Below are 56357 nucleotides of genomic sequence, written 5' to 3'. Positions count from 1 at the left end.
GTAGCCGAGCGAGCAGATCGCATCGCCCGCCATGACCTTGGACAGCACGTCGCGCTTCAGGTCCTCGGTGCCGAAGCGGTACATGATGAGCGCCACCATCTGCGCGACATTGGCGACAGGATTGTTCCAGCCCTCTTCCTCGAAAGCCTCGCGCGCGCCGGTCACTGCATAAGGGCTGAGGCCGCGTCCGCCGACATCCTTGGGAAGCTGGAGATAGGCAAGGTTCGCCTCGACCAGCTGCTTGTGGATCACCGGGTTGTGGCCTTCCCATGAGAAGTGGAACTTCTCGCGCTGTTCGTCAGTGACGTTGCTGGCGAAGAAGGCCCGGATTTCCTGCTGGATCGCGCGGGCATCCTCGCCAAGGTCGAATTCGACCGGAACCTCGCCCACGTCGGGAAGGCAGGCTTGCTCGCCGGCGTAGAGGCGGCGACCGGCCTCGGCCAGCCAGTCCTCGGGATCGCCCGCGACCAGCGGCCACGCCTTGGCGCGCAAGTTGTAGAGGTGGACGTCATGCTCGGTGGTGAGGCCGATGCCGCCGAAGGTCTGCACCGCGTGGCGCACCGTGCGGCCCGCCGCGCCCGAGGCATACCAGGCCGCCAGCGAGACTTGCGCGGCCGCCGCCGCGTCGCCGTCAGCGATCGAGCGCATGGCCTTCCATGCCAGGAACTTGGCGGAATCGATCTCGCAGATCAGGTCCGCCATCGGATGGGACAGGGCCTGGAAAGTGCCGATGAACACGCCGAATGCCTTGCGCTCGCCGGCATATTCCGCCGCCATCGTCAGCGCCGCCCGGCTGAGGCCGGAGAGCGCGAGCGCGATCAGGATTTTCCATTCCTCGAGACCGGCGGCGAAAGTCGCGAGCGCCGGGTCCCCGCTGCCAAGCACGGTTACGGGCAGGGCGGAGAGATCGAGGTTGGCGATAGCCGTGGAGGCCAGAGTCGGCTCGGCCATGCGTGCATCGGCGGGCACGGTGACGAGTACGATCTCGTCACCCTTGCGGGCCACGACAGCGTCGGCAACCAGACCGCCAGCGACCCATTGCCTGGGGAACTGTGCGATATCCTGCATGGCGATGGTGACCACCGCTTCGCCGCCGACTGCGTTTGCCAGAAGGTCTTCCTGGCCGCCCAGCAGGCCCAGCACGCGCGTTGCCACCAGAGCTTCGGCCAGCGGACCGGAGGCAAGCGTGCGGCCGGCTTCTTCCATCAGCAGGCCCGCGTCGAACAGGCCGAGGCCCATGCCGTCCGCCTCTTCAGGCACGCGCATCGCAAAAGCGCCGAGTTCGGCAAGGCCCGACCACATTTCGGGATCGAAGCCGCCGGATTCCTGCGCCTTGCGCACGCACGTGGAACTGGAATGTTCGTCGAGGAAACGCGCGAAGGTGTCGCGCATCATGCCCTGTTCGTCGGTGAGGTCGAAGTTCATTTCAGGCTTTCCCCGGGGCTTTTGGTTTTCGTGTTTCCTCGTCAACATCATACCTCGTCGCCCCGTTCAATCGCCCGGCCCACGCAATCGCGGGCGCGATAGCTGGAAACGCGTGCTGGCCGCTTGGGGAGGGGAGGCGTAGCTTCCCCGGTCAAGGCGCCGTTAAAGATGCGCCCGCCGGCAGCCGATCCGGCCCGGCAACTTTGGGAGTGCCGTCATGCAAATGAACGACATGGTGCTGATCAGTGTCGACGATCATATCAGCGAGCCGCCGGATCTGTTCCAGAATCACCTTTCCGGCGCCGCGCTCGAATCCGCGCCGAAGCTGATCCAGGACGAGAACGGCAAGGACTTGTGGGTCTATCAGGGAATGAAGTTCCCCTCGGTTGGCTTGAACGCGGTGGTCGGCCGGCCCTTCGAGGAATACGGCATGGAGCCGACCTCGCTCGATCAGTTGCGCGCCGGTTGCTATGACGTGCACGAACGCATCAAGGACATGGACGTCAACGGCGTCGCCTCGTCGCTCAACTTCGGTTCGGTGTTCGACTTTGCCGGCGGCCGCCTCCATCGCGTGCCCGATCGCGAACTCGCGAAAGTCCATGTAAGCGCTTATAACGACTGGCATATCGACGAGTGGTGCGGCGCCTATCCGGGGCGTTTCATCCCCTGCGCGATCCTTCCGACCTGGGACATGGACGCCACCATCGCCGAGATGAAGCGCGTGTCGGCCAAGGGCTGCCACACCGTCTCGATCAGCGAGAACCCCACCTGTCAGGGCCTGCCGAGCATCCACAACGCCTATTGGGATCCGTTCTACAAGGCGATCAATGATCTCGACATGACGATCTGCATCCACATCGGCGGCGGCAATCCGGCGCCCCATGCCTCGATGGAAACGCCGATCGAGGCGTGGATTTCGACCATGCCGATGTCGATCGCCTATGCCGCGTCGGACTGGCTCCAGCTTGAGGCGCTGCATCACTATCCCGACATGCGCATCGCGCTTTCGGAAGGCTCGATCGGTTGGGTGCCTTACTTTACCGAGCGGGCGGACTTCTCGAACTGGCGGCACAAGGCCTGGACCAACTCTCGTTTCCAGAAGATGAAGCCCAGCGAGATGTTCCGGCGGCACTTCCTGAACTGCTTCATCGACGATGCCTTCGGCCTGCAGAACATCCAGTTCATCGGCGAGGACAACATCGCCTATGAATGCGACTATCCGCACTCCGACACGCTATGGCCGGAAGTGCCCGAAAATCTCTGGCCTTCGATCAACCATCTGACCGACGCGCAGATCGACAAGATCACGCACGGGAATGCCATGCGCTGGTTCCGCTTCGATCCGTTCCAGCACTTCACGCGCGCGGAGCTGACGGTCGGCGCTCTGCGCGAGAAGGCGAAGGCGGCGGGCGTGGATACCGGTCCCAAGTCATCGGCAGGTGAGCGTCCGGTGGAGGAGGGCGATACCCGTCCGGTCACCTCGGGCGACATCATGAAGATGTTCATGCGGCATGAGGATACCGACCGCACGGCCCGGATGCAGAAACAGGAGGCCTGATCGCAGGCTCGATCCGGCGTTCCTGCTCGCCTGCAAGCCCTGTGCGAGATTTTGCGCGGGGGCGATATGTGCAGGGACGCCGGGCCTTGGCGTACGAAAAGCAGAATTGATCGAGCCGGTTGATGATAATTTCATGCGCGCCCACAGACCGGTTCGAACCGGCGGGGCGCAGGCCGGGCTCGATCCGGCGTTCATACCCGGGGAGAGGGTCATGACGGAAACCTTGTTTGCGCTCGACGGGCGCAACTACCGCGATTGCCAGCAGGTGTTCAGGGGCGCCCGCGACCAGGAATACTATAGCGGCGATTTCTGGGTGGAGGATGCGGGCACTGTCGATGTCCGATCGGAGCGCAAGGCCGTGGGGGCCATGTCGATCATTCGCCAGCGCTCGGCCAGCAACCTGTTCTTCCGGCGGTCCCGCCAGCATATCCGCGAGGATGCGACCGATCTTTCGATCCTGTGGTTCGTGCGAAGGGGCGTGCTGTCCTATTCTGACCAGTTCGGCGGCAAGCTGGCGCGGCCGGGAGACTTGTTGGTGACGCGTTCGATGACGCCGTTTCTCATCGAATGCCGCAAGGACGAGGACAGCCACGAGAGCCTCCACGTCACCATGCCCACCCATGTGCTGCGCTCCTCTATCGCACAGGACCTTGGCGCGGGGTTGGTGGTGGCGGGTGGCCGGCCGGAACTGGCCATGGCCGAGCGGATGCTGGGCGAAGTCTTCGCCGATGAAGGGCGTCTGGGCGAGAGTTCGGCGCGCCTGCTGATGGATACCGCAATCGGTCTGGTCGCCAATGCCATGCGCGCCCTATGTGCCTTGCAACCCTCTCGCCAGTCGATTGCCGACCGCCGTCTGGAGGAAGTCCTGCGCTTCATCGAGGTGCACCTTTCGGACCCGCAGCTTTCCACGGCGATGGTGGCCAGGGGCTGCGGGATTTCGCCGCGCTACCTCTCGTTCCTGCTGCGCCTGCGCGAAACCTCGTTCTCGGAACTCGTCTGGGAGCAGAGGCTGGCAAAGGCGAAGGACTGGCTGGGCAAGAGCGATCCGCGGGACATTTCGATCAGCGAGATTGCCTATGGCGTAGGCTTCAAGAGCCCGGCGCATTTCAGCCGCATGTTCAAGCGCGTGTTCGGATTGAACCCCCGAGAATATCGAGGCGAGGGCGGCGGGGTGGCTGCTTTGCCAGCACCTGCCGCGGCGCGTCCGGTGAACGAGCCATTTGCAGGTCTGCCGCGCGCCAGCCTGCTCCTTCAATAGCCGCGCAAACGCCAGAGCGATCTATGCGCAAGGGACGTCGCTGCGCTTGCGCCTCGTCATGTCCGTAGTCGAAGCTGGCGGCATACCGATGCAATCGGATCGACGGGAGAGCACGACAATGCCCAAGTACAAGCTGATCGCCCTCACGACCCCCAAGGCGGGGCGTGAGGAGGACTATCACCACTGGTACGACAACAATCACCTGCCGGAACTGGTGAACACTTTCGGCATGACCGGCGCCCAGCGTTACGAACTGGTCGCCCGGCTCGTCGGCAACGACAGCAACCCCTATCTCGCGATCTACGACATCGAGACAGACGATCCGATGGCGCTGCTGGGCGCGATCGGCAAGGCCACGGCTGCCGGCCAGCTCACGCAGAGTGACGCGCAGGACATGGGCACTTGCTACACCGCACTGTTCACCGAAAGGGGCGACCGGGTAACCCCTGCCGCTTGACTGCCGCAGCCTCGCGGCACCTGTCCGCGAGGCGTGTCAGCGGCCGCTGAACCGGGGCGGCCGTTTTTCTTTCAGGGCGGCGATCCCTTCGAGATGGTCGGCACTGCGGACGGAGACGCTTTCATAGGCGATCCCGGCATCCATCAATGCCGCCGCCAGCCGCTTGAGTTCGAGATTGGTCAGGACCTTGGTCGCCCGGATCGCCACCATCGCGCCGGCCAGCAACTTCGCGCAGAAGGCATCCACCCGGGCGTCGAGTTCCTCGGCCGGAACGCAGTGATTGATCAGCCCGATTTCGGCCGCCCTGGCAGCCGTCAGCAATTCGCCGGTGAGGAGGTACTCCTTCGCTCTCGTCAGGCCGATTCGCTGCGCCCAGATCACCGCGCCGCCATCGCCGGCCACCAGGCCAAGGCTGACATGGGGATCGCCGATCTTCGCGCCTTCGGCAGCGAAAATCACGTCGCAGAGCAGTGCCAGCGTGGCGCCGAGGCCCACGGCATGGCCGTTCATCCGGCAGACGACGGGCTTGTCGATATCCAGCAGGGTCGAGACGATGCGCTTCGCCACGCGGGCCTCATGGTCGAACAAGTGCGGGTTGCGGGCATTATGCTCGATGTGGTCGAGGTCGCCCCCGGCGGAGAAGGCACGGCCGGCGCCGGTCAGCAGCACGAGGTCGGATCCCGGATCGCCCTGGGCGAACCACAGCGCTTCTGCCAGATCGTCGTGAAGCTGGAGGTTGACCGCATTCATCGCCTCGGGCCGGTTAAGCGTGATCCGCAGCAGGCGTTCCTCGCGGGCCATGGCGATAGTGGCCAGGTTCGGCAGCGGCGGAATGGCGCTCATGTTCGTCAGGTCTCCCAATGGTTCTTGCTGTCGTCCTGGCGGTGATAGACCGCCCCGTTGAGCGAAGGCAGGGGCAATCCCATTTCGCGATCACCTTTCGCCCCGGCGAAACCTTCGCTCTTGCAAGCCTTTGTCGGCCTCTTCGCCTTGCCAAGGCCGGGCGGTTCCGTTCTACCTCGCTGAACGCCTGAACGGCACCAGCCGCGGGTCATGGAAGAGGAAGCGTAAATGGCGCAGTTCGACGAGAGCTTCGATTGGGTGGTCGTCGGCAGCGGAGCCGGTTCCATGGCCTCGGCGCTGCTGATGAAGCAGGCCGGCAAGTCGGTGCTCATCTTGGAGAAGTCGCCGTGGGTGGGCGGGACGACGGCCAAGTCGGGCGGAGTCATGTGGATCCCCAACAACCGCTTCATGGACCCGGGTGAGGACAGCTTCGAACAGGCCTGCCAATACCTTGACGCGGTCGTTCCCGATGGTGACGACAGCCCCGGGACCAGCCCCGAACGCCGCCGCGCTTATGCGCGGGAGGCGCCCCGGATGCTGGACTTCATCGTGTCCCAGGGCGTGGCGATGGAGCGTGGCTCGCGTTTCTGGCCCGACTATTATGACGATCTGCCCGGGGGCATGAAGACCAGCCGCACGGTCACCGCCGTGCCTTTCGACAAGAACGCGCTGGGCAAGTCATGGGCCGGCAAGCTGCGCCAGGGCTTTGCCGAGGCGCCCATTCGTCTCGACGATGGAATGAAGCTGCCTTTCGCCAAGCATTCCTGGGCGATCAAGAAGATCCTCCTCAAGACCGCGGTGAAGATCGTCGCCGGCAAGCTGACCGGCAAGCACTGGGTGACGGCGGGCGCCGCCTTGCAGGGGCGGATGCTGAAGGCCGTGCTGGACCGGCAGGCGGCGGAGATCCGCACCGACAGCCCGGTCACGGAAACGGTGGTCGAGGATGGCCGCGCGCTGGGCGTGGTGACGGTCAAGGACGGCAGACCCTGGCGGATCGGCGCGCGGCTGGGCGTGTTGATGAATGCCGGCGGCTTCTCGCAGAACCAGGCGATGCGCGACAAGTATATGCCCGGAACGCGCGCCGCGTGGTCGAACGGCATCGAAAGCGACACGGGCGACATGCATGCCGAACTTGAGCGCCAGGGCGCCGTGCTCGCCCAGATGGACCAGATGGTCGGGTTCCAGATGTCGGAAGCCCCGGGCTGGGATACGGACTACGTCAAGCCGGGTACCCAGAGCACCACCGGCAAGCCGCATGCCATCCAGGTCGATCAGACCGGCGTTCGCTACATGAACGAGGGCGGCTCCTACGAGGAGTTCTGCGAAAACATGCTGCTGCGCAACCGCACGGTCCCCGCGATCCCGAGCTGGGCGATCATGGACCAGCAGTACATGGACGAATATGCGGTTGCCGGCAAAGGCATGGCGAAGAAGAACATGACCGCCTGGCTGACTTCGGGCTGGATGCGCAGGGCTGACAGCATCGAGGCGCTGGCAGGGCAGATTGCAGTTCCGGAGCAGGCCCTCAAGGCCACGGTCGAGCGCTGGAACGGTTTCGTCCGGGGCGGGCGGGACGAGGACTTCCATCGCGGCGACCGGGCATACGACAACTGGCTGGGCGATCCCTTCTTCAAGGACGGTCCCAATGCCTGCATGGGCACCATCGAGCAGGGCCCGTTCTATGCGATCCCGGTGGTTCCCGGCGATGTCGGCACTTACGGCGGCGTCGTCTGCGACAGCGACTCGCGCGTGCTTAGGGCCGACGGCTCGCCTATCGAGGGGCTCTATGCCTGCGGTGTGAGCACGGCCTCGCCGATGGGCCGCGTCTATCCCGGCGCCGGGGCCAGTGTCGGTCCTTCGATGACCTTCGGCTGGATTGCCGCCAGGCATGCGGCAGGCTTGGGCAACCAGGTCTGACAGCGGCGTGAAGTCGGCGGTCAAGCGCCGATCGAGAGGCATCGCCGGTGCGACGGTTGGTCGATAACGCCGCGGCGGTCCGGCCTCCCCTTGCGCACACTTGCCCTTGCGGTACTGAACTTGAGTTCAGCCCGCAAGGTTCACCTATGGGCGGAGAGGCTGCTCGAGAGAGGACACATGAGCCAGACACTGGAGAACAGGGCATCCCCGGATGCCAAGACGCAGCTCGACATTTACCGCCGGATGATCCGGATCGAGCGCAACGATGACGCCACCCGCACCCAGATCCGTCGCGGCCGCATTACCGCGCCGTACTATTCGGCGCGTGGGCAGGAATGCATTCCCTCAGCCATCTCGGTGTTGCTGAACAACGACGACAAGATCTGCACGATCTATCGCGGCATCCACGACATGGTCGCCAAGGACATGCCGCTCCGCCCGCTCTGGGCAGAAATCTGCGGACGCGTTGACGGCACCTGCAAGGGCAAGGGCGGCCCGATGCACCTCACGCACCCGGAAACCGGCGTGATGGTGACGACGGGCATCGTGGGATCGTCCATGCCGATCGCCAACGGCTTCGGCTGGGCGGCGCTCCTGGACGGCACCAAGCAGGTTACCGTGGCCTATTTCGGTGACGGCGCCAGCAACATCGGCGCGTTCCACGAGGCACTGAACCTGGCCTCGGTCTGGAAGTTGCCGGTGATCTTCGTCTGCCAGAACAACGGCTTTGCCGAGCATACCCGTTACGAGAACGGCACTTCGGTCGACCAGATCTCGAAGCGCGCAATCGGCTACGGCATGCCGGGTTACACCGTGGACGGCAACGACCCGGTCGACGTCTACGCCCACGCCCACGCCGCCATCGAGCGTGCGCGTGCGGGCGAGGGACCTACGCTGCTGGAATGCAAGACCTTCCGCTTCATGGGCCACGTCTTCGGCGACGCAGACGGCTACATGACCAAGGAAGAGAAGGCGGCGGCCATCGCCAAGGATCCGCTGCCGATCTATCGCCAGAAGCTGATCGACGACGGCATTGCCACTGCGGCGCAGCTCGACGCGCTGACCGCGAAGATCGAGGCCGAAGTGAATGACGCCATCGAATTCGCGATGGCGTGCGAATATCCGTCCGACGACGAACTGCGCCGCGACGTCTTTGCCGAGGAGATTCCGGCATGAGCACTGAAACTCTCGAAGCACCCGCCGTGGAAACGGTGAAGATGAACGGCCTTCAGGCGATCAATGCCGCGCTGATGGAAGCGATGGAGGCCGATCCCAAGGTCCTCGTGCTGGGCGAGGACATTGCGGACAACGAAGGCGGCGGCGTCGTCGGCGTTACGCGCGGTCTCTCCACCAAGTTCGGCACGATGCGCGTGCGCTCCACGCCGATCTCGGAACAGGCGATCATCGGCGCGGCCATCGGCGCGGCCATGGGCGGCTACAAGCCCGTTGCCGAGATCATGCTGATGAACTTCACGGCCGTCGCGATGGACATGATCGTGAACCATGCAGCCAAGCTGCGCTTCATGTCGGGCGGTCAGAGCCAGGTGCCGATGGTGATCCGCACGCTGACCGGCGCGGGCAACCAGACTGCCGGCCAGCATGCCGACTTCTATGAGGCGTGGTTCTGCCACACTGCCGGTATCAAGGTGGTGATCCCCTGGACCCCGGCGGATTTCAAGGGCCTCTACCTCTCGGCGATCCAGGACCCTGATCCGGTCATCATCGTCGAAAGCGGCAAAACGCTGTTCGTGCCGATGGACGTGCCGGTCAATCAGGGCCCGATCCCGCTGGGCAAGGCGAACATCGTGGCGCCAGGTTCGGACATCACCATCGTCTCTTATGGCCAGATGATGTTCACCGTCATGCAGGCCTATGAGGAACTGACCAAGGCGGGTGTCTCGGTGGAAGTGATCGACCTGCGTACGATCTCTCCGTGGGACAAGGAAACCGTTCTGGCCTCGGCCGAGAAGACCGGGCGCTTGCTGGTGGTCCACGAAGCCGGCCGCAACTTCGGCCCCGGCGCGGAAATCGCTGCCACCGTGCAGGAAACGCTGTTCGGCAAGCTGAAGGCCCCGGTCGGCCGCCTTGGCGCGCCGTATTGCTCGGTGCCTTTCGCGAAGAAGCTGGAAGACGCCTTCCTCGTGCAGCCGCCCGAGATCATTGCCGAAGCCCAGCGCCTCGTCGCGATGGGCTGAACGGCACCGCCATTCACTCAAACGGAAGGGCCTCCGCAGCGATGCGGGGGCCTTTTTGCGTCATAGGGCGATAGAGCACTTCTGGCTGGGCTAGGCGTGGGGAACGTGCCGGAACCGAGTTGAAGCAGAGATCGCCGGGGATGGCTTCCTTCAAGCAAAGCCGACGTGATTTGAACTGGCTCGACTTAAGCCCCCCTCTGGCCTCGTCATCTCCGTCTTCGCAGGGGCGACGAGATAGTGAGCAGTGCGGGAGGGCGCGCATGTGCAAGAGCTTGGGAAGGAGAACGCAGCATCGCCCGAAATGCGATGCCCTTCGAAACCCGTCAAGCCGCGCCGAGGCGGATCACCATACCATCGCGTCTGCCCGCTTTTCCGGGCGAATGTAGATCGACGTAATCCACGGGGAGAGTGCTTTCATCCGGCACTCCAGTTCCTCGATCAGGGTTTCGGCTTCGCCCATCATCAGACTGTCGTCGAAGTCCGCGCTGATGGCGACGAAGATGGCCTGCGGGCTGGTGTGGACCGTGCGGATGTGATTGACCGCGTCGATGCGAGGGTGGCCGTTCAGCACCTCCCGAATTTGGGCGATGAGAACCGGGTCTGCCGCTTCGCCGATCAGCAATTCCTTGGATTCGCGGGCCAGCAGCATCGCCACGCCCGCCAGTACGCAGCCGATCAGGACGGAAGCGACGCCATCGATCCGCGGGTCGGCAAAGTGGATCGAGGCCCAGACGCCGACCGCCGCGATGACGAGGCCGATCAGCGCCGCGCTGTCCTCGAACAGCACGATGAAGCCGGGCGGATCCTTGCTGCGGCGGATCGCCTGCCACCAGGTCTGATCGCCGCGCCCGCGATCGAATTCGCGCACGGCGAGGGCCCATGAGGCGCCTTCCATCAGGAACGCGATGCCCAGGACGATGTAATTGAGCGTCGGATCTTCGATCGCGTGGGGTTGCTGGATATGGACGAAGCCTTCGTAGATCGACACGCCCGCGCCGATCGCGAAGATCAGGATGGCGACCACGAAAGCCCAGAAATACAGCTCGCGGCCATAGCCGAACGGGTGCGTCGGGTCCGGCTTTCGGCTGGCGCGTTTCTGGCCGTAGAGCAGCAAGACCTGATTGCCGCTGTCCACCAGCGAGTGCACGCCCTCCGTCAGCATGGAGGACGAACCGCTGATCCCGGCGGCTACGAACTTGGCGACGGCAATGCCCAGATTGGCCGCCAGCGCGCCGTAGAGCACGATATTGGCCTTGAAATGCGCAGCTACGCTGCCTGTCTCGCTCATCGTGGGGCGGTTCCTCGCAGGACTTCGAAGAGTCCCAACCGTCACCGCCGTGCGAGGTTGCGCAAGGGCTGTCGATTTAGCCCAGCGCCTGACGTCCCACGCGCTCGTTCCACAGGTCGGCATTGCCGCAGAGTTGCAGGTTCAGCAGCGCGCGCTTGAGGAACAGGTGGCAGGGATGCTCGTCGGTGAGGCCGATGCCGCCGTGGAGTTGCACCATCTCCTCGGTCACGAAGCGGAACGCTTCGGCGGCCAGGACCTTGGCGGCGGCGAGTTCGGTGACGCTGGCTTGCTCGTCGCGCGCGCGCTTCCACAGCAGGGCCTCGGCGACGACGATGCGCGTCTTCATGTCCGCGGCGCGGTGCTTCAGGGCCTGGAACAGCGCGATCGGCCGGTCGAACTGGCGGCGGACCTTCATGTATTCGATGGTCATGTCCAGCGCCGCGCCGGCTGCGCCGATGCAGTCTGCCGCGAGGGCGAGTTGCGCTTCGCCCGAAAGCCGGTCGTGCAGGGCCTTGGCGCCCGCTGCGTCAGTGAGCATCAGCGTGGGCGCATACCCATCCAGCAGCACATCGAACAGGCGGCGGCTGGGATCCCAGATCGCGCGCTCCATCAGCGAGACGCCGGGTGCGTCGAGCGGCACCAGCGCGTAGCCAGTGGGCAGTTGCGCGACCACGGCGACGGCCATGTCCGCCTCGAACACGCCCGAAATCGTGCCCGAAACAGAACCGTCCGATCCTTCGGTCAGCCTGGCGGAAAGCATCGGCAGCGGCGCATATTCACCGCCGGCCATTCGCTCCAGCCAGTCCGCACGTCCGGCAAAACTCTCGCTCGCGGCGATCGCCTGAAGGCCAAGCTGCGCCGGGATCAGCGGCATGGCGGAGAGTACGCGCCCCATTTCAAGGTGCAGCGCGGTCGAAGCTTCCCGCGTGAAGCCAAGGCCACCGTCCTCTTCGGGCAGGCGCACCATCAGCCAACCCATCTCGGCGGCCAGTTGCCAGCTGTCATCGCGTGAGGGCGAGAGCTTCTCCGCCGGGAATGCCTTCTGCGCAGCGTCGGTGAGTTCGTTGAGTTCGATCACAGCACCCACCCCTTCGGCTCGCGCGGCATGTCCAGCATGCGTTCGGCGATGATGTTCCGCTGCACTTCCTCGCTGCCGCCGGCGATGGTCCAGGCATAGGAATTCATGAAATCGGCCATCCAGTTGCCGGTGTTGAGATCGCCGAACGTAATCGGCGCCACGTATTGCTCGTCCATGCCGCCCAGTCGCAGGCCCAGCGCCGAATAGGCGCGCAGGGCCCGGCTATAGGCGTTCTTGACGATGGAGGCGTCCCCCATACGCTCGATCCCGTTGATGCGGTTGTCCAGGAACTGGTCGGCAATCGCGCAGACGGCGTCGACTTGCGTGACGAGCGTGCCGAAATCGCGCAGCACCCCGCGATCGTCCTCGTGCCCATGCTCGCGGATCAGCGCGGCGACCCGGCCCAGCGCGCCGCGCATGCGATAGGACAGTTCCATCAGCGTCAGCCCGCGCTCGGAGGCGAGCGTCGCCTGGGCCACGGCCCAGCCTTTGCCTTCTTCTCCCACGCGTTCGGAGACCGGGATCTCCACGTTATCGAGGAAGATCTCGGCAAATTCCTCGTCGCCCTGGATCTGGTGGATCGGGCGGACGGTGACGCCCAGCGCCTTCATGTCCATCAGCAGGTAGGTAATGCCCGCCTGCTTCACCCCGTCAGACGAAGTGCGCGCCAGCAGCAGGCACTTGTCGGCGAACTGTGCCATCGTCGACCAGACTTTCTGGCCGTTGATGACGTAGACGTCGCCTTTCCGTTCGGCCCGCGTCTTGATCGCGGCAAGGTCCGATCCGGCGCCGGGTTCCGAGAAGCCCTGGCACCACGTCTCGCCTTCGAGGATCTTGGGCAGATAGCGCGCCTTCTGCTCGGCATTGCCGCATTCATGCAGCGTGGCGAAGGCGTGGTAGGTGGACACGAACGAAAGCAGCAGGCGCGGGCAATCGGCGCCGGCCAGTTCCTCGTAGATCACTTTTTGCTCGGCCAGGCTGCGGCCGCCGCCGGGATATTCGGCGGGCCAGTGCGGGATCGCATAGCCGGCGCGGACGAGCTTGCCGAACCAGTCGCGCTGGGTGCGAACGAAATCGTCCTGCGTGCGGCTGGCATCGCGCCAGCCGGTGGGCGCTTCGGCTTGGAGGAAGCCGCGGACTTCGCTTCGCAGGGCTTCTAGATCGGCAGTATCGGTCATCCCCTGTCCTTGCCGCCCGGCCGTGGGGGCGTCCAGACGGGGGCGGGTCGCCGCGGCGATATCGAGGCGTGTCAGTCCCCGTTCGCGTTCTAGACTGCGACTTCGATGCTGTCGCCGATGACGCGCACTTCGTAAGTCTCGATCGGCATGGTGGCAGGCGGATTGATCGGCGCGCCCGTTTCAAGATCGAAGCGCGCGCCGTGGACCGGGCAGGAGATCCACCCACCCCGCATCCGCCCGCATTCCAGCGTCTCGTAAGCGTGGCTGCACAAGTTGCGCACCGCGAACAGGCGGTCGAGCGTATTGCACAGCAGGAGGCTGAGCCCGTTCACGTCCACCACCCGCTTCGTGCCGGGCGGCACTTCGTCCAATGTCGCCACGGCCACGAAGGTCTTCTCGGTCATCGTCATCCCGTTTCTCTTTGGGCTCCCGCTGGCGCACACGAACAGGGCAGGGGGCCTTAACAGGAAGCCTTACCGTGAGGCCGCTTTCATGGGCAAGCCGCCGCCGCGATTAAGCGGCCTGACAAGCACAGACTGCGTGCCGGAGCGCTTCCCGTGCGCTTGCGCGCCATGCCCGGGCGGTTTTCGCCGGGGCGTTGGACCCGTGCTTGTGAGCGGGGATGGCGCTCGGTAACGCCAGGGAAAGCAAAAACGAAGGATGCCATGCAGTTCGAATGGACCGAGGAACAGGATTCGTTCCGGCACAAGATTCGGGAGTTCCTGCATGCCAATCTCCCGGATGACTGGGAGAAGTTCTCCGAGCATGGCCCCGCTTCGCCCGCGCTGACCGCTTTCGCGCGCGGCTTCTGCGTCAAACTGGCGGAGGCGGGCCTGCTCTTTCCGCATTGGCCGCAGGACATGGGCGGAGAGGGGCTGGGACCGTGGGAGCAGCAGATCCTTTCCGAGGAAATGTGGATCGCCGGAGAACCGCGCGGCGGCCAGTACATGAACGTCAACTGGATCGGCCCGACGCTGCAGAAGTACGGCACCGCCGAACAGAAGGCGCGTTACCTCGAACCGATCACGCAGGGGGAATCACTGTGGTGCCAGGGCTTTTCAGAGCCGGACGCTGGATCCGACCTGGCCTCGCTGCGCACCCGCGCGGTGCTGACCGACGGCCATTACGTGATCAACGGCCAGAAGATCTGGACCTCTTACGCCGGACTGGCCGACACCTGCTTCCTGCTCACCCGCACCAGTGACGACCGGAAGAAGGGGATTACGATCGTCCTCGTGCCGATGGACACGCCGGGCATTACCGTGCGGCAGATCCCTTCGCTGATCGGCGAGGGCGACATTCACGAGGTGTTCTTCGACGACGTGACCGTGCCCGAAACCGCCCGCTTCGGTGAGGAGGGGCAGGCCTGGGAGATCGTTGCCTATTCGCTGCGCAACGAACGTCTGGGCATTCCGCGGTTCGTGCTGGCCCGCGCCGCGCTGGACCGGGCCGTGGCCATGCTGCAGGATCGGGGAGACTTCGCCCGCGAGCACGTTCGGATCGAAGCTGCACGCTGCGCGGCGCTCTGCGAAAGCGCGGGCACGGCCAACTATGCCGTCGTGCAGAAGCGGACGGAGGGATTGGCCATCGGCGCGGAGTCCAGTTCCGCCCGATACGCTACCGTGATGGCCGAGCGGGCGGTCTGCGATTTCGTGGTCGAGTTCCTGCCCGAGGCGCTCGCCGGCGGTTCGCCCTATCTCAAGATGCACCATCAGCGCGGGATCGTTGCGGGGATTGCGGCCGGTTCGGCAGAGATCCAGCTCAACATCATTGCCAGCGATGTGCTGGAACTGCCGCGGGAGCCACGCTGATGCAGCTTGCCCTCAATGAAGACCAGAGGCAGGTGCTCGATTTCGTCGAGGCACTGGCTCGGCCTTTCGCATCCGCCCCCTTGCACGATGCCGGACTGGCACTGGAAAGCGCCGAGCTCGATGCGGCGCTGGTGGAGAATGGCTTTCTCGATGTCCAGGCCGTGGAAGAACTCGGCCCGGTGACGGCGGCCCTCGTGGTCGAGAAGCTGGCGCGCCTGCCTTTCGCAGTGGAGGCGGCGTTTTCTGCGCTCGTCCGTCCGCTGATCGATCCCGACTTGCCGCGTCCGATCTGCCTGGTGGAAGAAGGACGGACCCGCACGCCGGTGCGCTTCCTCCGGCCCGGCGCCACCGTGGTCGTTGTCGGCGCGTCCGGCGTGCGCAGCTTCACCGCTCGCGAGGAGCAGATTGCGCCGGCGCAGGAGGATACGCTCTACGCCTATCCGGTCGCGTTCCTTGCCGACATGCCCGAGACGATGACCCCGCATGCCGCCGATCCAGTGGAGATTACCCGCGCATGGCGGGTGGCCATGGCGGCGGAAGCGGCCGGACTGCTGGGAGCTGCCCTGGCCAGCACGGTGACTTATGTGTCCGAGCGCAAGCAGTTCGGCCGCCCGCTGGCGACGTTCCAGGCCATGCGCCACCGGCTGGCAGAGGCGCAAGTTCTCACGAACTGCGCCTATTGGCTGGCCATGCGCGCCGCAGCGACGGGCGAGGCCGCAGATGCCGCGATGGCGCTGCTCCACGCGCAGGAGGCGGCGCGTCGGGTCTGCTACGATTACCATCAGTTCCTGGGCGGCATGGGCATGACGCTGGAGCATCCGCTGCATTTGTGGACGTATCGCCTCAAGCTGCTCACTTCGGAACTGGGCGGTCGCGGAGAGCAGGGCCTGGCCGCGGCGGCGGCGCTCTGGGGCGAATAGCCTCGCAGCGATGGGCGAACCGTCGCTGCGATATCGGGCACGGATTGGCGCTCGGTCCATCGCGCCGTGCCATGCCCTATGCGAAGTCTCCTCCTGACAACGAAATCAGGTGGAGGATGCCATGAAGACACAGGATCTCATCGATCTGGACGGGCAAGTCGCGATCGTAACGGGAGCGGGACAGAACGCGGGCCGGGCAACGGCGCTGCAACTGGCGCGTCACAATGCCGGGGGTATCGCCGTCAACGACTTCGTGCCCGAACGGGCGGAAGCCGTGGCCGAGGAAATCCGCGCGCTGGGCGTGCCTGCGCTTGCCGTGCCCTTCGACGTGGGCGACCTCGACGCGATCCGCGCCGCCAGTGCCGCCGTGACCGCGAATCTCGGCCCGGCGACGATCCTGGTCAACAATGCCGGCATGGCCGGTCCCAATGCCACGATCCGGCCCAGCCAGACCTTCTGGGAAGAAGACCCCGCGAACTGGGACCGCTATCTGCGCACCAATCTCTATGGCGTCTACAACTGCTGCTTCGCCTTCATCCCGAACATGGTCGAGGCGAAACGCGGACGGATCGTGACCATCGTTTCCGATTCCGGCCGCATCGGCGAGCCGAGGCTGGCGGTCTATGCTTCCGCCAAAGCCGGCGCCCAGGGCTTCGTGCGGTCGATCGCCAAGGAACTGGGACGCTACAACGTGACCTGCAACGCGGTTTCGCTCTCGGCGCTCATGCCGGACATGCCCGAGGAGCAGCTCGCCGAAATCATGCAGGGCGACCATGCCAAGACCATGATGTCCCGCTACACGATCCGCCGCTACGGCAAGTCCAGCGACGTTGCCGGCCTGGTGACCTTCCTGTGCTCCGATGCAGCGGAATGGATCACGGGCCAGACTTATCCTCTCAACGGGGGGTACGCGCCGTCCATGTGAAGGTTGCCGGCGATTTCACGGCTCACGCCGTCCTGCCATTGCCGCATGACGAGGTAGCGGCCGTGAAGCGCCCCGCGGTCGCAGACCCCGAAGCCGAGCAGAGTACCCTCGCGGCCTTGCGCCGCGGGGAGCCACTTGACCCGCTCCAGCCCGAGCCGAAGCCCGTCTCGGCTTCTGTCCGGAGCCCGGGCAAGCGCTTCGGCGATCACGCGGCCGAGGTCGTGGCCTCGGGCTACGGCCGGGGCTTGCGTCATATCCATCGCCGTCTCGGCCAGCAGCCGGTGCAGGGTCCGGTTATCGTCGGATACCAGATCGAGATAGAGCCAGCCATCCAGGGCCTGTGCGAAATCGCCGTGATAGCCGCGCAGGCCGGCCGTGTTCATGATCTTCGGCCCGGTCCAGCCCGCCTCTTTCAGGACGGCGGCAGTGGCCGGGGCAGACAATCCGAGGCCCAGATAGACGAACGCTTCGGGGCGGCTCTTGAGCACGGTTTGGGTGAGAACGCCGGCGTCTTCGCCCAGGGGGGAGATGCCTTCCGCTGCGACGATCTCCAGACCCAACACGCGCGCTTCGTCCTGGAGGCACTTGAAATGCCGGGTGCCAATGGCGGAACGGTCGTGGATGACACCAATGCCGGTGGCGCCGATCGCTGCGAGATGGCGGGCGATAAGCAGCGATTCGTCTTCATGGCTGCCGACCTGAAGCTGGAACATCCAGCGCCCGCGGGCGCGTTCGGCGCCGGCCCAGTTGATCGTCGGCACCCGCAGTTGTTCGGCAAGGGGCGTGATGACAAGGGCGTTGTCGCCGATCGCCGGTCCCACGATCATCCCTGCGCCTGCGTCGACCAGTTGGCGATAGGCCGTCTCGACAGCTTCCGAGGTGCCGGAAGGCAGCCCCAGGCCGTAGGCGAAAGCGAAATTGACCGGAAAATCGATCCGGCCGGCGTTTTGGAGCGCCTGAACCTCACGTTCCAGCCATTCCCCGATGTCGCCGGGGCCAGGTGCCGGGTCGGCCATGTCGTTGARTATGCCCACCGTCACGCCTGCCATCTTCAGCTCCAAGTCCCGCGGCTGCTTTCCATTGCGGCAGACAATGGATCAGACGGGAAAAGGCTGCACGATGCTGCGGAGGCGGCCGTCCTAGGCGCGTTTGCCGCGCGCGAAGAGGGATGGGGGGCATAGGGCATAGCTGGGATCCGCCGTGCCTTGCCCCAGCGTGCCGCCGCCCGAGAAAGGACGCCGCAGCTTGAAATCGTACGTGACGACGCGCTTGGCAAAACGCCATTTGCCGTCCGCGCAGCGGCGATAATTGTCGATGTAGCGAACGGCCATGAAGTCCTCTTCGCTGTCCCCGCCCCGTCCCGGGATGAGATGCCAGGCGAGAGCGTAGACTTCGCCGCTCGCCCGCTCGCCCTCCACGGCGATCAGGTGATTGCAGACGTGGTGGCCGCTGTAGGGCATGTGAGGGAAGGCTCTGGCGATGAAGGCGCAGTAGTCTTCGGCGCTGCCATCGAAGCTGTCTCCATGGGTGTCCGTAGCCTCGGGCGCGTAGAGATCGCGCAGCAGTTCGATATCCTGCCGGTCGATGGCGCGCGAATAGAGCAGTACCAGTTCGCGGATAGCCTCCTTGTCGAGCAGGACCTGCAGGGCCGTCTCATCGATCGCCATGGCATGTTACCTTTCTAGAGTAGGGCGCCGCCGTCGATCGGATAGATCTGCCCGGTGATGAAACTGGCCCGGCCGCTGGCGAGGAAGGCGACCATGCCCGCCATTTCTTCCGGCACGGCGAAAGGACGGCCGACCACGGTTCGGCGCAGGCGGAGCGCCTTGTCCTCCTCCGACAGGGCTTCCCCGCCCCGGCTGAACAGTCCGGATTCGGGATGGAAACGGCTGCCACGGCTGAAGGCGGCGGGATCGGAAGCTATCGTGGCATAAGGCGCGATGGCGTTGACGCGGACGCCGTGCCGGCCCACTTCCTTGGCCAGCACGGCCGTGAAGCTGTGAACCGCGCCTTTGGCGGCCGAATAGACCGGCAGCATATAATCCCCGACCAGAGCCGCGGTGGAGCCGACATTGACGATCGCGCCGGACTTGCGGGCGATCATTCCGGGCAGAACGGCGTGCGTCATGCGCAGGACGGTGCCGAAATTGAGATCGATGTCCGCCATCCACAGGTCCGGGTCGGAATCGGCGAACAGCCCCTGGTCCACATTCCCGCCGACATTGTTCACGAGCACGTCGACCGGCCCGATCGGCGCGGCGGCTGCGCATACTTTCGATGGGGACGCAGGATCGCGCATGTCCGCTGCGACGAACACCGCGCGCCCGGCGCCGCTGGAAAGGCAGGCCTCCACCAGTCCCGCGCCCGCTTCCTCATCGCGACCCACGAGCACCAGATCAGCGCCTTCCGCTGCGAATTCGAGCGCTATGGCCCGGCCGATGTTGGCCGTGGCGCCGGTTATGACGGCAAGTCTGCCGGAAAGATCGAGATTCATGCCGCCGCTCGCCTTCGTCCCATCGTGGTGGGAAGGGGCTAGGACGGATCCTCAGGCGGGGCAAACCGCCGAGGCGATCAGGTCTCCGGCTCGTTCACGCTGTCGGCCGCGTCGAACTGGCCGCGGCTACCCTTGGTGAGGACGCACCGAATGTCGTTGTCGGCGCCGTCCGCACCGACATGGCGCAGGAAACCCTTGGAGGTTTGATGCATCTTCATGCCCTTGAGCGCGCCGCCGGTCATGATGACCTGGTCACCGGTCATGAGATAGCTGCCACGGACGCCATCGGGCGTCTTGTAGTTCGATCCCGTGACGGCGCGAAAATCGTATTGCGGCAGGCGGATGCCGACAGGGCCGCCGGCCGATCCGTCCCGCTCGCAGTTGTATTGGCCGACTGCCAGCGTGCCGATCGGCCCGCCGGGCACCGAGGGCGGCGCCGGGCTGGCGGCCAGCGGCACCGATACGAAGCCGGCGGCGAGAAGGAAAGCGACGAAAGGAGCGTTATGAAGGGCGCGCATCATGATGAACCGCTAGCATCCACGCGAAGCAATTGCCACAGCCAGTCTCCTCGGCTAAGGGCGCATGCTTTCCCGTACAGCGGCTCTTTCCCATCTTAAGGTTCATCCCATGAAGATCAGCGGCGTCGACATTCGTCCCGGCAATATCCTCGAATACGAAAAGGGCATCTGGAAAGTTGCCAAGACGCAGCACACCCAGCCGGGCAAGGGCGGCGCCTTCATGCAGGTCGAGATGAAGAACCTGATCGATGGCCGCAAGACCAACGTGCGCTTCCGCAGCGCCGACACGGTCGAAAAGGTCCGTCTCGACACCAAGGACTTCCAGTTCCTCTACGTCGAGGGCGACCAGCTCGTCTTCATGGACATCGAGACCTACGAACAGATCCAGCTCCCCGCCGATCTCCTGGGCGATGCCGCTGCCTTCCTCCAGGACGGCATGCAGGTTCTCCTGGAGCTGTGGGAAGAACGTCCGATCTCGGTTCAGCTTCCCGAACAGGTCGAAGCCAACATCGTCGAGGCCGACGCCGTGGTGAAGGGGCAGACCGCCTCGTCCAGCTACAAGCCTGCCGTGCTCGACAACGGCGTGCGCGTGATGGTGCCGCCGCACATCGAAAGCGGCACGCGCATCGTCGTCGACGTGTACGAGAAGGCCTACGTCAGGAAGGCCGACTGATGCGGACCCTGGCCTCGCTCGTCGCCGCGGCTGCTCTGGTCGCAGGGCTTTCCGCTCCCGCTCAGGCTGCCGCGCCGAAGAAGGCGCCGGCCAAGGCTGCCGCTCCGGCACCGGCTGCCGGAGCGCATGCTCCGTCGCCCGAAGTGGAGAGCGCGATGCTCTACCTGAAGGTGCTGATCAGCGGCCTCCAGTCCGACAAGGTCGAGCCCCCGGTAAAAGGCGCGCTCGTCGGCTGCATCTACAACAATTCGCTGCAGAAGATCAGCGAATCGATGGACAAGGTGATTGCCGAGAATGCCGGCAAGATCCACCGCGACAACCCCAGCGAGCTGCTGAGCGCCATGGTGGCGATCTGCGGCTACAAGCCCACGGCCGCTGCCGGCGCCGCCCCGCAACAACCCGCGCCGCAGGGCCGATAATCATACTGGCCGTCGTGCCGGTACTCGAAGGACAAGGTAAGTTTTATGGCCATCTCCGGTCTCATTCGCGTCATGGAAAAGGCCGCCCGCAAGGCGGGTAGCCGTCTGCGCCGCGACTTCGGCGAAATCGAGCACCTCCAGGTCTCGCGCAAGGGACCGGCGGATTTCGTCTCCAAGGCGGATCAGGCCTCGGAGCGCACCATCTGGGACGAACTGCGCGCAGCGCGTCCCGAATGGGGCTACCTGTTCGAGGAAGCGGGCGAGATCGAAGGCGATCCCGACAAGCCGCGCTTCATCGTCGATCCGCTCGACGGCACGACCAACTTCCTCCACGGCATTCCGCACTTCGCGATTTCCATCGCCGTGCAGGAACCGCGCCTGGACGGGAAGGGCTGGGGTGAAGTCACCGCCGGCCTGATCTACAACCCCGTGACCGACGAGAGCTACTGGGCCGAGAAGGCCCGTGGCGCCTGGCTGCAGGACAAGCGCCTGCGCGTGTCGTCGCGCCGCCATCTCGACGAGAGCGTGATCGCGACCGGCATTCCCTTTGCCGGGCACGGCGATGCGGGCGAATGGACCCGAATCTATCACGCCCTGGCCCCGCAGGTTGCCGGTATCCGCCGGTTCGGTTCGGCGGCGCTCGACCTCGCATGGGTTGCCGCGGGCCGTTACGAAGGTTTCTGGGAAGCCGACCTCAAGCCGTGGGACACGGCGGCAGGCTGTCTGCTCGTTCGCGAGGCCGGCGGCTTCGTCTCCGACTGGAAGGGCCGTTCGCAGCCGTTCCACGACAAGGAAATCCTTGCGGGCAACGACGCATTGCACTCGCGTCTCCACAAGATTTTGGCAAACGCGCTCAAGTGACTTGAGCCGATGCCAAGGCGCGGCTAAGTCACCCGCGCCGATGCCGGTTCGTCTGACGACTCCTGTTCGAAGACAACCGGCAGCACGTGATCGTGCCCCTGTGGCGGAATGGTAGACGCGAACGACTCAAAATCGTTTGTCGAAAGGCGTGCCCGTTCGAGTCGGGCCAGGGGCACCACACGAAAAGCCGCGAACCCAGCCAGGGTCTCGCGGCTTTTTCGTATCCATGGCCGACGCTGCGGGCAGCGCGCATGCCGTCCGCGGCGTCACCGGGACAATCGCGAATGCACGGGGCACTGGCCTTTATCCTCGGGAATGGACGCGATTTAACGGTGAAACACGCATGTTTCGCGCGGCAATTTTTCTACATTGGTAATAACCTTGAAATCCCACTGCCCAGCCGCAGTGGCATGTCTTTCGTCCCTCGGGCCGCGATCGATATCGAGGTCTGCTGGAAGCCTGTTCCGAGTCGAGGAAACGAGGTTCCGGGACACCGGCGGCATTGTATCGCCGGCGCTTCCAGCAGTTCCCGGTCCGGGCGCCGGCCAAAGGCCTGGCGATGAACGGATGACGAGGAAAAGGTGCCGGGCATGAGCAAGCACCGATAACAGAGTTTTTGGAGAGCCGCTTCGGGTCGCATCAAGAAGCGCGTTTGCCAAATCGCCCCCTCCGGACTACTTTGCGCCGGAGGGGGACGACATGGAACCCAGTGCCGACGAATATCGCGACGCCCTCTCGCGCGTCGTCGCCGCCGCTACTTTCCGGTCTTCGCCGAAGCTGGCGGAACTTCTCTCCTATCTTGTCGAGCAAAAGCTGGCCGGTCATGGCGATCGGCTGAAGGGCTATCCCATCGCGCTCGACGTCTTCGGGCGAGACGAGGATTTCGATGCCTCGTCGGATTCGATCGTCCGCGTGCAGATGACCCGGCTGCGCCGCGCACTGGGCGAGTACTATGCGGGGGAGGGAGCAGGCGATCCCTTCCGTCTCGTCGTCCCCCGCGGGTCTTATGCGCCCATGCTCGAACCGGCCGCGGAACGGGGCCAGGAGGCTCGTCAGGAGCCGTTACCTGACGCGCCGGTTGACACTTCCACCTCGCCGCCAGCGCAGCAGGGGGAGGACATCGTCCGGTCGTCGAGCGCTCTGAATTTGCGCCGTCGTTCCTGGGGGCTGCTGGCGGCTCTGGCCTTGGCCGCCTCGCTCCTGATCATCTACTGGCCCGGCGGGGAGCGCGATGCCGTGCTGGTGCGCGCGGGCGAAATGCCGGACGGGCCGGTTGTCTATGTCGCGCCTTATGCGATCACCGGATCGGATCCCGCCATCGCGCGGGTGCGCGATGGGTTGCAGTTCGACCTGATCAACTATCTCGCCCAATTGCCGAACCTGGCGGTTCTTTCGCTCGACGAACGGACCGCGAAGGGCGAGCGGCAGCTCGGCGCTGGAGGCGCATTGGGGACGCAGCCGAGCCGCAAGGGGTTGCGTCCGGCCTTCGTGCTTCAGGGCTCGATAGACGGCGCGGGGTCCACGCTGCGCATCAACTCCAGCCTCGTGCGCATGCCGGGCGGGGTGGTCGTCTGGTCCGGGCGCAGCGCTCCCATCGACTATGACCCTGCCCAGATACTCAAGGTGCAGTCGAAGATCGCGCTCGGCGTCGCCTCGCGCCTCGGCCAGCCTTATGGCGTGATCCACGAGACCATGCGGCAGGATCTGGAAAACCACCGCGATCTCGGCATGGAGCGCTATTTCTGCGAGTTGGAAGCTTACGAGTTCATGCGTTCGCGCCGCGAGGGGCAGCTTGGACGCGTGAAGGATTGCTTGGAGCGGGCCGTCTACGACAAACCCAATTATTCGGACGCCTGGGCGCTGCTGTCGTGGATGCACCTCTACGAGGCGCAGGCGCACGGCATCGGCGATTCGCCTGAGGCGCTCGAGGCGGCGAAGCGTGCGGTGGCCGCCAATGCTACCAATGCGATCGGTTACGAATATCTGGCGCTCGCGCTCTACCGGCACGGAGAGGACGACGCCGCGCGCGAGGCGATCGGAAAGGCGCTGGAGATCAGCCCGAACCATTCCGAAGTCCTGGCCAATGCCGGCCGGGTGCTCGGCGCGCTCGGCGAACACGAGATTGCACCCAACCTGGCGCGCAAGGCGATCCAGCTCAATCCGGGGCATCCACCCTGGTACTGGTCGGGATTGGCGCTGGACGCGCTCTATCGCAATGAGGCGGACGAGGCCCTTCGCTATGCCCGGCTCGGCGCCGCGGATGGTGGGTTGATGTCGCGCTATCTGCTGGCTTCCGCTTACGCGCAGGCGGGCAAGGGCGCCGAGGCGCGCCGGGTGCTGGAAGAAGCGGCGCGGGCCTATCCGGGCGTATCCAAGGACCGACGGGAGGTCGTTCGCCAACTGCGCATTCCGGACTTCGCTGCCGAGCCGCTGGAGGCGCAGGGCCTGCTGACGCGCTAGGGCGCTGATGCGCGCAGGCCGGATGAGGATCCCTATTGCCGCAAGCCACGCATCTTCATACTCTTTCCGGCATGAACGCCCTTCGCACCAGCTCCGCACTCGGCCTTGTCGCCCTTGGTCTGATCGCTTCCGCAACGGCGGTTCGCGCCGAGCCGGTTCCCGATAGCATCGCACGCGACCTGCCGGGCCTGATGACGATCTACCGCGACCTGCACGCCAATCCGGAGCTGAGCTACCAGGAAGTGCGCAGTGCCGGCGTGATGGCCAAGGCGGCGCGGGAGGCAGGCTTCACCGTGACCGAGAAAGTCGGCCAGACCGGCGTGGTCGCGGTGCTCAGGAACGGCGAGGGGCCGACCGTGCTGATCCGTGCCGACATGGACGGTCTGCCCGTGGTCGAGCAGACGGGCCTTGCCTTCGCCTCGAAGAAGCGCGGCGTTTCGACGGCCGGGGTCGAGAGCGGCATCATGCATGCCTGCGGGCACGACACGCACATGACCGCCTGGATCGAGACGGCGCGGCTCATGGCGAAGCGCAAGGCGGAGTGGTCCGGAACGCTCGTCATGATCGGCCAGCCGGCCGAGGAAGTGGGCACGGGTGCGGTCAGCATGTTGCAGGACGGGCTCTATAGCCGCTTCCCCAAGCCGGACTACACGCTGGCTTTCCACGATTCGGCCGATCTTCCGGCCGGCCAGGTCGGCGCGGCCGTGGGCTGGGCGCTTGCCAATGTCGATAGCGTGGACATTCTCGTGAAGGGACTGGGCGGCCACGGCGCCTATCCGCAAGCGACCAAGGACCCGATCGTCCTGGCCAGCGCGATCGTCATGAAGCTGCAGACCCTTGTCAGCCGGGAGATGAGCCCGCTGGACCCGGCAGTGGTGACGGTGGGTTCGTTCCACGCGGGCGCCAAGCACAACATCATTTCCGACCAGGCGAAGCTGGAATTGACCGTTCGCAGTTACTCGGACGAGACCCGCGCCCATCTGCTAGAAGGCATCAAGCGCATTGCGCGGGGCGAGGCGATCGCTTCCGGCCTGCCGGACAACCTGATGCCGGAAGTCTCGGTCAAGGATCCCTATACACGCGCCACCTGGAACTCGCCCGAGTTCACGCAGGAGGCCGTTGCCGATCTCAAGACCAGGATGGGTGACGGCAATGTGGTGATCACGCCCTCGGTCATGGGCGGAGAAGATTTCGGCGAATTCCGGCGCGCGGACGAGGACCACATCAAGTCCGTGATCTTTTGGGTAGGCGGCGCCGATCCGCAGAAGATCGCCGCGGCCAAGGCGGGCGGGCCGGCTCTGCCTTCGCTGCACAGCCCGTTCTGGGCGCCCCAGGCCGACAAGGTCATCGCTTCGGGCAGCGAAGCCCTGACGCTGACGGCGCTGCGCCTCATGCCCAAGCGCTGATCGGGTTCGTGCCCGGTGCAATGCGTGTAAGGAGCACCGACAGCGCCGGCCGGAATTCGTGGGCTTTCTCGAAAGAGGGCGGCTTCCGCCCGTTTCACGGCTGTCAGATTCACCGACAGTTTACCCCTTTCGGATAAGTCTGGCCTCATTGCCGGATTCGGCTCGGAAAATGGCGCCCCGCGACGATGATTCGTCTGTTCAAACACTACATCCCGCATGCCGTGGCCCTGCTGTGGCTGGCAGACATGTTCCTGCTGCTGGGGGCGAACGAGCTTTCCTGGCGGCTGCGCGCCGGGCAGATCGGGATGGCGCTGGGCAGTCTCGTCGACCGGATCGGGCTTCACGCCGGCTTCGCGGTCGTCATCTCGCTGTCCATGGTGGCCGTGGGCGTCTACGGCGCGGAGGCCCTGCGTTCCATGCGCTTCGCGGCGGCGCGACTGCTCGTGGCGATTTCGCTGGGCGTGATCGCGCTTTCCTTCGTCGATTTCCTGTTCGCCGCGCAGAACTTCTGGCGCTCCACGCTCGCCTATTCGATGGCGTTCGCCATCGTGCTGCTGACAGCCAATCGCCTCGTCCTGGGCGGATTTCTCGGCACTTCGGCCTTCCGCCGCCGCGTGCTCGTCCTGGGGGCGGGCGATCGCGCACAGCGTCTGCGCGACCTGGCGGAGCGGCCTGAAAGCGGCTTCGTCATCGTCGGCTATGTGGCCATGAGCGATGGCGCGCCGGTGGTGGAGGAAGCCATCTCGCGCGGCGCCATCCACAATCTCACCCGCTTCGTGGACAATCTGGGCGTTACCGAAGTGGTCCTTGCGCTGGAGGAGCGCCGCAACGCGCTGCCGCTGAAGGACCTGCTGCGGATCAAGACCACGGGGGTGCATGTCAACGAGTTCTCCAGCTTCCTCGAACGCGAAACCGGGCGGGTCGATCTGGACACCGTCAATCCGAGCTGGCTGATCTTTTCCGACGGATTCTCTTCGGGACGGATGATCTCCAGCGTCGCCAAGCGTCTGTTCGACATCGTCGCCAGCGCCGTGGCGCTATGCGTAACGGCGCCGATCATCCTGCTGTTCGCGCTGCTGGTGAAGATCGACAGCCGCGGTCCGGCATTTTACCGCCAGCAGCGGGTGGGTCTGTTCGGTGAGAATTTCGACGTCATCAAACTGCGTTCGATGCGAACCGATGCCGAAGTGGCCGGCGCCCAGTGGGCTTCCAAGGACGACCCGCGCGTTACCCGCGTCGGGCGTTTCATTCGCAAGGTCCGCATCGATGAGCTGCCCCAGGCCTGGACCGTGCTCAAGGGCGAGATGAGTTTCGTCGGCCCGCGTCCCGAACGCCCGCAGTTCGTCGCGGAACTCGAGGATGCGCTGCGCTACTATGCGGAGCGGCACATGGTGAAGCCGGGCATCACGGGCTGGGCGCAGATCAACTATCCTTACGGCGCTTCCATAGAGGACTCCCGCCATAAGCTGGAATACGACCTCTATTACGCCAAGAACTACACGCCCTTTCTGGACCTGCTGATCATTCTCCAGACGCTGCGCGTGGTCCTGTGGAGCGAAGGCGCGCGATGAGCGCGGCCCGCAGCCTGGATTTCTGGACGACCGCAGGGATCGCATTCGACCTGACCGGCGCCATTGCCGTCGCCAGCCTGGCGCTCTGGCTCTGGCCTCGTCGCGGGCGCCTGGCGGGAGCCGGAGGCGCGGTCGTCGCAGCGCTTTTGGTGACGGCGGGCTGGTGCATCGCCGCGGCCGTAGGCCTCACTGCCGAAGTTCCTATGTTCGCCTCCTTCGCGGAGAGCATCCGCAATCTCGCATGGCTGGTGGCGATCTACCGGCTTTTCGCGGGCGATGGGCGTCATTCCAGCCTTGCGCCGATCCGGCCGGTGATCTTCGCGCTGGCTTTCGTCGAGACGTTGCACCTCAGCATGACGCTGGCCCTGACTTACCTCTCGGTGAAGGGCGGCCTCGCCAATCTGGGGTTCGAGATCGAGGTCATGCTGCGCCTGCTGGTCACCGTGGGCGGGCTGGTGCTGGTACACAACCTCTACGCGGGCGCACCGCGCGAAGTGCGACCGGCTTTGCGCTGGCCCGCAATCGGGCTGGCGGTCCTCTGGTCCTTCGACCTCAACCTCTACACCGTGGCTTATCTCGCGCGAAGCTGGCCGAGCGAAATCGCGGCGCTGCGCGGCATCGCGGCAATCGTGCTGGCGGGCTGCTTTGCCCTGACCGCGTCGCGCAACCGCGACGAATTGCGGCTCAAACCTTCGCGCGCGGTCACGTTCCAGACTTTCTCGCTGCTCGTCATCGGCGTCTATCTGGTCGCCATGGTGTCGGTCGCGCAGTGGCTGTCCTATGCGGGCGGCGATTTCGCGCGGCTGATCGAGATGGCTTTCCTCACGTTCGCCAGCGCGATAGCCCTCGTGGTGCTGCCCTCGCGGCGCGTGCGCAGCTGGCTCAAGGTCATTCTCGCCAAGCATTTCTTCCAGCACCGCTACGACTACCGCGAGGAATGGCTGCGCTTCACCCGGACCATCGGCAAGAACGATGACGAGACCCTCCCGCTCAGCGAGCGCGTGGTGCAGTCCCTGGCGGATATCACCTACAGCCCTGCCGGCCTGCTGCTGTGCCCGGACGAGCAGGGCGATCTCATGCTCGCTGCCCGCTGGAACTGGCCCGAAGTGGATGTGCCGGCCCTGGCCTACCCGCTCGCCGCGCTCGGACCGTTCGAGCAGACCTGCTATATCGCCGATCTCGACGAGGTGCGCGCAGGCGTCGTCGCCGAGGGTTTCGAGATCGCCGCTCCCGACTGGCTCATCGCCGAGCGCCGCGCCTGGGCGCTGGTTCCGCTGGTGCATTACGAAAGGCTCGTCGGCATGGTCGTGCTGGCGCGCCCGGCGATGGCGCGCAAGTTCGACTGGGAGGATTTCGATCTGCTGCGGGTGATCGGCCAGCAACTCGCCAGCTATCTGGCCGAGCACGCCAGCCAGGAAGCCCTGGCGGAATCGAGCCGGTTCGAGGATTTCCACCGCCGCATCGCCTTCGTCATGCACGACATCAAGAACCTGGCCAGCCAGTTCAGCCTACTCGCGCGCAATGCCGAGCTTCATGCCGACAAGCCCGAGTTTCGCGCCGACATGCTTGTCACGCTGCGCAATTCCTCGGACAAGCTCAATGCCCTGCTGGCGCGCCTCTCGCGCTATGGGGCGGGCGGCGTGGACCGGCTGCACGATGTGTGTGCCGCGGATGTCGCCCGCAGCGTGGTCGCCCGCTTCAACGGGCACCGGCAAGTCGTGCTGGGCGAAGTCCAGGACCTTGTCGCCACGGCCAATGCCCATTCGCTAGAACAGGTTCTGGTCCATCTGGTGCAGAATGGACTGGACGCCAGCCGGCCCGAGAGCCCGGTCATCCTGTCCATCCGCGTGGACGGCCTCAGCGCCCGCTTCGAAGTGGCCGATTCCGGCACCGGAATGTCGGCCGAATTCGTCCGCAACCGGCTGTTCAAGCCCTTCGTTTCCACCAAGAGCGGCGGCTTCGGCATCGGCGCCTTCGAGGCGCGCGAACTGGTGAAGGCGATGAAGGGCCGGCTCGACGTGGAATCGCGGGAAGGGCTGGGATCGCGCTTCATCGTTCGCATACCGCTGGCCGCGGCCACCGACATGTACCTCAATCGCACTGACAAGGACCAGAAGGTAGCCTGAGAATGACCGAGACCCGACCCAAGCTCCTCGTCGTCGAGGACGATGCCGGTCTTCAGGCGCAGCTCAAGTGGGCCTATGAGGATTTCGACGTGGTCGTTGCCGGCGACCGGACCTCGGCGCTGGCGCTCCTGCGCGCCGAGACGCCCGACGTGGTGACGCTGGACCTCGGCCTGCCGCCAGATCCCGACGGCACGACCGAAGGCTTTGCCGTGCTCGACGAGATCATGGCGCTGAAGCCCGACACCAAGGTGATCGTCGCATCCGGCCATGGCGCCCGCGAATCCGCGCTTCAGGCGATCGCGCGCGGCGCATACGATTTCTACCAGAAGCCGGTCGACATTGACGCCCTTGGCCTGATCGTGCGCCGCGCCCTTCAGCTTCACCGGCTCGAGGAGGAAAACCGCCGCCTCGCCTCGCGGGTCGAGAAGGATGAAAAAGTGCTCGGGAGGCTGATCACCGCGGCGCCCGAAATGGTCCGCGTGGGGCGGACCATCGAGCGGGTGGCCAACACCAATGTCTCGGTCATGCTGCTCGGCGCGAGCGGCACCGGCAAGGAACTGCTGGCGCGCGGCCTCCATGAGGCCAGCGGACGTGCCAAGCGCGAATTCGTGGCCATCAACTGCGCCGCGATCCCGGAGAACCTGCTCGAAAGCGAACTGTTCGGCCACGAGAAAGGCGCTTTTACAGGGGCGGTCAAGACCACGCCGGGCAAGATCGAGCAGGCGGCCGGCGGGACATTGTTCCTGGACGAAGTGGGCGACATCCCGCTCCAGTTGCAGGTGAAGCTGCTGCGCTTCCTGCAGGAGCGCGTGATCGAGCGGGTCGGCTCGCGCGAATCGATTCCGGTCGACACGCGCATCGTCTGCGCCACGCATCAGGATCTCGAAGCCATGATCGGGGAAGGGCGCTTCCGAGAGGATCTGTTCTACCGCCTGGCCGAGATCGTGGTGCGCATTCCCGGCCTTGCGGAGCGGCCCGGCGATGCCACCCTGCTCGCCAAGGCTTTCCTCCACCGATACGCCAAGGAAATGAACCCCAGCGTGCGCGGTTTCGCTGCCGATGCGCTGGCGGCGATCGACGCCTGGCACTGGCCGGGCAACGTACGCGAACTGGAGAATCGGGTGAAGCGCGCCGTCATCATGGCGGACGAAAAGCTGGTGGGCGCCGCCGATCTCGACCTGGCCGCTCCCGACGAGCAAGTGATCAACGCGCTCAACCTCAAGACCGCGCGCGAGCAGGCAGACCGCAAGGTCATCCGCCATGCACTCGCGCGCAGCGAAGGCAATATTTCCAGCACGGCCAAGATGCTGGGGATCAGCCGGCCGACGCTTTACGATCTGCTCAAGCAGTACGACCTGCAGAACTGATTGCCGGCGTCGGTGCCGGCCGGGGTCAGGCCGGTTCCGTTCTGGGGGCCGGCTTACTTCGGTTGATAAGTCTGTTCCGGACCGGGGAAGCTGCGTGCGCGCACTTCCTCGGCATATTTCGCGGCAGCCTCGGAAACGAGCCCGGCCATGTCGGCATAGCGCTTCACGAAACGGGGCACGCGGTCGAACATGCCCAGCATGTCTTCGGCCACCAGGACTTGTCCGTCGCACTGGGCCGAAGCGCCGATGCCGATGACCGGAATGTCGAGGCTATGGGTGAGCGAGATGGCGATCGGCTCGAGAACGCCCTCCACCACGACCGAGAAGGCGCCGGCGTCCGCTACGGCCTTGCCGTCCGTGATGATCTTGGCGTGCTCTTCCTGGCTGCGTCCACGCGCGCCGTAACCGCCCAGTGCGTTGACCGCCTGCGGGGTCAGCCCGATATGCGCCATCACCGGGATGCCGCGCTGGGTGAGGAAAGCGATGGTTTCGGCCATGGCGACGCCGCCCTCCAGCTTGACGGCCGCACAGCCGGTTTCGGCCATGATCCTTGCTGCGGAAGCAAAGGCTTGCTGCGGGCTTTCCTCATAGGAGCCGAAGGGCATGTCGACGACGACAAGCGAATGGTAGCTGCCGCGCACGACGGCGGCGCCATGAGCGATCATCATGTCAAGAGTGACGGGAAGGGTGGAGGGAAGCCCGTAGATCACCTGGGCCAGGGAATCGCCCACCAGCAGCACGTCGCAATGTTCGTCGAGAAGCTGGGCCTGGCGCGCCGTATAGGCGGTGAGCATCACCAGCGGCTCCACGGTCTTGCCTTCCACCTTGCGGCGCTGGATGGCAGGTACGGTCAGGCGCTTCATGGGCGCGGGCGTGGGGTTGGCGCGACTGGTCGCGGTGTCGAGCTGGAAGGTCGTAGACATGGATTCGCTTCTAGCGCGGGTTGGATGATGCGCAAAAGCGCATTTTCGTTGCGGCGCATCGGAACAAGGCGATGGTCATGGCCAGACTGCGGCCAAAGCGGAACAATCTCCGTAAAGCTGGGGAGCCGATAGCGTTAAGGCTTGCCATGCCGCCGCAGCCCGCTAGCGTCGGCGCATATAGAAATTCGGGGGTCGACCGCAATGTTCGGACGCGTAAAGCCGCTCGACGCCATTCTGGCGACAGCGGAAAAGAAATCACTTCACAGGACGCTGGGCGCGTTCCAACTGACGATGCTTGGCATCGGCGCCGTCATCGGCACGGGCATTTTCGTTCTGACGGCGGAAGCCGCGCAGAAGGCAGGCCCGGGCATGATGTTCTCGTTCGTCATCGCGGGCTTCGTCTGCGGTGTGGCCGCGCTTTGTTACGCCGAGATGGCAGCCATGGTGCCCGTATCCGGCTCCGCTTATACCTATAGCTATGCCGTGATGGGCGAACTGGTCGCCTGGATGGTCGGTTGGGCGCTCATTCTGGAATATGCCATTGCCGCGGGCGCCGTTTCGGTCGGTTGGTCGGGCTATTTCATCGGGTGGCTCAACAGCAGCTTCGGCATGCATATTCCGTACGATTTCGTGCGGGGGCCGTTCGACGGCGGCATCATCAACGTGCCGGCGATGCTGATCGCGGCGGCGGTGACGGCGCTGCTCATCAAGGGCACCAAGGAAAGCGCCACTGTCAACGCGGTGCTCGTGGGCATCAAGATCCTGGCGCTTACCCTGTTCGTGGCCCTGACGATTCCGATCATCCGCTCGGGTCACTTCACGCCTTTTGCGCCGCTTGGCTTCACGGGCATTTCCAGCGCCGCAGCCTCGATCTTCTTCGCCTATGTCGGCTTCGACGCCGTCTCGACGGCCGCGGAGGAAACCACCAACCCGCAACGCAACATGCCGATCGGGCTGATCGGCAGCCTCGCGATCTGCACCATCTTCTACATGCTGGTGGCGTCGGGCGTGATCGGTACCGTTGGCGCGCAGCCGGTGTTCGGCGCCAATGGCCAGGCGCTGTCGCCGGGAACGCCCGAGCTTTCGCAAGCCTGTGCGGCAATCCATGAAAATGCCGTGGTCTGCTCCAAGGAAGCGCTGGCCTGGACCCTGCGCCAGGTCGGCTATCCCTTCGTGGGCTGGCTGGTGGGCGCCGCCGCGATCATCGCGTTGCCCTCGGTCATCCTGATGATGATGTTCGGCCAGACCCGCATCTTCTTCGTGATGAGCCGCGACGGCCTGCTCCCCGAGTTCTTCTCGAAGGTGCACCCGCGCTTCCACACGCCGCACGTCATCACGCTGCTGACCGGCCTGTTCGTGACGTTGTTTGCAGCCTTCTTCCCGGTCGGCCTGCTGGCAGACGTGTCGAACTCCGGCACGCTCTTCGCCTTCGCAGCAGTTTCGATCGCGGTCATGGTGCTGCGCAAGACCGACGGCGCACGCAAGCGCCCGTTCCGGACCCCGGCCATCATGGTGACGGCGCCCCTGGCCATCATTGGCTGCATCTATCTGTTCTTCAGCCTCTCGGTGCAGACCATCGCGCTGTTCGTCGGTTGGGCCATGCTCGGCCTTCTGGTCTATTACGGCTACAGCCGTTCGCGCAGCCATGTCGGACGCGGACTGATCGAAACCCACGAGGTCGACAGCGACGCGCCGCCCCAGCCGGTGCCGCCGGTCTGAGCGGAGGCCGCGGCAACTGAAAAAGAAAAAGGGGAGCCAGATCGGCTCCCCTTTTTTTGTGCGCATCACACAGGTTTTCCGCCCATTCTCCACCGGCGATGCACCGGTTTTGCCGGAATTGTCCACAGCACCTCCATGCCGCCCAGTAGGAGGAAATTTACCTGTCGCTGCCAAAATCCCGACAGGCTTATTCAAAAACCGGACACCATCCATGTCGGCCATCAAGGCGTTGATTCCAGGGTTTCTGCTAACCTGGGTCGTTTCTCTCGTCATCGGATCCCAGGGATCGCGCGGCGGCATGCTTGCGATCACTCATACCTTCTACCAGGGCCACGAACTCTACTGGTCCTGGCCGCTGTTCTGCGGTGCAACGGCGCTGGCCTGGGCGCTCTTCGCGCTGATGGACTGAGGCCCGGCCGGAGCAAGCGCCCCTCCCATGCGTTGGGCGAGGAATGTCCTTCCCATTCGACCGTTTCATCGTCGCTGCGCTTCTGGTGGTCTGCCTGCTGCTCGCCGGGCGGGCGTGGCTGCGCGAACATCCCGGCTACGACCCCTGGACGCCCCTGAGCCTGGAGGAACAACCGGGTTGGGCCACCCCGCGAAAGCTCTCAGCCCTGCGCGCGGACCGGGGCTTGTGCCGTGCCTTTCTGGATCGCAGTGGCATCGACAAGACGGCCCTGGCGCCCACCGGCAGCGACAGTTGCCGGCGCGACGATCGCAAGGTGCTGGCCGCCCCCGCAGCCGCCGAGATCCGGCTCTCTCCGTCCCGCCCAGAGGCCACTTGCGCCGTCGATGCCGGTCTGGCCTGGTGGCTGCGACACGGCGTCCAGCCGCAGGCGGAGGCGATCTTTGGCAGCAGGGTAGTCAGGATCGAGCAACTCGGCACATATAACTGCCGCCGCATAGGCAACGGCACCAAGGGCAACTGGAGCGAACATGCCACCGGCAATGCCATCGACATTTCGGGGTTCGTGCTGGCGGATGGCAGGCGGCTGAGTGTGCGCAAGGACTGGAAGGGTTCGGTCGAAGCCGCGGCCTTTCTCCACGCCGTGCGCGATTCGGCCTGCAATGCGTTTTCGACGGTGCTCTCGCCGGACTACAACGCCGCCCACGCGGATCATCTTCATCTCGATCAGGCCAACAGAACCGCTGGCTGGCGCGCATGTCGCTGATATATCGGCAATGTCGGAGAGAAGGGGGAAGTGGGCTCTGGCCCGAAATCTGCTGGTGACCCCTACGGGAATCGAACCCGTGTTTCAGCCGTGAGAGGGCCGCGTCCTAACCGCTAGACGAAGGGGCCATATGGCCAGCATGTACCGCTGGAAGGCGGATGTAAATGGTGACCCCTACGGGAATCGAACCCGTGTTTCAGCCGTGAAAGGGCCGCGTCCTAACCGCTAGACGAAGGGGCCATGAAGCCATTTTATCCACCTTGACGCACCAACGAGATGGTGACCCCTACGGGAATCGAACCCGTGTTTCAGCCGTGAAAGGGCCGCGTCCTAACCGCTAGACGAAGGGGCCAATCGGTGTTGCGCCGGAGGCAGGACCGGCCCTCTAGCGGGGGTCCGGAGGGGGGTCAACCCCCTCATCGCGAATAATTTGAACTCTCTATGACAAGCCGGCGAAGCGGCGGCTTTGCGGGGGACGGGCGCTGCACAATTCAGCCGGCGAAGGCCGCGTCGTCGATGTGCAGTTCGGCCTGCGGACGGCTGCCCCAGTCGTCGATCTTGGCGCGTCCCGCCAGCCAGAGGCGGCGCCCTTGTGACGCGTGGAGGAGGGCCTGCCCCATCTCGGTTTCCGCCGAACGGAAGGCCATGGCCTTGAACCGGCCGCCATCCTGCCCACCGACGATCAGGCGAACGTGATCGGCACCGACCGTGTCGGCCTTGATGACGTGCACGGGTCCCACCGCCACTCTCGGCCCCGGCCAGCCCATACCGAAGGGGCCGGCGCTTTCCAGTTTCTCTACGAGTTCAGGCGTCAATCCACGCGGCGCCAGCGCCAGATCCAGCAACATCGACTGGTTGGCGCTCGCTCGCGACACATCGGCCGCCAGCAGAGCGTCGAGCCACTCGGAGAGCGCCTCGAGCTTGTCGGGGGCGACGGTGAGGCCCGCGGCCATGGCATGGCCTCCGCCCGCCACCAGAAGACCGGCCTGGCGGGCCGCGATGATGGCTGCGCCCAGGTCGACGCCGGGAATGGAGCGGCCGGAGCCTTTGCCATTTCCCGCCTCGTCGGCATCCATGGCGATGACGAGGGTGGGCTTGCCCGTCTTCTCCTTGATGCGCCCGGCGACGATGCCGATGACGCCCGGGTGCCATCCGGCGCCGGAGAGAACCATGACGGCGCGGTTATGCTGGCGCTCGATCTGTGCCTCTGCGGCTTCCTGAACCACTTGCTCGATGCCGCGTCGCTCGTCGTTGAGGCGCGAAAGCTGGGCGGCGATGTCCTGCGCCTCGTCGGGATCGGTGGTCGTCAGCAGGCGTACGCCCAGCGTGGATTCGCCGACGCGGCCGCCGGCATTGATACGCGGGCCCAGGGCAAAGCCCAGATCGGAGCACGTCGGCGCCCGGCTCAGGCGGCTTGCGTCGATCAGGGCGGCCATGCCGATGTTGTCGCGCCGGGCCATGACCTTGAGGCCCTGGGCCACGAGGGCGCGGTTGAGCCCGTGGAGGGCTGCCACGTCAGCCACGGTACCGAGCGCCACTAGGTCGAGCAGGGCGAAGAGATCCGGCTCGCTGCGCTTCTCGAAGAATCCGCGGCGGCGCAAGGTGCGAACCGTGGCCACGGCAAGCAGGAAGGCGACTCCAACGGCGGCGAGATGCCCGTGTCCAGCCGCGAGTTCGCTCTCGTCGAGGCGGTTGGGATTGACCAGCGCGGTTGCCCGGGGAAGCTCAGGCGCACACTTGTGGTGATCGACCACGATCACGTCGACGCCGGCCTGGTGCGCCATTTCCAGCGCCTCATGGGCCATGGCGCCGCAATCGACCGTGACGATCAGGCTGGAACCTTCACCGGCAATGCGGACGAGCGCCTCGCCGCTGGGGCCATAGCCTTCGAGCAGGCGATCGGGAATGTAGTAGCGGGCGTCGTGACCCAGCCCGCGCAGCAGGAGAATCAGCAGCGCCGCGCTGGTGGCGCCGTCCACGTCGTAATCGCCGTAGACGGTCATGGTCTCGCTCGTCATCACCGCCTGCGCCAGCCGTTCGGCAGCGGCATCCATGTCGCGGAACTCGGAGGGATCGGGCAGGAAAGAGCGCAGCGAAGGCGACCGATGTCGATCGAGATCCTCGCGCGGGACGCCGCGTGACAGCAGGATCTGGGTGACGATGTCGTCCTCCAGCCCGCCGCCGGAATAGCCGGAAGTGCCCTCGGACAAGTCCATGTTGCCGCCTCGCCAGCGCCAGGCCTTGCCGGTGAGCGAACGATCGATGCCGAGTACGGAAGTAACAGGTCGCGAAGCCATGGCGATCCGACTAGACTATGCGGCGAGCCGGGAAAAGGGCAGCGAGGCGATTGGAAGAGGAGAGGGTTCGATGCTGGCGATAATCTGGCACAGCCGCACCGGTGCGTCGCGTGCGATGGCGGCCGCCGTCGCGCAGGGCGCGGGCGAACAGGGCGTGCTGCTCACCGCGGCTGAGGCCATGCCCGCCATTCTGCTGGGCGCCAGGGGCTACGTTTTCGTCTGTCCGGAAAACCTGGGAAGCATGACGGGGCAGATGAAGGAAATGTTCGACCGCTGCTATTATCCCATGCTCGGCAGGGTCGAAGGCCGCCCTTACGCCACGGCAATATCTGCCGGATCGGACGGGGCCGGCGCGCTCTCGCAAATGGACAGGATCCTGACCGGTTGGAGGCTCAAGCGCGTGGCGGAGTCGCTGATCGTCAATCTCGGTGCCCAGACGATGGAGGAGATCCGCGCGGAAAAGACCGTTTCGGAGGTAGACCTCGATGCCTGTCGAAACCTTGGATCCGCATTTGCGGAAGGATTGGACCTCGGTATCTTCTGAAGATGAAACCGTTTTGGTTGCATCAGTTAGTAAACAGACTCGACGTTCGCTCTGAACTGCGTCCTTATCGTTCACGTTGAAAACGAACGAGCTGAGCATCTTGGAACAGAACACGACTTGTCTGACCGCGCCGGAAGATGGTGTGAACCACGATCCGCATGCGGCCGATCCGGCACCCGGGGACATGGAGTTGGCGCACGCCGCGCCGGGCAACGGTGTCTCGCTCTTTTTCCGACCCGGGGAGCGTCCGACCGCAGCCGCGATCGCGGCTTTGCTGGATGCCTCGAACGGGGAAATCATGGCCAGGGTCACCCATCGGCCTGCCGATGACGAGGGATGGCTGGAACTGCTCGCCAGCGGGCTGACTTTCGAGCTGACCGGCCTTGAACCCGCAGACGCTGCGGCCAGCGGCGACACGGTGCAGATCCATGGCTTCGACCGCGCGCCGCTTATGACGGAACTGGAGGCGATTCATCTTCTCCCGGGTCGACATATCGCCGGCGGTGCGGGCTTGCCGCCCGTTATCCGGACCCAGGCCGGACTGGCTGCCAGTCTCGCTCTGAAGCTGCCGGTCGCTGCGGTGGGCTGGCAATCGGCGCAAACCGTGATGGAGCCACGTTATTTCGCGCAGATCGTTGTGAATTGGCTTGCGGGCGGTACGTTTCCCGCCCTCGGGCTGACGGCGCTGCTGCGAGGCGAGGATGGCAGCATCGCAACGCGCGGGTTGTCGCGCTTTTCGGGCTGCGAGATGCAATTGGAGGGGGCTGCGGGCGAGCCGCCCTCGGAAACGCTGAAGCTGGCGATCCGGATCGTGGATTACCTCGTTCGCCAGGGCTTGATCACCGAACCGCGCGAGATCGATACGCCGAAAGGGCGGCTGCTTCTGGAGCCTTCCCGGGCGGGACGGCAGCTTTGGGTCTGGCGGCAAGCTTGATTTTCAGCCGCACCCCTGAGACGGCATCTTTCGTTTCGCTCCGTCAACCGGCGGGGCCTGCCCGATCATGACGAAGGGCTGCAACGGCATCACCTCCTCCCGCTGCAACTAGCCCGCAGACCGGGCTTTCAGCCCTTTTTCATGGCGCTCGGCGGGGTGCGGACCTGCTTCGAGGACTTCCGCCGCAACGGACTTTTGCTTCCCTGTTCTGAACTGGCTGGAATGCGACTGGGGCTGCCCCTTCATCGGGGACCTCATCGCCGTTACACACAGCTTGTCTGCGAGCGTCTGGGCCAGATCGAGGCTCGATGGTCGCGCGATCGGACGCGGGAGTCGGATCGCGCGACGGAAGTGGCGCGCTGGCGGATCGAACTGCTGCAACGCGCCTTACGGCGACTGTTGCTTGGGCAATCGACCCTTAGGCCGCTGCTCAATCGCAACGATCCGCTCAGGGCGGAATCCGATTTCCTTGAGCTGGACACCCTGGTCGAGGCGCTTTGGTCGGGAACCGAACAGGCACTGCAGCCCGGTGCGATTCCTTCGATCGTTCAGCCCATGCCGGAGCGGCTGCGCAATTCCTCGCCGGCAGCCCGGTACTGCGATTCGAACTCGGCGACCCGTTCCGCTACCGATTCGACATTGGAGATAGCACCGATGCCCTGGCCGGACCCCCAGATATCCTTCCAGGCCTTCGCTGCCGTGTTTCCTCCGGAGCCGAAGTCCATCTGGCTCTTGTCGCCTTCCGGCAAGTTGTCCGGATCGAGCCCGGCAGCCTTGATGGATGCGCGAAGGTAGTTGCCGTGGACTCCGGTGAAGAGGCTGGAATAAACGATATCGCCCGCGGTGCCGTCGACGATGGCCTGCTTGTACGCCTCAGCCGCGTTGGCTTCGCGGGTCGCGATGAAGGGCGTGCCGATATAGGCGAAGTCGGCGCCCATCGCCTGCGCCGCGAGAATGGAGCGGCCGCAAGCGATCGCACCGGACAGCGCCAGGGGGCCATCGAACCAGGCGCGGATTTCCTGCATCAAGGCAAAAGGAGACTGCGGGCCGGCATGCCCTCCTGCACCGGTCGCTACCGCGATCAGCCCGTCCGCGCCCTTTTCCACGGCCTTGCGGGCGAAACGGTTATCGATGACGTCATGCATGACCATGCCGCCCCAGCCATGGACAGCCGCATTGACCTCGGGAATGGCGCCAAGCGAGGTGATGACCAAAGGCACCTTGTGCCGTTCCAGCACTTTGAGGTCCTCTTTCAGCCGGTTGTTGCTCTTGTGGACGATGAGGTTGACCGCGAAGGGTGCGTCATAACCCTCTGTTTCTTCGCTGATTTGATACAGCCAATCGTCGAGCTGGCTGGCGGGACGAGCATTGAGCGCCGGAAAGCTGCCGACGATGCCCGAACGAACTTGCGCCACGACCAGTTCGGGCGTCGAAACGATGAACATGGGAGCGGCAATCACGGGAAGGCGCAAGCTGTCGAAGGACGCGGGCAAGGTCATGTTCAGTCCGTTTAAGCGATCGATTAAACCGGCATAGTGCCGCGCCGAAGCTCTGTCGAGAGGCGTGTCATGCCCTTCAAGCGCTGCAACGCCGGGAGGATATGAGACCGCGGACTGTGGCTTTTGAACGTAATAGACAGCAGTGTCGATCAGGAAGGCTGCAGACGCGGCCACCAGGAGAGGGAACCGCTTATGTCTAATCAAGCGTCAGGCCAGGGATCGGATCAGGCCGTGGCAGAATTCGATTGCTCGGACATCGACCAGTATCTGGGCAAAGTGATCGATTCGTCGCCCATCCGCGAGCCCTTGGGAAACAACGACATCCGCCGCTGGGCCCAGGCCATGCATTATCCCAATCTCGTTCACTTCGACCCGGCCTATGCCGCTGAAAGCCGCTACGGAAAGCTGGTCGCGCCGCAAAGCTTTCCTATCGTCATGGACGACGGCCACGGCACGGCACCTTCCTGCGTCGGCTGCATACCGAATTCGCACCTGCTCTTCGGCGGCGATGAGTTCTGGCATTATGGCCCGCGCATCTTCGGCGGCGATGTCGTGACCAATGAACGCATTCCCTTTGATTACGTCGTCAAAAGCACCGGTTTCGGGCCGACCTGCTTCCAGCGCGGAGACAACTTCTACCGCAATCAAAACGGCGAACTGATCGCCAAGCAGCGCTCGACCGCCATCCGCTACCTCGCCCATGCCGGCGGCGACACCGTCAACACGGCGGAGTTCGAGGAACCGGAATGGTCGGACGACGAACTGGAGAAGCTCGAAGCCCGCAAGTTCGCATGGATTCAGATGTTGCACGAGCTTGGCCACAAGGAGCGCTGGTGGGATGATGTGAAAGTGGGCGACCATCTGCCCGAACGCGTCTTCGGCCCGCATACGGTTGCGAGCTTCACGACCGAATGGCGCTCCTTCCTGTTCACCACCTGGGGGACGCTCGACCGCCGGGAACTCGATCTTGCGGCCTTGGGCTTCACACCGGAGATGGCCGGGCATGAAAACGATCCTCACATGGAGCGGATCAATCCCGAACTGACGGATGGTGCCTATTTCGGCCCGTCGCGTGGGCATCTCTTCCCGAAATATGCGCGCAAGATCGGCATGCCGCGGGCTTACGGATATGGCGCCTCGATGGGGGCGTGGGTTACCGACTATCTGGCGGGCTGGGCCGGGGAATGGGGCATGGTGGTGCACTCCACGGCCAATTACCGGGGCCCGGCACTTTCGGGAGATGTGACCATTCAGACCGCCGAAGTGGTCGATACGATGATCGATGACGAGGGACGCCATCTGGTGCAGGTCAAGCACAAGATGACCAATCAGAAGGGCACGCTCATGTGCGCGGGCGTGGCGGAGATTGCCTTGCCGAAGCGGCCCGACTGATTGCGCTTCCGTTGAGCTACGTCACCCGCGGCCCGAAACGATTGTCGCCGCGGGTTCCCGGCCAGGTCAGCAGCGCGAGGTAAGCAAGGCCGAAAGCGGGCAGAATCGCCCAGTCCACCCGGTGGAAGATGCTTTCGGCCATTGCCCTGGCGTTCCATCCGAGACTGCGCTGGAGGATCTCCAGCAACAGCAGGCGCAGCGCGCCGATCATTAGGGGCAGTGTCCACCAACCGCTGAGGCCGATATCGTGGAAGCGCCGTACCGCAACCGCCGGTGCCGGCAGGGCGCAGACAAGGACCAGTGCGAGGCCAATCCACGAGGCGAGGGGGCCTTCCATGATCCAGGACACGAGACCGGAAAGGAGCGCCGCGATGAGCGCGGCGGACAGCAGGTAGATCCATACCTCGCTTCGCCGCGAGCGTCCCGTCGGGGTAAGGCTCAGCCGAAGCGTTCGCCCGATGGCGTGAAGGGGATGCTCCTTCATCAGGACAACGGCTCTCCGCCGTGACCGTGGCTGGCAAGGTCGAGGCCGGCCAGCTCCGCGTCTTCGGACACGCGCATCGGGAAGAGGAGGGAGGCCATGAGGGCAACGATCGCCGTCGCCATTCCCGACCAGAAAATCACGACGGTGAGTGCATATAATTGTGCAATAAGCTGCGTTTTCATGGACATGTCGCCGAAATATCCGATGCCTCCGAGGCTCGGGGAAAGGAATACTCCGAGCAGCAGCGAGCCCAGAATGCCGCAGGCTCCGGACACTGCGAAAACATCCAGCGTGTCGTCGACGTTGAGGGCCTCGCGGATCAGGCGGCGCGTCTGAAACCCGGTCAGGGCCCCGATGACGCCGAAAAGCATGGCGGCGCCAGGTGAGATGTAGCCTGCCGCGGGTGCACTGACGGCCATGCCGGCTATGACGCCTTTGCCCAGGCCAATGGCCGTGACCCGGCCGATGGACAGTCGTTCTAGTCCGGCCCAGGTCAGGGCCGCGGCCGCGATGGCGAGGTGGGCCGCGATCATCGCCGCCGCCGCATCGTCATTGGCGGCAACCGCCCAGCCCCCGCATAGACCGAGAGCGCCGATCCAGACGATCGCGCTGCCGGAGAGCGCGAGCGCCGGGTTTTGCGGTCTGCCCGACTGACCCGGAAAACCCAGCCTGCGCCCCATGAGGAGGGCGACGACGAGTGCAGAGACACCCGCGCTGGTAAAGGTCACGAGACCGCCGGCCCAGTCCAGCACACCCAGATTTCGCGAGAGCCAGCCCCCGCCCCAGATCCAGTGGGCAATCGGGGCCTGCACGACCAGGGTCCAGAGCGCGCTGAAAGTGACTACCCAGCCGAAGCGGGCACGTTCAGCCCAGGCTCCGATCATCAGAGCCGGCCCCAGCGCGGCCACGGCGATCTGGAACAGGGCGAAGGCGCTTTCGGCAGTTCGGGTTCCGCCCCGCAAGTTGCCAAGCTCGATCAGCATCCAGGCATTGCCGCCACCGATCCATCCGCCGGTGATGTCGCCGAAGGCAAGCGTATATCCCACCAGGCCCCAGAGCAGCGTCACCACCGCCGAGACCGCGGCCGTCTGGATGAGCACCGAAAGCCCATTACCCGCTCGCACGCTGCCGGAATTATGGAGGGCAAGGCCGAGGCCGGCGAAAAGCACCAGACAGGCTGCTGCGATCATCCAGGCCGTATCGCCGCTGTCGGCGAAGTCGGTACGGCTATCCTGCGCCATGGCGGCCACCGGCATGGCTGCCAGCAGAGCGAGAAAGGGCAAGAGCCCGCGCTTCGTCATCGATTGTCCCCATCGGCGTGCCTGGATCGTCGCGCGCCGGAAATCGGTCTAAAGCAGCAAATTGGCTGCACACAAGGGGTTGTACCTGAGGGATTTCCCGCAAAGCCGACTCGGGCTTGTTCGGATGGGTCTCGATCGTTCGCGAGAGATCGGAGGTATCACCGGCAGGGCAATGTCCCGAAAGCCTTGGTTTCATTGCGCATTGGATGTCCGCGGTATCTTGCAAATCCGCTGAGATTGGCTCGGCTAATCATTGAAATAACGGAATAAAAAGCCATCGTCATTTGCCGCTGAAAGCGCCCGATCACATTTGTGAACCAAACTCGGGCAACCTGTTTTCGATCCGACAGTTTAAGCCTTCCGCACTTTCCGGCCGTCCACAGGGCTGGGGTAAGAAACCTTGAAGACCTGTGCGGCTAGAGGGTATGAAATGACCATGTTTCCTCGAAAAGTTCGACAGTCGGCTTTGGCCGCTTGTGCAGTCGCTCTCTGCACCCTGGCCGGCGCTGCCCATGCGGCAGATGACGACAAAGTGCCCTATTGGGCCTCGGTGGATACCGATCTCGCGAACTTGCGCGTGGGGCCGGGTGAATCCTACAAGATCGATTGGGTCTATCGCCGTCTCCACTTGCCCGTGAAAGTGCTGCGGCGGGAAGGGCCGTGGAGACTCGTGGAAGACCCTGATGGCGCCAAAGGCTGGATGCGCGATCTCCTGCTCTCCCGCCAGCGTTCGGCGCTGGTGAAAGGTCCTGGGCGCAAGGCTCTGGTCGAAATGCATGCGGCGCCCAGTTCCGGTTCGCCCATGCTCTGGCGCATGGAATCGGGCGTGGTCGGCGTGCTGGGTGACTGCAAGGAGGGATGGTGCCCCTTCGATGTCCAGGGGCACAAGGGTTTCGTGGAGCAGGAGATGCTCTGGGGCGCGGGCGCACCCTGAGATGAGGCCGGTAAACAGCTGGGCATAAAAGAAAACCCCCGCCTCAAGGACGGGGGTTTCTTTTATGCTGTAAGAACGGTCAGGCCAGTTCGATCGCCACGGCCGTCGCCTCGCCGCCGCCGATGCAGAGCGACGCAACCCCCTTCTTCAGGCCCTTGTCCTTGAGGGCGTTGATGAGCGTGACGATGATGCGGGTTCCCGACGCGCCGATCGGGTGGCCGAGTGCGGTGGCGCCGCCGTGGATGTTGACCTTTTCATGCGGGATGCCCAGGTCGTGCATCGCGAACATGGCCACGCAGGCGAAGGCCTCGTTGACTTCGAACAGATCGACGTCCGAGAGCTGCCAGCCCACCTTTTCCATCAGCTTGGTGATGGCGCCCACCGGTGCCGTGGTGAACTTCGCAGGCTCCTGCGCATGAGCGGCGACGCCGACGACGGTGGCTACGGGCGTCAGGCCCTTTTCCGCGGCAACGCTGGCGCGGGTCATGACGACCGCGGCCGCACCGTCCGAGATGGAGCTGGAGCTGGCGGCGGTGATCGTGCCGTCCTTGGCGAAGGCGGCGCGCAAGGTGCGGATCTTGTCGGGGTTGCCCTTTGGCGGCTGCTCGTCGCTGTCGATCACGATGTCGCCCTTGCGGGTCTTCACGGTGACCGGAACGACTTCGTCCTTGAACGATCCGTTGTTGATCGCCTCCTGCGCGCGGCGCAGCGATTCGATCGAGTAATCGTCCTGGTTCTCACGCGTGAGCTGGTATTCGTCGGCCGTCACCTGGGCGAACGAGCCCATCGATCCGCCTTCGTAGGCATCTTCCAGGCCGTCGAGGAACATGTGGTCGTAAAACGTGTCGTGGCCGGCGCGGGCGCCCGAACGGTGCTTCTTCGAGAGGTAAGGCGCATTGGTCATCGATTCCATGCCGCCGGCGATCAGCAGGTCGAGCGAACCGGAGGCAAGCGCTTCCGCGCCCATGATGACCGTCTGCATGCCCGAGCCGCAGACCTTGTTCACGGTGGTGGCCTGGACCGACTTCGGCAGGCCGGCCTTCAATGCGGCCTGGCGGGCAGGGGCCTGGCCGAGACCGGCCGGCAGCACGCAGCCCATGTAGATGCGTTCGATGTCCTCACCCGCAACGCCGGCGCGTTCCACCGCAGCCTTGACGGCGGTTGCGCCGAGATCGGTCGCCGAAACTTCGGCGAGAGCGCCCTGCAGGCCACCCATCGGGGTGCGGGCGTAGGAAAGAATGACAATCGGGTCCGAAGCCGAGATCTGGGCCATTATTATGATGCCTTTCACGCGTTGAAAATCAGGTATCCTTGAAGACGACGTAGTGTTGCACTGCACCAATTGCAATTGGCGAGTCCGCCCGAACAAGCACGATCATGCTTCATCCCTGTGGCGGTTCGGGGTCATTCATTGCGCCGATTTTCGCAAGTGCAATGCAGAAACTTGCATGGGTGCCTTCAAGGGGGTCTTTGCCATTGAAATTGGCCAATCTCGCGGCTTCTGCGGGTTTCGCCGTGATGCGGCACGGTAACGAAGCATGTCGCCTCCAGTGCTTGTTGCGAACGACTTGCAACACCGCAGAGTTCAGCCATTTATTCCCTTCGGACACCTTGCAGAGGGTGAGGGGCTGGCCTAAGAGCGCCCGCAACGACCGGGCACTGCTTTTGGCATGAGTCCGGCTGCCGTATCCGGTATGAGGCCAGAACCATTGACTGATCTGTCACAATACCTGCCGATCCTGATCTTTCTCGCGATTGCACTCGCGCTTTCGTCGGTGATCGTGCTGCTGCCGATGGGTGTCGCCCGTCTGACCGGCACCCACAACCCGAGCGCCGACAAGAACAGCGAGTACGAATGCGGCTTCCCCGCTTTCGAAGATCCGCGCAGCCAGTTCGACGTCCGCTTCTATCTCGTGGCGATCCTTTTCATCGTCTTCGACCTTGAAGCCGCTTTCCTGTTCCCCTGGGCTGTCTCGCTGAAGATGACCGGTTGGGCCGGATGGCTGACGATGATGGTGTTCCTCGGCGAACTGGCCATCGGCCTCGCCTACGCATGGAAGAAGGGAGCTCTGGACTGGGAATGAGCACGCTCGTCAATTCCGCCGGTCAGCCTCTCGCTCCGGCCGCTAGCCAGGGTGGCGCGATCACGCCGCCCGATCAGTCCTTTTTCAAGGACCTCAACCAGGAAGTGTCCGACAAGGGCTTCCTCGTCACTTCGACCGAGGAACTCTTCCAGTGGGCCCGTACCGGCTCGCTGTGGTGGATGACGTTCGGCCTCGCCTGCTGCGCGGTCGAGATGATCCACGTCAACATGCCCCGCTACGACATGGAGCGCTTCGGCGCCGCGCCGCGCGCTTCCCCGCGCCAGTCGGACGTGATGATCGTGGCCGGCACGCTGTGTAACAAGATGGCCCCGGCACTCCGCAAGGTCTACGACCAGATGTCGGACCCGAAGTACGTCATCTCGATGGGCTCGTGCGCCAATGGCGGCGGCTACTATCACTATAGCTACAGCGTCGTGCGCGGCTGCGACCGCATCGTTCCGGTCGACATCTACGTGCCGGGCTGCCCTCCGACCGCGGAGGCGCTGCTCTACGGCGTGATGCAGTTGCAGCGCAAGATCCGCCGCGCCGGCACGCTCGAGAGGTAAGGGCACGATGACCGTTCTGCATTCCGCCCCCAAGTTCGCCTCGAACGACGGCGTGATCGAGGCTCTTTCGGCCGCGCTCGGCGACGTGGTCGTCGCCGCCAAGGAAGAGCACGGCGAAGTCGTGCTCACCGTTGCACGCGACCAGATCGAGAACGTTCTTCGCCTGCTGCGTGACCATCACGAATATCAGCAGCTGATGGAAATGGCCGGCGTCGACTATCCGTCGCGGGCCGAGCGTTTCGAAGTCGTCTACATGCTGCTTTCGGTGACGAAGAATCATCGCCTCATGGTGAAGGTTTCGGCTGCCGAGAACACGCCGGTGCCGACCGTGACCACCCTGTGGCCCAACGCGGGCTGGCTCGAGCGCGAAGTGTTCGACATGTACGGCGTGATCTTCGCCGGCAACCCGGACCTGCGCCGCATCCTGACCGACTACGGTTTCGAAGGGCACCCGTTCCGCAAGGACTTCCCGCTGACCGGCTACGTCGAACTGCGCTATTCCGAAGAGGACAAGCGCGTCGTCTATGAGCCCGTCAAGCTGGCCCAGGACTTGCGCCAGTTCGACTTCATGAGCCCCTGGGAAGGCGCGGAATACGTGCTTCCCGGCGACGAGAAGGTTGCCCAGCAGCCGGCTCCGCCGCCCGTGGCCGAACCGAAGACGACCGAGAAGAAGGCCGATACCGGCGCCGGTGACAAGGCGAACGACAAGGCCGCTCAGCCGTCCGGCGACAAGTCCGAAAAGGGAGACGACAAGTGAGCATCCAGCTCGAGCAGTCGCCGACCACCGGCGATGAAGTCATCACCAACTACACGATCAACTTCGGTCCGCAGCACCCTGCGGCCCACGGCGTTCTGCGCATGGTCATGGAACTCGATGGCGAGATCATCGAGCGCATCGACCCGCACGTCGGCCTGCTGCACCGCGGCACCGAGAAGCTGATCGAGCACAAGACCTACCTCCAGGCGCTGCCCTACTTCGACCGCCTGGACTACTGCTCGCCGCTGGCCATGGAACATTCCTATGTCCTGGCGATCGAGAAGATGCTCAACCTCGAAGTGCCGATCCGCGCGCAGTATCTGCGCGTGCTGTTCGCCGAGCTGACCCGCATCTGCAACCACATGCTCAACATCGGCTCGCACGTCATGGACGTGGGTGCGATGACCCCGAACCTGTGGCTGTTCGAAATTCGCGAGGACTGCCTCAACTTCTTCGAACGCGCATCGGGCGCCCGCATGCACTCGGCCTGGTTCCGCCCCGGCGGCGTCCACCAGGACGTGCCGCTCAAGCTGCTGACCGACATCGCCGACTGGCTCGACACGCGCCTGCCGACGCTGTTCGAGGACGCGATGAGCCTCGTGGTCGACAACCGCATCTTCAAGCAGCGCAATGTCGACATCGCGCTGGTGAGCAAGGAAGACGCGCTGGCCTGGGGCTTCTCCGGCCCGATGATCCGCGGCGCGGGCATTCCCTGGGATATCCGCAAGGCGCAGCCTTACGATGTCTATGACCGCATGGACTTCGAGATCCCTGTCGGCACCAACTCGGACTGCTACGACCGCTTCATGGTCCGCGTCGAGGAAGTGCGCCAGTCGGCTCGCATCATGAAGCAGTGCCTGGCAGAAATGCCGGAAGGCCCGATCGCTTCCGATGACCGCAAGGTCGTTCCGCCCAAGCGCGGCGAGATGAAGCAGTCGATGGAATCGCTGATCCATCACTTCAAGCTCTACACCGAAGGCTTCCATGTGCCTGCCGGTGAAGTCTATGTCGCCACGGAAAGCCCGAAGGGTGAATTCGGCGTCTATCTCGTGTCGGACGGCTCCAACAAGCCGTACCGCTGCAAGATCCGCCCCACCGCCTTCTCGCACCTCCAGGCGATGGACTTCATGTCGAAGGGCCACATGCTGCCTGACGCGACCGCCATTCTCGGCGCCATCGACGTGGTGTTCGGGGAGTGCGACCGTTGAGCCGTCTCGCCATCGCAGAGGCCATGATCGCCGCCTACAATGCGCAGGACGCCGATCTCTACGTGACCTACATGACCGACGAAGCCTGCGAAGCGAACTATCGCGGCGCAGTCGTTCGCGAGGGCAGGGAAGGTACGCGCTCGGGTCTCAAGACGGCTTTCGCCAGGTGGCCGGAAAACCGGGCCGAGATCGTTTCGCGCGAAGAGACCGACAACTACGTCGTCCTTCGCGAGCATGTCACGCGCGGGCCGGCCACGGACGGTTCCGATCTCGTCGAGCCTTTCGATGTCCTCGCTGTCTACAGCTTCGAGGGCAACAAGTGCTCGCGCGTAGAATTCATCCGGTGAGGGAGCTCGTTCGATGAAGTTCAACACGCTCGAATTGACCCGCATCTGGGCCGCGGTGACCGGCGTTTCGCTGGCGCTGTGGTACTTTGCCGCCGTCTATCTCGACCTCCAGCCCACGGCGCTGCTGCCGATGCTGGTGACCGCGATCGGCGGTTTCGAATTGTTTCTTTTCGGCCAGGACCAGTGGCTGAAGCGCAGGGGTAAGCATGGCTGACCGCTATATCGAACCCGACTCGCCCGAACTTCGGGCCCGTTGGGGCAATTTCATCTGGACCGCCGAAAACGCCGAAAAGGCGAAGGATGTCGTGTCCCGCTATCCCGAAGGGCGCCAGCGCTCGGCGGTGATGCCGTTGCTCGACCTCGCCCAGCGCCAGGTCGGCGCCGAGCTGAACACGCAGGGCTGGCTGCCGATCCCGGTGATGGAATATATCGCCGCCTATCTCGACATGCCGGTCATCCGCGTGGTCGAAGTCGCGTCGTTCTACACCATGTACAACATCGCGCCGATCGGCCGTTTCCACGTCCAGGTTTGCGGCACCACGCCTTGCATGCTGCGCGGGTCGGACGACCTGCTGGAAACCTGCAAGTCGCGCGGGATGAAGAAGGGCCACATTTCGGACGACGGCATGTGGTCGTTCACCGAGGTCGAGTGCATGGGCAACTGCGCCTCGGCACCGATGGTCCAGATCAACGACGACAACTACGAAGACCTGACGTCGGACCGCCTGAACGCGGTTCTCGATGCTCTGGTGCGTGGTGAAACGCCAAAGGCCGGCACCCAGGATCCCGCCCGTCACACGGTGGAACCGGTGGGTGAGCCGACCAATCTGGCCGCGATGACTACGTCCAATCATGACTATCGGAGTGAGTGGTAATGGCTCTCGCCGACAAGGACCGCATCTTCACCAACCTCTACGGCTATCAGCCGTGGAACCTGAAGGAAGCGCAGGCGCGCGGCGCCTGGGACAACACCAAGGCGCTGATCGAACGCGGCCGTGATGCCATCATCGACGAGATGAAGGCTTCGGGCCTGCGCGGTCGCGGCGGTGCGGGCTTCCCGACGGGCATGAAGTGGTCCTTCATGCCCAAGCAGCCGCCGCTCGACCAGGCCGGCAACCCGAAGCCCAGCTTCCTCGTGATCAACGCAGACGAATCCGAACCGGGTTCGTGCAAGGATCGCGAGATCATGCGGCACGATCCGCACCTGCTGTTCGAAGGCGCGCTCGTCGCGGGCTTCGCCATGGGTGCGCGCGCGGCCTACATCTACATTCGCGGCGAATATATCCGCGAGGCCGAGACGCTGTTCGCGGCGCGTGAAGAGGCTTACGCGGCCGGCCTGCTCGGCAAGAATGCCTGCGGTTCCGGCTACGATTTCGACGTCTTCGTCCATCGCGGCGCCGGCGCCTACATCTGCGGCGAAGAAACCGCGATGATCGAGAGCCTCGAAGGCAAGAAGGGCCAGCCCCGCCTGAAGCCGCCGTTCCCGGCCGGCGCAGGTCTCTATGGCTGCCCGACCACGGTCAACAACGTCGAATCCATCGCCGTCGCCCCGACCATCCTGCGCCGCGGCGCCGCCTGGTTCTCCAGCTTCGGCCGCGAGAACAACAAGGGCACCAAGCTCTTCCAGATCAGCGGGCACGTGAACCGTCCCTGCGTGGTCGAGGAAGAGATGTCGATCCCGTTCAGCGAACTGATCGAGCGTCATTGCGGCGGCATTCGCGGCGGCAAGGACAATCTGCTGGCGGTGATCCCCGGCGGTTCGTCGGTTCCCCTGGTTCCGGCTGCCGACATCTGGGACGCGCCGATGGACTTCGACGGTCTGAAGGCGGTCGGCTCGGGCCTCGGCACCGCGGCCGTCATCGTCATGGACAAGTCCACCGACATCGTCCGCGCCATCAGCCGCATCTCGTACTTCTACAAGCACGAGTCCTGCGGCCAGTGCACCCCTTGCCGCGAAGGCACGGGCTGGATGTGGCGCGTGATGGAGCGCCTGCGCACCGGCGATGCGGAAGTCGAGGAGATCGACATGCTGCAGCAGGTGACCAAGCAGGTCGAAGGCCACACCATCTGCGCCCTGGGCGATGCGGCCGCATGGCCGATCCAGGGCCTGATCAAGCACTTCCGTCCGGAGCTTGAGCGCCGGATCGCCGATAACGTCCGCGAGGCTGCCGAGTAATGCCCAAGGTCAAAGTCGATGGCGTCGAGATCGACGTCCCCAACGGCGCAACCGTGCTGCAGGCCTGCGAGCTTGCCGGCAAGGAAATCCCGCGCTTCTGCTATCACGAGCGCCTGAGCATCGCCGGCAATTGCCGCATGTGCCTGGTCGAAGTTAAGCCCGGACCGCCCAAGCCCCAGGCTTCGTGCGCGCTTCCGGCCACCGAAGGCCAGGAGATCCGCACGGACTCCGATATGGTCAAGAAGGCGCGGGAAGGGGTGATGGAGTTCCTCCTCATCAACCACCCGCTCGACTGCCCGATCTGCGATCAGGGCGGCGAGTGCGACCTTCAGGACCAGTCGGTGGCCTACGGTCGCGGGGCTTCGCGCTATGACGAGAACAAGCGCGCGGTCACCGAAAAGTACATGGGCCCGCTCATCAAGACCCAGATGACGCGCTGCATTCACTGCACCCGCTGCGTGCGTTTCTCGGAAGAGATCGCCGGCGTGGACGAGATCGGCGCGCTCTATCGCGGCGAGAACATGCAGATCACGACTTATCTCGAACATGCTGCGAAGCACGAGATGTCGGCCAATGTGATCGACCTCTGCCCGGTCGGTGCGCTCACCTCGCGTCCCTACGCCTTCGAAGCTCGCCCCTGGGAGCTCAAGAAGACGCTGGGCATCGACGTGTCTGACGCCACTGGCGCCAACATCCGTATCGATGCGCGCGGCCGCGAAGTGCTGCGTGTGCTTCCTCGTAACAACGACGACGTCAACGAGGAATGGATCAGCGACAAGGCGCGCTACATGGTCGACGGGCTTACCAAGCGCCGTCTCGACAAGCCGTTCCTGCGCCGTGACGGCAAGCTCGTCGCGGTCAGCTGGAACGAGGCGTTTGCCGCCATCGCCACGCTGAACCCGGGCAACTCGATCGCCGCCGTCGCTGGCGACATGGTCGATTGCGAAACGATGTTCGCCGCCAAGAAGCTGGTCGGCGCGCTCGGTTCGACCCTCATCGAAGGTCGCCAGACCGGGATGGACTACGCGACGGGCAGCCTGGCGGCCGTCAATTTCAACTCCACCTTCTCGGGCATCGAGACGGCGGACGCGATCCTGATCGCCGGCAGCAACGTGCGTTGGGAAGCCCCGCTGCTCAACGTTCGCCTGCGCAAGGCGGTGAAGCGCGGCGCCAAGGTGTTCCTGGTCGGTCCCGAGTGGGAAACCACGTTCGGCGGCCAGTTCCTGGGCGAAGACCTCTCGGTTCTCGGCAATCTGCCGCAGAACGTCGTCGATGCCCTGTCGAACGCCAAGCGTCCGGCAGTCATCCTCGGCGGTGCGGCGCTCGGCCGCGGCGGCCTGGAAGCCGGTCTTGCGCTGGCAGGCCAGTTCAACCTCGTTCGCGATCTCGAAGACGGCACCAAGTGGAACGGCTTCAACGTCCTCCACATGGCGGCCTCGCGCATGGGCGGCCTGATGCTCGGCTACGCGCAGAAGGGCGGCATCGCCGACCTCGTCGCCGCCAAGCCCAAGGTCCTGATCGCGCTCGGCGCCGATGAAGTGGACTTCACCCAGTTCGCCGGTTCGATGATCGTCTATATCGGTCACCACGGCGACAAGGGCGCCCACGCGGCCGACGTGATCCTGCCGGCCTCGGCCTACACCGAAAAGGCAGGCACTTACGTCAATACCGAGGGCCGGGTGCAGTGGGCCGACAAGGGCGTGTTCGCGCCTGGCGACGCCCGGGAAGACTGGACCATCCTGCGCGCCCTTGCCGACGCCTTCGGCGTCTCGGTCGGGTTCGACAGCTTCGATCAACTGCGCAACGCAATGATCGCGGAAGTTCCTGCACTTGGCAGCGAGGGTCTTGCTGACTACGGGAGCGTTCTGYCGAACGGTGGCGGTTCCGCTGCCGGCCAGATCGCCTATCCGATCAAGGACTTCTACATGACCAACCCGATCGCCCGCGCGAGCGCGGTCATGCAGCGTTGCTCGGCCGAACTGCTCCACGGTGAAGACCTGGCGGAGGCCGCGGAATGACCGCATTCTTCCAGAATCTCGGGATGAGCTTCGAGTGGGCATGGTTCGTGTCCACCGTCTGCGGCATCCTGCTCATCGCGCTGCCGCTGATGCTGGCCGTCGCCATGATCATCTACGTCGACCGCAAGATCTGGGCCGCCATGGCGCTGCGCCGCGGTCCCAACGTGGTCGGCCCGTTCGGTCTGCTCCAGTCGTTCGCGGACGGTCTGAAGGTCTTCCTTCAGGAAACCATCGTTCCTTCGGCTGCGAACAAGGGCCTGTTCCTGATCGCGCCGATCGTGACCTTCACGCTGGCGCTGCTCTCCTGGGCGGTGATCCCGTTCAACTCGGGCGCGATCCTGGCCAACATCAACATCGGCCTGCTCTACATCCTCGCGATCAGTTCGCTGGGCGTCTACGGTACGATCATGGCGGGCTGGGCTTCGAACTCGAAGTACCCGTTCTTCTCGGCCATGCGCGCTTCGGCGCAGATGATCTCGTATGAAGTCTCGATCGGCTTCATCCTGATCTGCGTCGTTCTCTGGGCGGGCACGTTCAACATGAACGACATCGTCTGGGCGCAGAAGGGCCACGTCTTCGGCATCATCAACGGTTTCGTCGCGAACCCGCTGCTGTTCCCGATGTGGGTGATGTTCCTGATCTCGAGCCTTGCGGAAACGCAGCGCGCACCCTTCGACCTTGCCGAAGCGGAATCGGAACTCGTCGCCGGTTACCAGACCGAATATTCGTCGATGGCCTTCGCCGCCTACTGGCTGGGCGAATATGCCAACGTGCTCCTGATGTGCGCGCTCAACGCGACGCTGTTCTGGGGCGGATGGCTGCCGCCGCTCGACATTCCCGTTCTGTACCTCGTGCCGGGCTTCGTTTGGTTCCTGCTCAAGGTCTTCTTCTTCTTCTTCGTGTTCAGCTGGATCAAGGCCACCGTTCCCCGGTACCGCTATGACCAGTTGATGCGTCTGGGCTGGAAGGTCTTCCTGCCCGTATCGCTGCTGTTCGTCGTAATCGTCAGCGGCTACCTCATGGCTACCGGACACTTCGCATGACCGTCGGACAACTCATAAAGAGCTTCACGCTCTGGGAGTTCGTGAAGGCGCATTGGCTGACCTTGAAGTACTTCTTCAAGCCCAAGGCGACGATCAACTACCCCTTCGAGAAGAACCCGCTTTCGCCCCGCTTCCGCGGCGAGCACGCCCTTCGTCGTTATCCCAACGGCGAGGAACGCTGCATCGCCTGCAAGCTTTGCGAAGCGATCTGCCCGGCGCAGGCGATCACGATCGAGGCCGCACCGCGTGTCGACGGTTCGCGCCGCACCACGCGCTACGACATCGACATGACGAAGTGCATCTACTGCGGCTTCTGCCAGGAAGCCTGCCCGGTCGATGCCATCGTCGAGGGCCCGAACTTCGAATACGCGACCGAAACGCGCGAAGAACTGCTCTACGACAAGGCCAAGCTACTGGCGAACGGGGACAAGTGGGAGCGTGCTATCGCCGCGAACCTTGAAGCCGACGCACCGTACCGATAGGGGGCCGCGGACATGATCCAGACTTTAGCCTTCTACCTCTTCGCAGTACTCACGATCGCTTCGGCGGCCGCGACCATCCTGTCCCGTAACCCGGTGCATTCGGTGCTGTTCCTGATCCTGGCGTTCTTCAACGCCGCCGGGCTCATGATGCTCACCGGCGCCGAGTTCATCGCCATGCTGCTGATCATCGTCTACGTCGGCGCGGTCGCGGTCCTGTTCCTCTTCGTCGTCATGATGCTCGACATTGACTTCGCCGAGCTGCGCGCGGGCTTCGTCAAGAACTTCCCGTTGGGCATGCTGGTAGCCATCGTGCTCCTGGCCGAGATGGTGCTGGGCCTTGGCGCCTACAAGGCTGGCGCGCTGAACCTCGGTACGCCGGATGGCACGGCGGTAACGCCGGCAGGCGCTTCCAATATCGAGGCGATCGGCGGACTGCTCTACAGCCGCTACTTGTTCCTGTTCGAGGCGGCCGGCCTGATCCTGCTCGTCGCGATGGTTGGTGCCATCGTCCTGACTCACCGTCAGCGCGGCGATACGCGCGGCCAGAAGGTCAGCAAGCAGATCGCGCGTCGTCCCGATGAGGCGACCGTCAACGTCAAGCCCGAAGTGGGCAAGGGGGTTTCGCTGTGATCGGCGTCGAACATTACGTGGTCGTGAGCTCGATCCTCTTCGTGCTCGGCGTCCTCGGCATTTTCCTCAACCGCAAGAACGTCATCGTTCTGCTCATGGCGATCGAACTGATCCTGCTTGCGGTCAACATCAACCTCGTCGCGTTCAGCGCAGCCCTGCACGACCTCACGGGTCAGATCTTCGCGATGTTCGTGCTGACGGTCGCTGCCGGCGAGGCCGCAGTGGGGCTCGCAATCCTCGTGATCTATTTCCGCGGCCGCGGCAGCATCGCTGTCGACGACGTCAACCGGATGAAGGGATAAGGCCTTGCACCCGATCCTATTCATCGTCTTCCTGCCGTTACTGGCAGCGATCATCGCCGGGCTGGGCAACAAACAGCTGGGCAATGTTCCCGCAAAGGTCCTGACGACCGGCGCGCTGTTCATTGCCTGCGCGCTCAGCTGGCCGATTTTCATCGGCTTCCTCACCGGTAGCGCCGAAGCCAGCGTCATTCCGGTGCTCAAGTGGGTCCAGTCGGGCGCCATGAGCTGGGACTGGTCGCTGCGCGTGGACTCGCTCACTGCAGTCATGCTCGTGGTCGTCACTTCGGTATCTGCGCTCGTGCACCTCTATTCCTGGGGCTACATGAGCGAGGAGCCGGATCAGCCGCGCTTCTTCGCCTATCTGTCGCTGTTCACGTTCGCCATGCTCATGCTGGTGACCGCGAACAACCTGGTGCAGATGTTCTTCGGTTGGGAAGGCGTCGGCCTGGCCTCGTACCTCCTGATCGGCTTCTGGTTCCGCAAGCCTTCGGCCGGCGCCGCCGCGATCAAGGCCTTCGTGGTCAACCGCGTCGGCGACCTTGGCTTCATGCTCGGCATCTTCGGCTGCTACCTGGTGTTCGGCACCGTTTCGATCCCCGAGATCCTGAACGCCGCGCCCAGCATGGCCGCATCGACGATCGGCTTCCTCGGCTACCGCTTCGACACGATGACGGTGATCTGCATCCTGCTGTTCATCGGTGCGATGGGCAAGTCGGCGCAGCTCGGCCTGCACACCTGGCTTCCGGACGCGATGGAAGGCCCGACTCCCGTGTCGGCGCTGATCCACGCGGCCACGA

Annotated in this window: 53 protein-coding genes, 4 tRNA genes and 1 pseudogene (2 of these 58 only partly in view); 39 read left to right on the top strand and 19 right to left on the bottom strand. The window is 64.5% G+C overall.

The genetic code is table 11. From position 1 onward, the window contains the following. Positions 1-1425, bottom strand: partial view of an acyl-CoA dehydrogenase family protein gene (locus tag AB4Z00_RS08510; protein ID WP_442045614.1) — the 5' portion only. 786 nt of this gene lie to the left of the window's left edge; only the first 1425 of its 2211 coding nucleotides appear in the window; the start codon lies at positions 1423-1425; the stop codon falls past the left edge of the window. Between the two features lie 217 nt (positions 1426-1642). On the opposite strand from AB4Z00_RS08510, the gene AB4Z00_RS08505 reads away from it, so the two are divergent. The 3 genes from AB4Z00_RS08505 (at position 1643) to AB4Z00_RS08495 (ending at position 4698) form a co-directional block, all read left to right on the top strand. Then, positions 1643-2983 (top strand): amidohydrolase family protein, encoded by a 1341-nt coding sequence (locus tag AB4Z00_RS08505; protein ID WP_442045613.1) that lies wholly within the window; start codon positions 1643-1645, stop codon positions 2981-2983. A gap of 211 nt (positions 2984-3194) precedes the next feature. Further along, positions 3195-4241 (top strand): helix-turn-helix domain-containing protein, encoded by a 1047-nt coding sequence (locus tag AB4Z00_RS08500; protein WP_442045612.1) that lies wholly within the window; start codon positions 3195-3197, stop codon positions 4239-4241. Positions 4242-4359: 118 nt separating this feature from the next. Then, on the top strand, positions 4360-4698 hold the full coding sequence (locus AB4Z00_RS08495) for a DUF4286 family protein (RefSeq protein WP_314468019.1): 339 nt from the start codon (positions 4360-4362) through the stop codon (positions 4696-4698). Positions 4699-4734: 36 nt separating this feature from the next. Here AB4Z00_RS08495 and AB4Z00_RS08490 read toward each other — a convergent pair whose 3' ends face one another. Beyond that, positions 4735-5541, bottom strand: coding sequence for an enoyl-CoA hydratase/isomerase family protein (locus AB4Z00_RS08490; protein WP_442045611.1), 807 nt, complete (start codon positions 5539-5541; stop codon positions 4735-4737). A 228-nt stretch (positions 5542-5769) separates the two neighbouring features. On the opposite strand from AB4Z00_RS08490, the gene AB4Z00_RS08485 reads away from it, so the two are divergent. The 3 genes from AB4Z00_RS08485 (at position 5770) to AB4Z00_RS08475 (ending at position 9653) form a co-directional block, all read left to right on the top strand. Continuing rightward, a complete protein-coding gene (locus AB4Z00_RS08485; RefSeq protein WP_442045610.1) occupies positions 5770-7458 on the top strand; it encodes an FAD-binding protein in 1689 nt (562 codons plus the stop codon). A gap of 177 nt (positions 7459-7635) precedes the next feature. Then, positions 7636-8634 (top strand): thiamine pyrophosphate-dependent dehydrogenase E1 component subunit alpha, encoded by a 999-nt coding sequence (locus AB4Z00_RS08480; protein ID WP_314468014.1) that lies wholly within the window; start codon positions 7636-7638, stop codon positions 8632-8634. Then, positions 8631-9653 (top strand): alpha-ketoacid dehydrogenase subunit beta, encoded by a 1023-nt coding sequence (locus AB4Z00_RS08475; protein WP_442045609.1) that lies wholly within the window; start codon positions 8631-8633, stop codon positions 9651-9653. The genes AB4Z00_RS08480 and AB4Z00_RS08475 overlap by 4 nt, the downstream gene beginning before the upstream one ends. 343 nt (positions 9654-9996) lie before the next feature. Here AB4Z00_RS08475 and AB4Z00_RS08470 read toward each other — a convergent pair whose 3' ends face one another. The 4 genes from AB4Z00_RS08470 to AB4Z00_RS08455 all read right to left on the bottom strand — a co-directional run bounded on the left by AB4Z00_RS08470 (position 9997) and on the right by AB4Z00_RS08455 (position 13601). Next, a complete protein-coding gene (locus tag AB4Z00_RS08470; RefSeq protein WP_442045608.1) occupies positions 9997-10941 on the bottom strand; it encodes a cation diffusion facilitator family transporter in 945 nt (314 codons plus the stop codon). 76 nt (positions 10942-11017) lie between these two features. After that, the gene (locus AB4Z00_RS08465; RefSeq protein ID WP_442045607.1) at positions 11018-12019 is read right to left on the bottom strand and encodes an acyl-CoA dehydrogenase family protein; all 1002 of its coding nucleotides are present in this window, start codon (positions 12017-12019) and stop codon (positions 11018-11020) included. Then, positions 12016-13197 (bottom strand): acyl-CoA dehydrogenase family protein, encoded by a 1182-nt coding sequence (locus tag AB4Z00_RS08460; RefSeq protein WP_442045606.1) that lies wholly within the window; start codon positions 13195-13197, stop codon positions 12016-12018. Before AB4Z00_RS08460 ends, AB4Z00_RS08465 begins: the two co-directional genes overlap by 4 nt. A gap of 89 nt (positions 13198-13286) precedes the next feature. Further along, a complete protein-coding gene (locus AB4Z00_RS08455; protein ID WP_132264066.1) occupies positions 13287-13601 on the bottom strand; it encodes a Rieske (2Fe-2S) protein in 315 nt (104 codons plus the stop codon). Positions 13602-13862: 261 nt separating this feature from the next. Here AB4Z00_RS08455 and AB4Z00_RS08450 point away from each other — a divergent pair, with 261 nt between their 5' ends. The 3 genes from AB4Z00_RS08450 to AB4Z00_RS08440 all read left to right on the top strand — a co-directional run bounded on the left by AB4Z00_RS08450 (position 13863) and on the right by AB4Z00_RS08440 (position 16853). After that, the gene (locus AB4Z00_RS08450; protein ID WP_442045605.1) at positions 13863-15008 is read left to right on the top strand and encodes an acyl-CoA dehydrogenase family protein; all 1146 of its coding nucleotides are present in this window, start codon (positions 13863-13865) and stop codon (positions 15006-15008) included. Next, entirely contained in the window at positions 15008-15928 is a 921-nt protein-coding gene (locus tag AB4Z00_RS08445) for an acyl-CoA dehydrogenase family protein (protein ID WP_442045604.1), read from the top strand. Before AB4Z00_RS08450 ends, AB4Z00_RS08445 begins: the two co-directional genes overlap by 1 nt. Before the next feature lie 121 nt (positions 15929-16049). Further along, positions 16050-16853, top strand: a complete 804-nt coding sequence (locus AB4Z00_RS08440) for an SDR family NAD(P)-dependent oxidoreductase (protein ID WP_134092808.1) — start codon at positions 16050-16052, stop codon at positions 16851-16853. Here the strand turns inward: AB4Z00_RS08440 and AB4Z00_RS08435 are convergent. The 4 genes from AB4Z00_RS08435 to AB4Z00_RS08420 all read right to left on the bottom strand — a co-directional run bounded on the left by AB4Z00_RS08435 (position 16817) and on the right by AB4Z00_RS08420 (position 19868). After that, positions 16817-17902: an ABC transporter substrate-binding protein gene (locus tag AB4Z00_RS08435; RefSeq protein WP_442045603.1), complete on the bottom strand. Its 1086-nt coding sequence runs from the start codon at positions 17900-17902 to the stop codon at positions 16817-16819. The two genes, AB4Z00_RS08440 and AB4Z00_RS08435, sit on opposite strands and share 37 nt — an antisense overlap. 90 nt (positions 17903-17992) lie before the next feature. Further along, entirely contained in the window at positions 17993-18520 is a 528-nt protein-coding gene (locus AB4Z00_RS08430) for a nuclear transport factor 2 family protein (RefSeq protein ID WP_431566588.1), read from the bottom strand. Between the two features lie 14 nt (positions 18521-18534). After that, entirely contained in the window at positions 18535-19347 is an 813-nt protein-coding gene (locus tag AB4Z00_RS08425; protein ID WP_442045602.1) for an SDR family NAD(P)-dependent oxidoreductase, read from the bottom strand. Between the two features lie 77 nt (positions 19348-19424). Then, complete coding sequence (locus AB4Z00_RS08420; protein ID WP_243654051.1) at positions 19425-19868, bottom strand: hypothetical protein; 444 nt, start codon at positions 19866-19868, stop codon at positions 19425-19427. 106 nt (positions 19869-19974) lie between these two features. Here AB4Z00_RS08420 and efp point away from each other — a divergent pair, with 106 nt between their 5' ends. The 9 genes from efp to prsR all read left to right on the top strand — a co-directional run bounded on the left by efp (position 19975) and on the right by prsR (position 30748). Next, positions 19975-20538 carry an elongation factor P gene (efp, locus tag AB4Z00_RS08415; RefSeq protein ID WP_132262497.1) on the top strand — a complete coding sequence of 188 codons (564 nt, stop codon included), beginning with the start codon at positions 19975-19977 and terminating at the stop codon, positions 20536-20538. Continuing rightward, positions 20538-20957, top strand: a complete 420-nt coding sequence (locus AB4Z00_RS08410) for a hypothetical protein (RefSeq protein WP_132262499.1) — start codon at positions 20538-20540, stop codon at positions 20955-20957. The genes efp and AB4Z00_RS08410 overlap by 1 nt, the downstream gene beginning before the upstream one ends. Before the next feature lie 45 nt (positions 20958-21002). Next, a complete protein-coding gene (locus tag AB4Z00_RS08405; RefSeq protein WP_132262501.1) occupies positions 21003-21818 on the top strand; it encodes an inositol monophosphatase family protein in 816 nt (271 codons plus the stop codon). 94 nt (positions 21819-21912) lie between these two features. Continuing rightward, positions 21913-21996, top strand: a tRNA-Leu gene (locus tag AB4Z00_RS08400). Between the two features lie 521 nt (positions 21997-22517). Next, a complete protein-coding gene (locus AB4Z00_RS08395) occupies positions 22518-24278 on the top strand; it encodes a hypothetical protein (RefSeq protein ID WP_442045601.1) in 1761 nt (586 codons plus the stop codon). A 71-nt stretch (positions 24279-24349) separates the two neighbouring features. Beyond that, on the top strand, positions 24350-25684 hold the full coding sequence (locus AB4Z00_RS08390; protein ID WP_134092812.1) for an amidohydrolase: 1335 nt from the start codon (positions 24350-24352) through the stop codon (positions 25682-25684). 185 nt (positions 25685-25869) lie between these two features. Next, entirely contained in the window at positions 25870-27255 is a 1386-nt protein-coding gene (locus tag AB4Z00_RS08385) for a TIGR03013 family XrtA/PEP-CTERM system glycosyltransferase (protein WP_132262531.1), read from the top strand. Further along, entirely contained in the window at positions 27252-29381 is a 2130-nt protein-coding gene (prsK, locus tag AB4Z00_RS08380) for an XrtA/PEP-CTERM system histidine kinase PrsK (protein ID WP_442045600.1), read from the top strand. The genes AB4Z00_RS08385 and prsK overlap by 4 nt, the downstream gene beginning before the upstream one ends. A 2-nt stretch (positions 29382-29383) precedes the next feature. Then, positions 29384-30748 carry a PEP-CTERM-box response regulator transcription factor gene (prsR, locus tag AB4Z00_RS08375; protein WP_134092814.1) on the top strand — a complete coding sequence of 455 codons (1365 nt, stop codon included), beginning with the start codon at positions 29384-29386 and terminating at the stop codon, positions 30746-30748. Between the two features lie 53 nt (positions 30749-30801). Here prsR and panB read toward each other — a convergent pair whose 3' ends face one another. Beyond that, positions 30802-31671: a 3-methyl-2-oxobutanoate hydroxymethyltransferase gene (gene panB, locus AB4Z00_RS08370; RefSeq protein WP_132262537.1), complete on the bottom strand. Its 870-nt coding sequence runs from the start codon at positions 31669-31671 to the stop codon at positions 30802-30804. 201 nt (positions 31672-31872) lie between these two features. On the opposite strand from panB, the gene AB4Z00_RS08365 reads away from it, so the two are divergent. Together AB4Z00_RS08365 and AB4Z00_RS08360 are read left to right on the top strand one after the other, a co-directional pair. Beyond that, a complete protein-coding gene (locus AB4Z00_RS08365) occupies positions 31873-33390 on the top strand; it encodes an amino acid permease (protein ID WP_132262539.1) in 1518 nt (505 codons plus the stop codon). A 452-nt stretch (positions 33391-33842) separates the two neighbouring features. Next, complete coding sequence (locus AB4Z00_RS08360) at positions 33843-34562, top strand: extensin-like domain-containing protein (protein ID WP_442045599.1); 720 nt, start codon at positions 33843-33845, stop codon at positions 34560-34562. Between the two features lie 53 nt (positions 34563-34615). Here AB4Z00_RS08360 and AB4Z00_RS08355 read toward each other — a convergent pair. From AB4Z00_RS08355 to recJ, 4 genes are all read right to left on the bottom strand, one after another. After that, positions 34616-34690: transfer RNA gene (locus tag AB4Z00_RS08355), tRNA-Glu, on the bottom strand. 37 nt (positions 34691-34727) lie between these two features. Further along, a tRNA-Glu gene (locus tag AB4Z00_RS08350) sits at positions 34728-34802 on the bottom strand. A 37-nt stretch (positions 34803-34839) separates the two neighbouring features. Beyond that, positions 34840-34914, bottom strand: a tRNA-Glu gene (locus tag AB4Z00_RS08345). 139 nt (positions 34915-35053) lie between these two features. Then, the gene (gene recJ, locus AB4Z00_RS08340; RefSeq protein WP_442045598.1) at positions 35054-36859 is read right to left on the bottom strand and encodes a single-stranded-DNA-specific exonuclease RecJ; all 1806 of its coding nucleotides are present in this window, start codon (positions 36857-36859) and stop codon (positions 35054-35056) included. A gap of 70 nt (positions 36860-36929) precedes the next feature. Here recJ and AB4Z00_RS08335 point away from each other — a divergent pair, with 70 nt between their 5' ends. The 3 genes and pseudogenes from AB4Z00_RS08335 to AB4Z00_RS08325 all read left to right on the top strand — a co-directional run. Next, a complete protein-coding gene (locus tag AB4Z00_RS08335; protein ID WP_243840820.1) occupies positions 36930-37403 on the top strand; it encodes a flavodoxin family protein in 474 nt (157 codons plus the stop codon). A 100-nt stretch (positions 37404-37503) separates the two neighbouring features. Then, positions 37504-38337 carry a hypothetical protein gene (locus AB4Z00_RS08330; protein WP_442045597.1) on the top strand — a complete coding sequence of 278 codons (834 nt, stop codon included), beginning with the start codon at positions 37504-37506 and terminating at the stop codon, positions 38335-38337. A 15-nt stretch (positions 38338-38352) separates the two neighbouring features. After that, positions 38353-38685 (top strand): annotated as a pseudogene (locus tag AB4Z00_RS08325) (AHH domain-containing protein); the annotation flags it as partial. Between the two features lie 200 nt (positions 38686-38885). On the opposite strand, the gene AB4Z00_RS08320 reads toward AB4Z00_RS08325, so the two are convergent. Further along, positions 38886-39836 (bottom strand): NAD(P)H-dependent flavin oxidoreductase, encoded by a 951-nt coding sequence (locus AB4Z00_RS08320; RefSeq protein ID WP_442045596.1) that lies wholly within the window; start codon positions 39834-39836, stop codon positions 38886-38888. A 192-nt stretch (positions 39837-40028) separates the two neighbouring features. On the opposite strand from AB4Z00_RS08320, the gene AB4Z00_RS08315 reads away from it, so the two are divergent. Continuing rightward, the gene (locus tag AB4Z00_RS08315; protein WP_442045595.1) at positions 40029-41228 is read left to right on the top strand and encodes an FAS1-like dehydratase domain-containing protein; all 1200 of its coding nucleotides are present in this window, start codon (positions 40029-40031) and stop codon (positions 41226-41228) included. 16 nt (positions 41229-41244) lie between these two features. Here the strand turns inward: AB4Z00_RS08315 and AB4Z00_RS08310 are convergent, their stop codons facing one another. Beyond that, positions 41245-41712, bottom strand: coding sequence for a DUF805 domain-containing protein (locus tag AB4Z00_RS08310; RefSeq protein WP_442045594.1), 468 nt, complete (start codon positions 41710-41712; stop codon positions 41245-41247). After that, a complete protein-coding gene (locus AB4Z00_RS08305; RefSeq protein WP_442045593.1) occupies positions 41712-43013 on the bottom strand; it encodes an ammonium transporter in 1302 nt (433 codons plus the stop codon). The genes AB4Z00_RS08310 and AB4Z00_RS08305 overlap by 1 nt, the downstream gene beginning before the upstream one ends. 430 nt (positions 43014-43443) lie before the next feature. Here AB4Z00_RS08305 and AB4Z00_RS08300 point away from each other — a divergent pair, with 430 nt between their 5' ends. Next, entirely contained in the window at positions 43444-43947 is a 504-nt protein-coding gene (locus tag AB4Z00_RS08300) for an SH3 domain-containing protein (protein ID WP_442045592.1), read from the top strand. A gap of 79 nt (positions 43948-44026) precedes the next feature. Here AB4Z00_RS08300 and AB4Z00_RS08295 read toward each other — a convergent pair whose 3' ends face one another. Next, complete coding sequence (locus AB4Z00_RS08295) at positions 44027-45220, bottom strand: acetyl-CoA C-acyltransferase (protein WP_442045591.1); 1194 nt, start codon at positions 45218-45220, stop codon at positions 44027-44029. A 436-nt stretch (positions 45221-45656) separates the two neighbouring features. Between AB4Z00_RS08295 and AB4Z00_RS08290 the strand changes: the two genes are divergently transcribed. The 14 genes in view from AB4Z00_RS08290 to nuoL are tightly spaced (at most 13 nt apart) and all read left to right on the top strand, a layout consistent with a single transcriptional unit that may run on beyond the window. After that, the gene (locus tag AB4Z00_RS08290) at positions 45657-46031 is read left to right on the top strand and encodes an NADH-quinone oxidoreductase subunit A (protein WP_132262557.1); all 375 of its coding nucleotides are present in this window, start codon (positions 45657-45659) and stop codon (positions 46029-46031) included. Further along, complete coding sequence (locus tag AB4Z00_RS08285; RefSeq protein ID WP_132262559.1) at positions 46028-46597, top strand: NuoB/complex I 20 kDa subunit family protein; 570 nt, start codon at positions 46028-46030, stop codon at positions 46595-46597. The genes AB4Z00_RS08290 and AB4Z00_RS08285 overlap by 4 nt, the downstream gene beginning before the upstream one ends. A gap of 7 nt (positions 46598-46604) precedes the next feature. Beyond that, positions 46605-47354 (top strand): NADH-quinone oxidoreductase subunit C, encoded by a 750-nt coding sequence (locus tag AB4Z00_RS08280; protein ID WP_442045590.1) that lies wholly within the window; start codon positions 46605-46607, stop codon positions 47352-47354. Next, positions 47351-48562 carry an NADH-quinone oxidoreductase subunit D gene (locus AB4Z00_RS08275; RefSeq protein ID WP_132262562.1) on the top strand — a complete coding sequence of 404 codons (1212 nt, stop codon included), beginning with the start codon at positions 47351-47353 and terminating at the stop codon, positions 48560-48562. The genes AB4Z00_RS08280 and AB4Z00_RS08275 overlap by 4 nt, the downstream gene beginning before the upstream one ends. After that, positions 48559-48909, top strand: a complete 351-nt coding sequence (locus AB4Z00_RS08270; RefSeq protein ID WP_442045589.1) for a nuclear transport factor 2 family protein — start codon at positions 48559-48561, stop codon at positions 48907-48909. Before AB4Z00_RS08275 ends, AB4Z00_RS08270 begins: the two co-directional genes overlap by 4 nt. Positions 48910-48922: 13 nt before the next feature. Next, entirely contained in the window at positions 48923-49123 is a 201-nt protein-coding gene (locus tag AB4Z00_RS08265; RefSeq protein ID WP_132262565.1) for a hypothetical protein, read from the top strand. Continuing rightward, positions 49116-49784, top strand: coding sequence for a complex I 24 kDa subunit family protein (locus AB4Z00_RS08260; RefSeq protein WP_132262567.1), 669 nt, complete (start codon positions 49116-49118; stop codon positions 49782-49784). The genes AB4Z00_RS08265 and AB4Z00_RS08260 overlap by 8 nt, the downstream gene beginning before the upstream one ends. After that, positions 49784-51085, top strand: a complete 1302-nt coding sequence (gene nuoF / locus AB4Z00_RS08255; RefSeq protein ID WP_134092828.1) for an NADH-quinone oxidoreductase subunit NuoF — start codon at positions 49784-49786, stop codon at positions 51083-51085. The genes AB4Z00_RS08260 and nuoF overlap by 1 nt, the downstream gene beginning before the upstream one ends. Continuing rightward, positions 51085-53103, top strand: coding sequence for an NADH-quinone oxidoreductase subunit NuoG (gene nuoG / locus AB4Z00_RS08250; RefSeq protein WP_442045588.1), 2019 nt, complete (start codon positions 51085-51087; stop codon positions 53101-53103). Before nuoF ends, nuoG begins: the two co-directional genes overlap by 1 nt. Beyond that, entirely contained in the window at positions 53100-54146 is a 1047-nt protein-coding gene (gene nuoH, locus AB4Z00_RS08245; RefSeq protein WP_132262572.1) for an NADH-quinone oxidoreductase subunit NuoH, read from the top strand. The genes nuoG and nuoH overlap by 4 nt, the downstream gene beginning before the upstream one ends. Continuing rightward, positions 54143-54628, top strand: a complete 486-nt coding sequence (gene nuoI, locus AB4Z00_RS08240; RefSeq protein WP_132262574.1) for an NADH-quinone oxidoreductase subunit NuoI — start codon at positions 54143-54145, stop codon at positions 54626-54628. Before nuoH ends, nuoI begins: the two co-directional genes overlap by 4 nt. Positions 54629-54640: 12 nt before the next feature. Beyond that, positions 54641-55258 (top strand): NADH-quinone oxidoreductase subunit J, encoded by a 618-nt coding sequence (locus AB4Z00_RS08235; protein ID WP_132262575.1) that lies wholly within the window; start codon positions 54641-54643, stop codon positions 55256-55258. Then, on the top strand, positions 55255-55560 hold the full coding sequence (nuoK, locus tag AB4Z00_RS08230) for an NADH-quinone oxidoreductase subunit NuoK (RefSeq protein WP_132262577.1): 306 nt from the start codon (positions 55255-55257) through the stop codon (positions 55558-55560). Before AB4Z00_RS08235 ends, nuoK begins: the two co-directional genes overlap by 4 nt. Before the next feature lie 4 nt (positions 55561-55564). Beyond that, positions 55565-56357, top strand: the 5' portion of a protein-coding gene (nuoL, locus tag AB4Z00_RS08225; protein WP_431566605.1) for an NADH-quinone oxidoreductase subunit L. Its footprint extends 1340 nt past the window's final position; the window shows 793 of its 2133 coding nt (coding positions 1-793); it begins with the start codon at positions 55565-55567; its stop codon lies beyond the right edge, outside the window.

The sequence above is a fragment of the Novosphingobium sp. YAF33 genome (assembly GCF_052113265.1).
Taxonomy (GTDB): Bacteria; Pseudomonadota; Alphaproteobacteria; order Sphingomonadales; family Sphingomonadaceae; genus Novosphingobium.
Note: the sequence above shows the minus strand (reverse complement) of the source record. Positions and strands in the feature narration are given on the sequence as shown.

Coding starts and splice junctions, on each gene's coding strand:
- AB4Z00_RS08505 (WP_442045613.1), top strand. CDS start 1,643: ATGCAAATGAACGACATGGTGCTGATCAGTGTCGACGATCATATCAGC.
- AB4Z00_RS08500 (WP_442045612.1), top strand. CDS start 3,195: ATGACGGAAACCTTGTTTGCGCTCGACGGGCGCAACTACCGCGATTGC.
- AB4Z00_RS08495 (WP_314468019.1), top strand. CDS start 4,360: ATGCCCAAGTACAAGCTGATCGCCCTCACGACCCCCAAGGCGGGGCGT.
- AB4Z00_RS08490 (WP_442045611.1), bottom strand. CDS start 5,541: ATGAGCGCCATTCCGCCGCTGCCGAACCTGGCCACTATCGCCATGGCC.
- AB4Z00_RS08485 (WP_442045610.1), top strand. CDS start 5,770: ATGGCGCAGTTCGACGAGAGCTTCGATTGGGTGGTCGTCGGCAGCGGA.
- AB4Z00_RS08480 (WP_314468014.1), top strand. CDS start 7,636: ATGAGCCAGACACTGGAGAACAGGGCATCCCCGGATGCCAAGACGCAG.
- AB4Z00_RS08475 (WP_442045609.1), top strand. CDS start 8,631: ATGAGCACTGAAACTCTCGAAGCACCCGCCGTGGAAACGGTGAAGATG.
- AB4Z00_RS08470 (WP_442045608.1), bottom strand. CDS start 10,941: ATGAGCGAGACAGGCAGCGTAGCTGCGCATTTCAAGGCCAATATCGTG.
- AB4Z00_RS08460 (WP_442045606.1), bottom strand. CDS start 13,197: ATGACCGATACTGCCGATCTAGAAGCCCTGCGAAGCGAAGTCCGCGGC.
- AB4Z00_RS08455 (WP_132264066.1), bottom strand. CDS start 13,601: ATGACCGAGAAGACCTTCGTGGCCGTGGCGACATTGGACGAAGTGCCG.
- AB4Z00_RS08450 (WP_442045605.1), top strand. CDS start 13,863: ATGCAGTTCGAATGGACCGAGGAACAGGATTCGTTCCGGCACAAGATT.
- AB4Z00_RS08445 (WP_442045604.1), top strand. CDS start 15,008: ATGCAGCTTGCCCTCAATGAAGACCAGAGGCAGGTGCTCGATTTCGTC.
- AB4Z00_RS08440 (WP_134092808.1), top strand. CDS start 16,050: ATGAAGACACAGGATCTCATCGATCTGGACGGGCAAGTCGCGATCGTA.
- AB4Z00_RS08430 (WP_431566588.1), bottom strand. CDS start 18,520: ATGGCGATCGATGAGACGGCCCTGCAGGTCCTGCTCGACAAGGAGGCT.
- AB4Z00_RS08425 (WP_442045602.1), bottom strand. CDS start 19,347: ATGAATCTCGATCTTTCCGGCAGACTTGCCGTCATAACCGGCGCCACG.
- AB4Z00_RS08420 (WP_243654051.1), bottom strand. CDS start 19,868: ATGATGCGCGCCCTTCATAACGCTCCTTTCGTCGCTTTCCTTCTCGCC.
- efp (WP_132262497.1), top strand. CDS start 19,975: ATGAAGATCAGCGGCGTCGACATTCGTCCCGGCAATATCCTCGAATAC.
- AB4Z00_RS08410 (WP_132262499.1), top strand. CDS start 20,538: ATGCGGACCCTGGCCTCGCTCGTCGCCGCGGCTGCTCTGGTCGCAGGG.
- AB4Z00_RS08405 (WP_132262501.1), top strand. CDS start 21,003: ATGGCCATCTCCGGTCTCATTCGCGTCATGGAAAAGGCCGCCCGCAAG.
- AB4Z00_RS08395 (WP_442045601.1), top strand. CDS start 22,518: ATGGAACCCAGTGCCGACGAATATCGCGACGCCCTCTCGCGCGTCGTC.
- AB4Z00_RS08390 (WP_134092812.1), top strand. CDS start 24,350: ATGAACGCCCTTCGCACCAGCTCCGCACTCGGCCTTGTCGCCCTTGGT.
- AB4Z00_RS08385 (WP_132262531.1), top strand. CDS start 25,870: ATGATTCGTCTGTTCAAACACTACATCCCGCATGCCGTGGCCCTGCTG.
- prsK (WP_442045600.1), top strand. CDS start 27,252: ATGAGCGCGGCCCGCAGCCTGGATTTCTGGACGACCGCAGGGATCGCA.
- prsR (WP_134092814.1), top strand. CDS start 29,384: ATGACCGAGACCCGACCCAAGCTCCTCGTCGTCGAGGACGATGCCGGT.
- panB (WP_132262537.1), bottom strand. CDS start 31,671: ATGTCTACGACCTTCCAGCTCGACACCGCGACCAGTCGCGCCAACCCC.
- AB4Z00_RS08365 (WP_132262539.1), top strand. CDS start 31,873: ATGTTCGGACGCGTAAAGCCGCTCGACGCCATTCTGGCGACAGCGGAA.
- AB4Z00_RS08360 (WP_442045599.1), top strand. CDS start 33,843: ATGTCCTTCCCATTCGACCGTTTCATCGTCGCTGCGCTTCTGGTGGTC.
- recJ (WP_442045598.1), bottom strand. CDS start 36,859: ATGGCTTCGCGACCTGTTACTTCCGTACTCGGCATCGATCGTTCGCTC.
- AB4Z00_RS08335 (WP_243840820.1), top strand. CDS start 36,930: ATGCTGGCGATAATCTGGCACAGCCGCACCGGTGCGTCGCGTGCGATG.
- AB4Z00_RS08320 (WP_442045596.1), bottom strand. CDS start 39,836: ATGACCTTGCCCGCGTCCTTCGACAGCTTGCGCCTTCCCGTGATTGCC.
- AB4Z00_RS08315 (WP_442045595.1), top strand. CDS start 40,029: ATGTCTAATCAAGCGTCAGGCCAGGGATCGGATCAGGCCGTGGCAGAA.
- AB4Z00_RS08310 (WP_442045594.1), bottom strand. CDS start 41,712: ATGAAGGAGCATCCCCTTCACGCCATCGGGCGAACGCTTCGGCTGAGC.
- AB4Z00_RS08305 (WP_442045593.1), bottom strand. CDS start 43,013: ATGACGAAGCGCGGGCTCTTGCCCTTTCTCGCTCTGCTGGCAGCCATG.
- AB4Z00_RS08300 (WP_442045592.1), top strand. CDS start 43,444: ATGACCATGTTTCCTCGAAAAGTTCGACAGTCGGCTTTGGCCGCTTGT.
- AB4Z00_RS08295 (WP_442045591.1), bottom strand. CDS start 45,220: ATGGCCCAGATCTCGGCTTCGGACCCGATTGTCATTCTTTCCTACGCC.
- AB4Z00_RS08285 (WP_132262559.1), top strand. CDS start 46,028: ATGAGCACGCTCGTCAATTCCGCCGGTCAGCCTCTCGCTCCGGCCGCT.
- AB4Z00_RS08280 (WP_442045590.1), top strand. CDS start 46,605: ATGACCGTTCTGCATTCCGCCCCCAAGTTCGCCTCGAACGACGGCGTG.
- AB4Z00_RS08265 (WP_132262565.1), top strand. CDS start 48,923: ATGAAGTTCAACACGCTCGAATTGACCCGCATCTGGGCCGCGGTGACC.
- AB4Z00_RS08260 (WP_132262567.1), top strand. CDS start 49,116: ATGGCTGACCGCTATATCGAACCCGACTCGCCCGAACTTCGGGCCCGT.
- nuoF (WP_134092828.1), top strand. CDS start 49,784: ATGGCTCTCGCCGACAAGGACCGCATCTTCACCAACCTCTACGGCTAT.
- nuoH (WP_132262572.1), top strand. CDS start 53,100: ATGACCGCATTCTTCCAGAATCTCGGGATGAGCTTCGAGTGGGCATGG.
- nuoI (WP_132262574.1), top strand. CDS start 54,143: ATGACCGTCGGACAACTCATAAAGAGCTTCACGCTCTGGGAGTTCGTG.
- AB4Z00_RS08235 (WP_132262575.1), top strand. CDS start 54,641: ATGATCCAGACTTTAGCCTTCTACCTCTTCGCAGTACTCACGATCGCT.